Annotated in this window: 48 protein-coding genes (2 of these 48 cut by a window edge); 30 read left to right on the top strand and 18 right to left on the bottom strand. The window is 60.8% G+C overall.

Going from position 1 to position 57671, the window contains the following annotated elements; all coding sequences use genetic code 11:
- A protein-coding gene (xseA, locus tag CKW32_RS20485) for an exodeoxyribonuclease VII large subunit (protein ID WP_095185817.1) crosses the window boundary here: on the bottom strand, positions 1–818 show its 5' portion. Its footprint begins 562 nt before the window's first position; the window shows 818 of its 1380 coding nt (coding positions 1–818); its start codon is at positions 816–818; its stop codon lies off the left edge, out of view.
- Between the two features lie 10 nt (positions 819–828).
- On the bottom strand, positions 829–1719 hold the full coding sequence (locus CKW32_RS20480; RefSeq protein ID WP_095185816.1) for a LysR family transcriptional regulator: 891 nt from the start codon (positions 1717–1719) through the stop codon (positions 829–831).
- Positions 1720–1818: 99 nt separating this feature from the next.
- Here CKW32_RS20480 and CKW32_RS20475 point away from each other — a divergent pair, with 99 nt between their 5' ends.
- The 5 genes from CKW32_RS20475 (at position 1819) to CKW32_RS20455 (ending at position 7137) form a co-directional block, all read left to right on the top strand.
- Positions 1819–2586 carry a sulfite exporter TauE/SafE family protein gene (locus tag CKW32_RS20475; RefSeq protein ID WP_032890728.1) on the top strand — a complete coding sequence of 256 codons (768 nt, stop codon included), beginning with the start codon at positions 1819–1821 and terminating at the stop codon, positions 2584–2586.
- 137 nt (positions 2587–2723) lie between these two features.
- A complete protein-coding gene (locus CKW32_RS20470) occupies positions 2724–3272 on the top strand; it encodes a hypothetical protein (protein WP_032890730.1) in 549 nt (182 codons plus the stop codon).
- Positions 3273–3376: 104 nt separating this feature from the next.
- Positions 3377–4846 (top strand): IMP dehydrogenase, encoded by a 1470-nt coding sequence (gene guaB / locus CKW32_RS20465; RefSeq protein WP_003209646.1) that lies wholly within the window; start codon positions 3377–3379, stop codon positions 4844–4846.
- Positions 4847–4926: 80 nt separating this feature from the next.
- Positions 4927–6504: a glutamine-hydrolyzing GMP synthase gene (gene guaA, locus CKW32_RS20460; RefSeq protein ID WP_032890732.1), complete on the top strand. Its 1578-nt coding sequence runs from the start codon at positions 4927–4929 to the stop codon at positions 6502–6504.
- A gap of 225 nt (positions 6505–6729) precedes the next feature.
- Positions 6730–7137, top strand: a complete 408-nt coding sequence (locus tag CKW32_RS20455; protein ID WP_032890734.1) for a hypothetical protein — start codon at positions 6730–6732, stop codon at positions 7135–7137.
- Between the two features lie 28 nt (positions 7138–7165).
- Here CKW32_RS20455 and CKW32_RS20450 read toward each other — a convergent pair whose 3' ends face one another.
- Together CKW32_RS20450 and treR are read right to left on the bottom strand one after the other, a co-directional pair.
- Positions 7166–7936: an APH(3')-II family aminoglycoside O-phosphotransferase gene (locus tag CKW32_RS20450; protein ID WP_218229667.1), complete on the bottom strand. Its 771-nt coding sequence runs from the start codon at positions 7934–7936 to the stop codon at positions 7166–7168.
- Positions 7937–7955: 19 nt separating this feature from the next.
- Positions 7956–8660, bottom strand: a complete 705-nt coding sequence (treR, locus tag CKW32_RS20445) for a trehalose operon repressor (RefSeq protein ID WP_032890738.1) — start codon at positions 8658–8660, stop codon at positions 7956–7958.
- Positions 8661–8887: 227 nt separating this feature from the next.
- Between treR and treP the strand changes: the two genes are divergently transcribed.
- The 5 genes from treP to CKW32_RS20420 all read left to right on the top strand — a co-directional run bounded on the left by treP (position 8888) and on the right by CKW32_RS20420 (position 16222).
- Entirely contained in the window at positions 8888–10330 is a 1443-nt protein-coding gene (gene treP / locus CKW32_RS20440) for a PTS system trehalose-specific EIIBC component (RefSeq protein WP_032890740.1), read from the top strand.
- Positions 10331–10435: 105 nt separating this feature from the next.
- Positions 10436–12082 carry an alpha,alpha-phosphotrehalase gene (gene treC / locus CKW32_RS20435; RefSeq protein ID WP_032890742.1) on the top strand — a complete coding sequence of 549 codons (1647 nt, stop codon included), beginning with the start codon at positions 10436–10438 and terminating at the stop codon, positions 12080–12082.
- A 72-nt stretch (positions 12083–12154) separates the two neighbouring features.
- Complete coding sequence (locus CKW32_RS20430; protein ID WP_095185814.1) at positions 12155–13375, top strand: carbohydrate porin; 1221 nt, start codon at positions 12155–12157, stop codon at positions 13373–13375.
- A 49-nt stretch (positions 13376–13424) separates the two neighbouring features.
- On the top strand, positions 13425–15941 hold the full coding sequence (ptsP, locus tag CKW32_RS20425; RefSeq protein WP_095185813.1) for a phosphoenolpyruvate--protein phosphotransferase: 2517 nt from the start codon (positions 13425–13427) through the stop codon (positions 15939–15941).
- A gap of 2 nt (positions 15942–15943) precedes the next feature.
- Positions 15944–16222, top strand: coding sequence for a PTS transporter subunit EIIB (locus CKW32_RS20420; RefSeq protein ID WP_095185812.1), 279 nt, complete (start codon positions 15944–15946; stop codon positions 16220–16222).
- Between the two features lie 89 nt (positions 16223–16311).
- Here CKW32_RS20420 and mltF read toward each other — a convergent pair whose 3' ends face one another.
- On the bottom strand, positions 16312–17772 hold the full coding sequence (gene mltF / locus CKW32_RS20415) for a membrane-bound lytic murein transglycosylase MltF (protein WP_032890750.1): 1461 nt from the start codon (positions 17770–17772) through the stop codon (positions 16312–16314).
- A 286-nt stretch (positions 17773–18058) separates the two neighbouring features.
- Between mltF and purL the strand changes: the two genes are divergently transcribed.
- Entirely contained in the window at positions 18059–21955 is a 3897-nt protein-coding gene (gene purL / locus CKW32_RS20410) for a phosphoribosylformylglycinamidine synthase (RefSeq protein WP_095185811.1), read from the top strand.
- Positions 21956–21959: 4 nt separating this feature from the next.
- A complete protein-coding gene (locus CKW32_RS20405) occupies positions 21960–22271 on the top strand; it encodes an NGG1p interacting factor NIF3 (RefSeq protein ID WP_095185810.1) in 312 nt (103 codons plus the stop codon).
- A gap of 66 nt (positions 22272–22337) precedes the next feature.
- Here CKW32_RS20405 and CKW32_RS20400 read toward each other — a convergent pair whose 3' ends face one another.
- The 8 genes from CKW32_RS20400 to CKW32_RS20365 all read right to left on the bottom strand — a co-directional run bounded on the left by CKW32_RS20400 (position 22338) and on the right by CKW32_RS20365 (position 36594).
- Positions 22338–28016: a membrane-targeted effector domain-containing toxin gene (locus tag CKW32_RS20400; protein WP_095185809.1), complete on the bottom strand. Its 5679-nt coding sequence runs from the start codon at positions 28014–28016 to the stop codon at positions 22338–22340.
- 77 nt (positions 28017–28093) lie between these two features.
- The gene (gene nagE / locus CKW32_RS20395) at positions 28094–29800 is read right to left on the bottom strand and encodes an N-acetylglucosamine-specific PTS transporter subunit IIBC (RefSeq protein ID WP_095185808.1); all 1707 of its coding nucleotides are present in this window, start codon (positions 29798–29800) and stop codon (positions 28094–28096) included.
- A 26-nt stretch (positions 29801–29826) separates the two neighbouring features.
- Entirely contained in the window at positions 29827–32337 is a 2511-nt protein-coding gene (ptsP, locus tag CKW32_RS20390) for a phosphoenolpyruvate--protein phosphotransferase (RefSeq protein WP_095185807.1), read from the bottom strand.
- 36 nt (positions 32338–32373) lie between these two features.
- Positions 32374–33384, bottom strand: coding sequence for an SIS domain-containing protein (locus tag CKW32_RS20385; protein ID WP_032890762.1), 1011 nt, complete (start codon positions 33382–33384; stop codon positions 32374–32376).
- Positions 33377–34483: an N-acetylglucosamine-6-phosphate deacetylase gene (gene nagA / locus CKW32_RS20380; RefSeq protein ID WP_095185805.1), complete on the bottom strand. Its 1107-nt coding sequence runs from the start codon at positions 34481–34483 to the stop codon at positions 33377–33379. The genes CKW32_RS20385 and nagA overlap by 8 nt, the downstream gene beginning before the upstream one ends.
- Positions 34484–34502: 19 nt before the next feature.
- On the bottom strand, positions 34503–35252 hold the full coding sequence (locus CKW32_RS20375; protein WP_032890767.1) for a GntR family transcriptional regulator: 750 nt from the start codon (positions 35250–35252) through the stop codon (positions 34503–34505).
- A gap of 261 nt (positions 35253–35513) precedes the next feature.
- Positions 35514–36017, bottom strand: a complete 504-nt coding sequence (locus tag CKW32_RS20370; protein WP_095185804.1) for a murein L,D-transpeptidase family protein — start codon at positions 36015–36017, stop codon at positions 35514–35516.
- Positions 36018–36045: 28 nt separating this feature from the next.
- Entirely contained in the window at positions 36046–36594 is a 549-nt protein-coding gene (locus CKW32_RS20365) for an NUDIX hydrolase (RefSeq protein ID WP_032890771.1), read from the bottom strand.
- Positions 36595–36740: 146 nt separating this feature from the next.
- Here CKW32_RS20365 and CKW32_RS20360 point away from each other — a divergent pair, with 146 nt between their 5' ends.
- From CKW32_RS20360 to purT, 5 genes are all read left to right on the top strand, one after another.
- Positions 36741–37343 (top strand): CoA pyrophosphatase, encoded by a 603-nt coding sequence (locus tag CKW32_RS20360; RefSeq protein WP_032890773.1) that lies wholly within the window; start codon positions 36741–36743, stop codon positions 37341–37343.
- A 35-nt stretch (positions 37344–37378) separates the two neighbouring features.
- Positions 37379–37903 carry a gamma carbonic anhydrase family protein gene (locus CKW32_RS20355; RefSeq protein WP_032890775.1) on the top strand — a complete coding sequence of 175 codons (525 nt, stop codon included), beginning with the start codon at positions 37379–37381 and terminating at the stop codon, positions 37901–37903.
- A complete protein-coding gene (locus CKW32_RS20350) occupies positions 37900–38115 on the top strand; it encodes a DUF1289 domain-containing protein (protein ID WP_032890777.1) in 216 nt (71 codons plus the stop codon). Before CKW32_RS20355 ends, CKW32_RS20350 begins: the two co-directional genes overlap by 4 nt.
- 164 nt (positions 38116–38279) lie before the next feature.
- Positions 38280–38747, top strand: coding sequence for a VUT family protein (locus CKW32_RS20345; RefSeq protein ID WP_032890779.1), 468 nt, complete (start codon positions 38280–38282; stop codon positions 38745–38747).
- 69 nt (positions 38748–38816) lie between these two features.
- A complete protein-coding gene (purT, locus tag CKW32_RS20340) occupies positions 38817–39998 on the top strand; it encodes a formate-dependent phosphoribosylglycinamide formyltransferase (protein ID WP_003193969.1) in 1182 nt (393 codons plus the stop codon).
- A gap of 127 nt (positions 39999–40125) precedes the next feature.
- On the opposite strand, the gene CKW32_RS20335 is transcribed toward purT, so the two are convergent.
- The 3 genes from CKW32_RS20335 to CKW32_RS20325 form a co-directional block, all read right to left on the bottom strand.
- The gene (locus tag CKW32_RS20335) at positions 40126–41436 is read right to left on the bottom strand and encodes an MFS transporter (protein ID WP_032890781.1); all 1311 of its coding nucleotides are present in this window, start codon (positions 41434–41436) and stop codon (positions 40126–40128) included.
- A gap of 222 nt (positions 41437–41658) precedes the next feature.
- On the bottom strand, positions 41659–42897 hold the full coding sequence (locus CKW32_RS20330; RefSeq protein ID WP_095185803.1) for a transporter associated domain-containing protein: 1239 nt from the start codon (positions 42895–42897) through the stop codon (positions 41659–41661).
- Positions 42898–42909: 12 nt separating this feature from the next.
- A complete protein-coding gene (locus tag CKW32_RS20325; RefSeq protein WP_095185802.1) occupies positions 42910–43722 on the bottom strand; it encodes a cytochrome c biogenesis protein CcsA in 813 nt (270 codons plus the stop codon).
- A gap of 233 nt (positions 43723–43955) precedes the next feature.
- On the opposite strand from CKW32_RS20325, the gene ffh reads away from it, so the two are divergent.
- The 11 genes from ffh (at position 43956) to CKW32_RS20270 (ending at position 53383) form a co-directional block, all read left to right on the top strand.
- Entirely contained in the window at positions 43956–45332 is a 1377-nt protein-coding gene (gene ffh, locus CKW32_RS20320; protein ID WP_095185801.1) for a signal recognition particle protein, read from the top strand.
- A 250-nt stretch (positions 45333–45582) separates the two neighbouring features.
- Positions 45583–45834 (top strand): 30S ribosomal protein S16, encoded by a 252-nt coding sequence (rpsP, locus tag CKW32_RS20315; protein WP_003175899.1) that lies wholly within the window; start codon positions 45583–45585, stop codon positions 45832–45834.
- A 5-nt stretch (positions 45835–45839) separates the two neighbouring features.
- Positions 45840–46376, top strand: a complete 537-nt coding sequence (rimM, locus tag CKW32_RS20310; protein WP_027605457.1) for a ribosome maturation factor RimM — start codon at positions 45840–45842, stop codon at positions 46374–46376.
- Positions 46358–47131 (top strand): tRNA (guanosine(37)-N1)-methyltransferase TrmD, encoded by a 774-nt coding sequence (gene trmD / locus CKW32_RS20305; RefSeq protein ID WP_024077235.1) that lies wholly within the window; start codon positions 46358–46360, stop codon positions 47129–47131. The genes rimM and trmD overlap by 19 nt, the downstream gene beginning before the upstream one ends.
- A 45-nt stretch (positions 47132–47176) precedes the next feature.
- On the top strand, positions 47177–47527 hold the full coding sequence (gene rplS / locus CKW32_RS20300; RefSeq protein ID WP_003175895.1) for a 50S ribosomal protein L19: 351 nt from the start codon (positions 47177–47179) through the stop codon (positions 47525–47527).
- A gap of 82 nt (positions 47528–47609) precedes the next feature.
- Positions 47610–48023 carry an acyl-CoA thioesterase gene (locus tag CKW32_RS20295; RefSeq protein ID WP_032890787.1) on the top strand — a complete coding sequence of 138 codons (414 nt, stop codon included), beginning with the start codon at positions 47610–47612 and terminating at the stop codon, positions 48021–48023.
- Between the two features lie 78 nt (positions 48024–48101).
- On the top strand, positions 48102–48998 hold the full coding sequence (xerD, locus tag CKW32_RS20290) for a site-specific tyrosine recombinase XerD (RefSeq protein ID WP_032890789.1): 897 nt from the start codon (positions 48102–48104) through the stop codon (positions 48996–48998).
- A 144-nt stretch (positions 48999–49142) separates the two neighbouring features.
- Positions 49143–49874, top strand: coding sequence for a thioredoxin fold domain-containing protein (locus CKW32_RS20285; RefSeq protein WP_003175893.1), 732 nt, complete (start codon positions 49143–49145; stop codon positions 49872–49874).
- A gap of 129 nt (positions 49875–50003) precedes the next feature.
- Positions 50004–51308, top strand: a complete 1305-nt coding sequence (locus tag CKW32_RS20280) for a homoserine dehydrogenase (protein ID WP_032890791.1) — start codon at positions 50004–50006, stop codon at positions 51306–51308.
- Between the two features lie 66 nt (positions 51309–51374).
- Positions 51375–52784, top strand: a complete 1410-nt coding sequence (gene thrC, locus CKW32_RS20275; RefSeq protein WP_032890793.1) for a threonine synthase — start codon at positions 51375–51377, stop codon at positions 52782–52784.
- A 314-nt stretch (positions 52785–53098) separates the two neighbouring features.
- Positions 53099–53383, top strand: a complete 285-nt coding sequence (locus tag CKW32_RS20270; protein WP_032890795.1) for a DUF3509 domain-containing protein — start codon at positions 53099–53101, stop codon at positions 53381–53383.
- Between the two features lie 170 nt (positions 53384–53553).
- Here the strand turns inward: CKW32_RS20270 and CKW32_RS20265 are convergent, their stop codons facing one another.
- Positions 53554–54423, bottom strand: a complete 870-nt coding sequence (locus CKW32_RS20265; protein WP_095185800.1) for a TIGR02285 family protein — start codon at positions 54421–54423, stop codon at positions 53554–53556.
- 16 nt (positions 54424–54439) lie between these two features.
- Complete coding sequence (locus CKW32_RS20260; protein WP_095185799.1) at positions 54440–55639, bottom strand: CaiB/BaiF CoA-transferase family protein; 1200 nt, start codon at positions 55637–55639, stop codon at positions 54440–54442.
- Between the two features lie 147 nt (positions 55640–55786).
- On the opposite strand from CKW32_RS20260, the gene CKW32_RS20255 reads away from it, so the two are divergent.
- Positions 55787–56329, top strand: coding sequence for a YaeQ family protein (locus tag CKW32_RS20255; protein WP_032890801.1), 543 nt, complete (start codon positions 55787–55789; stop codon positions 56327–56329).
- Between the two features lie 96 nt (positions 56330–56425).
- On the top strand, positions 56426–57671 hold the 5' portion of the coding sequence (gene recJ, locus CKW32_RS20250; RefSeq protein WP_095185798.1) for a single-stranded-DNA-specific exonuclease RecJ. 464 nt of this gene lie beyond the right edge of the window; 1246 of the gene's 1710 nt are visible here — the first part of the coding sequence; its start codon is at positions 56426–56428; its stop codon lies off the right edge, out of view.

Below are 57671 nucleotides of genomic sequence, written 5' to 3'. Positions count from 1 at the left end.
CTGGCGTCCGGTGCCAGCAATTCGGCGGCGGCGGACGGGGTAGGGGCGCGTACGTCCGCCACGAAGTCGCTGATGGACACATCGGTTTCATGTCCGACGGCGCTGACAATGGGGGTCACGCAAGCGTCCACCGCGCGGGCTACGGCTTCTTCGTTGAAGCACCAGAGGTCTTCCAGGGAGCCGCCGCCACGGGCCAGAATCAGTGCGTCAAAGCCTCGCGCATCGGCCAGTTTCAGCGCGCGGACAATCTGCGGGATCGCCTCGCGGCCTTGCACGGCGGTCGGGATCAAGGTCAGCTCGATGTTCGGCGCACGGCGGCGGAACACGCTGATGATGTCGCGGATCACTGCGCCGGTGGGCGAACTGATAATGCCAATGCGCCGAGGATGGGCCGGCAGTGGGACCTTACGCTCGGCACTGAACAAGCCTTCGGCGCTGAGCTTTTCCTTCAAGGCATCGAAGGCCAAACGCAGCGCACCATCACCGGCGGGCTCCACGGTGTCGAGGATCAGTTGGTAGTCGCCACGGCCCTCGAACAGCGAGACCTTGCCGCGCACCTTCACCGCCAGGCCATCTTTCAGCGCCTGGCGCACCCGTGCGGCATTGTTGCGAAACAACGCACAACGTACTTGGGCGCCGCTGTCCTTGAGGGTGAAATACACATGGCCGGAGGCTGGGCGGGCGAGGTTCGAGATCTCGCCTTCGACCCAGATATTGGTGAACACGTCTTCCAGCAACACCCGCGCACGGCCGTTGAGTTGGCTGACAGTCAGGACTTCACGGTCCAGGCCCAGGCGGGCAAAGGGGTCTTTAATCATGGGCGGCAGTTTATAGGCATTCGTGCAAGGTTTGACAGAACTGCTCAACCAACCGGCTCGGCGTCGGTGGGCAGGCCAGGGCCACGGTGCTCAGGCAATCCGGATCGGCCAGCGGTAGAAAGTGCACATTGGCGGGAGCAATGTCCTGCATGGATTTTGGTAGTAAGGCAATACCAAAGCCGGCCTGGATCAACTGTAGCTGGGTGGTCTTTCGTGACATGACCCGCGCAGCCTTAGGGAAAAATCCGGCGCGCATGCAGAGCTCGGCCGCCAGATAACTCAGGCCGCCACGCTGTGGGTGGGGGATCGAGATAAACGCTTCATCTTTGAGCTGTTTCAGGTCGACGGGCTCGTTGCTACGTGCCAAACGGTGATTCGGCGGCACAGCAAGCAGCAATTGTTCGTTATATAAGGGCTCCACACGTACCCCTTCACGCTGGCGCAACACCGGCAACCGTAGCAGCCCGATATCCAGCCTACCGTCGGCGATTTGCTCCAGTTGCGCCTCGGATGACAGTTTGACGATGTCCATTGATACGCCGGGGCAACGCTCCAACCACATGTTGATGCCCTGCAACAAAACGCCGCTCATCGGCACGGTGCTCGAATGGCTCAGCCGCAGGGTGCCGAGCTGGCCGTTGCCGACCTGGGTCGCGGTTTCACTGGCCTTGAGTAGCTCGCTCAGCAAGTTGCGTGCCCTCGGGTAGAACGCTTCACCGGCGGCGGTCAGGCGTGGCTGACGCGCGGTGCGTTCGAACAATGGCGTTTGCAGCTGTTTTTCCAGCTCCTTGATCTGTCGGCTTAGAGCCGATTGCGCCACAAACAGACGTTCGGCGGCGGCGCTGAAGCTGCCGCTGTCGGCGATTACAACGAAGTAGCGCAGTTGGCGAGTGGAAATCACGCGTCATGCCTTTTCGAGATGGGTGGAGGGCTTTGAAGACATTAGTCGCAACCCTCGCCGATGGCTAAAGTGATGGTTATCTCTTTCAAGGAAGACTCCATGAGCCCGCTTGAGCTGATGAACCAGTGGTCGTTTAGCGGTGTGGATTGGCTGGTGATCGGCCTGGGTGTCGTCGTGGCGTACATCGTGTTTGGTATTGCCGGCTTCGGGACGGCGCTGGTGGCGGGGCCTATCCTGATTCTGTTTATGCCGCTGTCGAAGATCATTCCGTTGCTGGTGCTGCTGGATTTTGTCGCGGCCTTTGGCGGCCTGTTGCAAACGCGGCGGGATGTGAATACGTCGGAATTGCTGCGGCTGCTGCCGTGTATGGCCATTGGTTGCACACTGGGCGTGGTGTTTTTGCTCAATCTGCATTCGGACTTGTTGCTGCTGTTGATGGGGCTGTTTATCAGCGCCTATGCCGTCTACACCTTGGCAGTAAAAGCCCGTCCCACGCAGCTCGGCAAAGGCTGGTCGATTCCCATGGGCACCGTCGGCGGCCTGTTTGGCGCGCTGTTCGGCAGTGGCGGCTTTTTATATGCGATCTATCTGAACAGCCGATTATCCAAGGACGCGGCGCGGGCGACTCAAAGTGCGCTGATCAGTTGCAGTACCGTGGTGCGCCTGAGCCTGTTCCTGATCGCCGGGGTGTATGCGGATCTGCCATTGTTGCTGTTGGCGCTGTGCCTACTGCCAGCGATGGGCCTTGGGCTGTGGTTTGGGCGTAGGTTGACGATGCGTATGTCGCGTGAGGCGTTTGTGCGGTTAGTGACGTGGCTGGTGCTGGCCAGTGGCATTGCCTTGATTGGACGGTATCTGAGCACTTGACCGGATTTCTTCAGGGATTAAGCTGCCAGCCTCCCGGGCGTCATCGCGGGCAAGCCCGGCTCCCACAGTTGAGCGCATTCCAATATGGGAGCCGGGCTTGCCCGCGATGACGCCAGAAGCCACACCGCAGGACTCTCATGAACTCCCAAAGCATCCTTGTCCCGAAAATCTCCACCTTGCCCGTCCACGAGCCCCGCGCGCGCGCGATCGTGCGTTGGCTGGTGCGCAAGAACATCATCAAGGAAGAACTCACCACCTGCGGGCGCACCGGCAACCGCATGGCCTACGCCCTGGCCGACGGTGCCCGCGCCGTGGTCCGGCACCCCGAAGCGCTGCCGTTCAACGAGCCGGTCAACGGCCTGGAGATCATCTACAAACGCTGCATCTACACCCCGGCCAAGGGCTTTCTCGAAGAAGCCGGCTGCCCGGAATGTCGCAAGGAGGTCGGCGAGGCGCTGTTTGAAAGCCTGGAAGACTGGATGCCCGGCCACACCGACAACTTCACCTGCCCGCTGTGTGGGCATGAAGATGACATCAATGGGTTTCTGTTCCTGCAGGAATGCGGGTTTTCCAACCTGGGATTCATCTTCAATAACTGGGCAGAGGCGGGGTTCAAGCAAAGCTTCATCGACGAATTCGCCGATTGGCTGGACCAAAAGATCAGTTGGGTTAAGGTCGAACTTTAATCCATCTATCAGTATTACCAAGTTTGTCAGAGTTTTACATTGAGCCCGACAGGGTGCATGTATATAATGGCGCGCTTCCATTTTCCCGCTCGGGAGCCCCCGCGATGCTGCGTATCAGCCAAGAAGCTCTGACATTCGACGACATTCTCCTAGTGCCCGGTTATTCCGAGGTGCTTCCTAACGAAGTCAGTCTCAAGACCCGCCTAACCCGTGGCATCGAGCTGAATATTCCCCTGGTTTCCGCTGCGATGGACACCGTTACCGAAGCCCGCCTGGCCATTGCCATGGCGCAGGAAGGCGGTATCGGGATCATCCACAAGAACATGACCATCGAGCAGCAAGCTGCCGAAGTGCGCAAGGTCAAGCGTTACGAAGCCGGTGTGGTGAAAGATCCTATCACCATCGAAGCCGACGCCACCGTGCGTGATCTGTTCGACCTCACTCGTCTGCACAACATCTCCGGTGTTCCTGTGCTGCACGATGGCGACCTGGTCGGCATCGTCACTTCCCGTGACGTGCGTTTCGAAAACCGTCTTGAAGTCACCGTCCGCGAAGTGATGACGCCTAAAGAGCGCCTCGTGACTGTCAAGGAAGGCGCCGACAAGAACGACGTGCGCGAACTGCTGCACAAGCACCGCATCGAGCGCGTGCTGATCGTCGACGACAAATTCGCCCTCAAAGGCATGATGACCGTCAACGACATCGAAAAAGCCAAGGCTTACCCGCTGGCCAGCAAGGATGACCAAGGTCGTCTACGCGTGGGCGCTGCCGTCGGTACCGGCAAAGACACCGGTGACCGCGTTGCAGCCCTGGTAGCCGCGGGTGTGGACGTGGTGGTGGTCGATACCGCTCACGGTCACTCCAAAGGCGTGATCGACCGCGTACGTTGGGTCAAACAGAACTTCCCTGACGTGCAGGTGATCGGCGGCAACATCGCCACCGGCGCAGCGGCCAAGGCCCTGGCCGAAGCCGGCGCTGACGCAGTCAAGGTCGGTATCGGCCCTGGCTCGATCTGCACCACGCGTATTGTCGCTGGTGTGGGCGTGCCGCAAATCAGCGCCATCGCCAACGTTGCCGCTGCCCTTGAAGGCACCGGCGTTCCGTTGATCGCTGACGGCGGCATCCGTTTCTCCGGTGACCTGTCCAAGGCCATCGTAGCCGGTGCCTCCTGCGTGATGATGGGCTCGATGTTCGCCGGTACCGAAGAAGCACCGGGTGAGATCGAACTGTTCCAGGGCCGTTCGTACAAGGCTTACCGTGGCATGGGTTCGCTGGGCGCCATGTCCCAGGCTCAAGGCTCGTCCGACCGTTACTTCCAGGACTCCTCGGCAGGCGCCGAGAAGCTCGTTCCGGAAGGCATCGAAGGCCGTGTTCCTTACAAAGGCACCCTGAGCGCCATCATCCATCAACTGATGGGCGGCCTGCGTTCTTCGATGGGCTACACCGGCAGCGCCGACATCGAAGAAATGCGCACCAAGCCAGAGTTCGTACGGATCACCGGCGCCGGCATGGCTGAATCCCATGTCCACGACGTGCAGATCACCAAGGAAGCGCCAAACTACCGCGTAGGTTGAGGCTTCCAGCAAAATGTTAAGTAACCGGGGCTGTTCTTCAGCCCCGAGTTGTTTCTGATTCATTAGACGAGACTGACTTCATGGCCCTCGACATTCACGCCCACCGCATCCTGATCCTCGACTTCGGTTCCCAGTACACCCAACTGATCGCCCGCCGCGTGCGTGAAATCGGCGTGTATTGCGAACTGCACCCGTTCGACATGGATGACGAAGCGATTCGCGAATTCGCACCGAAAGGCGTCATCCTCGCCGGTGGCCCCGAGTCCGTGCACGAAGCCAACAGCCCGCGCTGCCCTCAAGCCGTATTCGACCTGGGCGTGCCGGTCTTCGGTATCTGCTACGGCATGCAGACCATGGCCGAGCAACTGGGCGGCAAGGTTGAAGGTTCCGAGCTGCGTGAATTCGGTTATGCCCGTGTAGATGTGGTCGGCAAAAGCCGCCTGCTGGACGGCATCGAAGACCACGTTGACGCCGATGGCCTGTTCGGCCTCGACGTGTGGATGAGCCACGGTGACAAGGTCACCAAGATGCCGGAAGACTTCCACATCCTGGCCAGCACTCCAAGCTGCCCGATCGCCGGCATGTTCAGCGACGAGCGTCGTTACTACGGCGTGCAGTTCCACCCGGAAGTGACCCACACCAAGCAAGGCGGCCGCATCCTGTCGCGCTTCATCCTCGACATCTGCGAGTGTGAAGCCCTGTGGACCCCGTCGAAAATCGCTGAAGACGCCATCGCCAACGTGCGTGCCCAGGTCGGCACCGACAACGTGCTGCTCGGCCTGTCCGGCGGCGTTGACTCCTCTGTGGTTGCTGCGCTGCTGCACAAAGCCATCGGCGACCAACTGACCTGCGTGTTCGTCGACAACGGCCTGCTGCGCCTGCACGAAGGTGAGCAAGTGATGGCCATGTTCGCCGAGAACATGGGCGTCAAGGTGATCCGCGCCAACGCTGAAGACCAGTTCCTCAACAACCTGGCCGGCGAGTCCGACCCGGAGAAGAAGCGCAAGATCATCGGTCGTACCTTCATCGACGTATTCGATGCCCAGTCCAACAAACTGGACAACATCAAGTACCTCGCCCAAGGCACCATCTACCCTGACGTGATCGAGTCGGCCGGCGCCAAGAGCGGCAAGGCCCACGTGATCAAGTCCCACCACAACGTGGGTGGCCTGCCTGAGGAAATGAACCTCAAGCTGGTAGAACCACTGCGCGAATTGTTCAAGGACGAAGTCCGCCGTCTGGGCCTGGAACTGGGCCTGCCGTACGACATGGTCTACCGCCACCCATTCCCAGGCCCGGGCTTGGGCGTGCGTATCCTCGGTGAAGTGAAGAAGGAATACGCCGACCTGCTGCGTCGTGCCGACCACATCTTCATCGAAGAACTGCGCAAGGCCGACTGGTACCACAAGGTCAGTCAGGCGTTCGTAGTGTTCCAGCCGGTGAAATCGGTTGGCGTTGTCGGCGATGGCCGTCGTTACGCCTGGGTCGTTGCCCTGCGTGCCGTAGAAACCATCGACTTCATGACCGCCCGCTGGGCCCACCTGCCGTACGAACTGCTGGAGACTGTCAGCGGCCGTATCATCAATGAGATCGAAGGCATCTCGCGCGTTACTTATGACGTGTCGAGCAAGCCGCCAGCGACGATTGAGTGGGAATGATCGAACGCCCGGCATTGTCCGGCACGATCTAGCAAGAAATACCCTGGAGCCCGCGTAATTGCGGGCTTTTGGTTTTTTGGTGCTGGCAAGTTCTGGCCGCTTTGTGCATCGCTAAGACAGTTACTTCATCAACGATACTAACGCTGTATCACAGTCTTCCAGTGGGGGGCTAAGCCAGTAGATGCAGGGCATTTTCTGCTCCGCCAAATCAAGGATGGAACATTTATGAAAATACGGATCTGGCTCAAAAGCTTCGCGTTGCTAATGCTGGTGGGCCTGGTGTTGAGTACAACGCTTCACTTCGCGCTTTACCTGCCGTTCATTGTGAAATACGTGGGGGTGGGTAGTTCACTCGGCCAGAAGATGCTGATATTCACTGCCATGGACATCCTTGCTTACCTAGTCTGGGTCTTGCCGGCAGGGTTGTTGTTGATATTCAACTTACGAAAGTCCGCCTACGGTGTAATGCTCATCGTAATTCTGACCTCCCTGAAATTCCCAGAGGCTCTTGCGCTGGCGCAATTGCTGATGTGGCTGTGGGCTGTGTGTCTGGTGCTGAGGACTGTGTTGCTGGCGGTGTGGCTAAGCGGGTGCAAACTTCGCGACCTTTATAACTATCACCGTTCCAAATGATTGCGACCCCAGCAGGGCTTCAAGCGAGTTAGAAGAATTCATCCAGCAAGCAGTAAAACCTCATGCGCTGCTCATCAGGCTCAATACCGTAACGCTCGAAAAATGGCTTTACCCATTCCGGCCCAAGGTTACGCCCGATGCTGCGTGCCGCGAGCGCCAAGTCTTGGTATCGGTCGCTGATACCCAGGCGCCCGCAGTCGACGAACCCACTGAAACGGCCGCCTTGCGCCATGAAATTTGGCAGGCAGGCGTCACCATGGGCCACTACCAGATCATGGGTGTTTGGCTGAGTCGACAAGAGTTCGGCCAGCACATCTTCCGCGCTGCGTCCGAGTCGTTCGTCGTCGAAGTCTGTCTCATCGACCAGCCCGGCACGAACGCGCTCCCGCGCGAGCCCGATGCGTTGCTGTAGAGGGTGATCGTAGGGGCATTGCGCGAGGGGTATCTGGTGCAAGGTACGCAGGGCCGTTGCCAGTATGTCGATGGTTTGCGTGGCAGACAGCGTGTTGGCGCTGGCCAGGTCCTGTCCCGGAAGGGCGGTCATCAGCACCCAGTGGTGATGGTTTTCTGTCAGCTGAGCCAGCACGATGGGCGCCGGCAAATTAACCTGCTGGAGCCACCGAAGGCGCTCGACTTCATCCGCAAGCTCACCGAACGCTGCCTGGGGCTCGGCCTTCAGGAACAGTTCTGCACCACAGCCCTGGCTCAGGCGAAACACGTCAGCCCGCGATTCACCGATGGCCTGTTGCTCAATCAGCGCCTGCGGGAACTGTTCACGCCACGCGTTCGGAATATTCACTGTGCTTTCCGTTCTCGGCTCAGCGCCGCGCAATATCCGAAAAGTAAAACTTATCCAACGTATGCCGCGACTCGGTGTACTCGAACTGCCGCCCATCCTGCAAAAACGTCTGGTTGCTCACCACGATCACGTGGCTTTGGCCGTCGAGGTCTAGGTGTGTCTGGTCGTCTTTACTGCGGGGCAGGGCTTCGATGGTGCGTTGGGCGTAGCTGATCTGCAGCTGCAAGGTTTGCTCGATAAACGCGTAGATCGACTGCTCGGCAATTGCTTGGTCCAGGCCAGGGATCAGGTCGGCGACAAAGTGGTTGATGTCGAGAATCACCCGTTTACCACCGATGCGCCGCACGCGTTTGATGCGGGTGATCAGGCTGCCGGGTTCGGCTTCGATGTGTTGCTGCAATGAGCCTTCCAGCGGGAACTGCGTGAACTCGACCACTTCGGTGTGTACGTCATCGCCCAGGTCGGCGTGGGTTTCGTGGAAGCTGACGATGCCACCCAGTTGAAATTCGATCGGGTTGGGCGACAGGACGAAGGTGCCTTTGCCGTGGATTTTTTGCGCAAAGCCGCGTTCCTGCAGCTGCTCGATGGCGCGACGCACGGTGCCACGGCTGGCCTGGTAGCTGTCCATCAATTCGGTTTCGGAAGGAAGGCGCGTACCGCGTTGCAGGCGTTCAGTGGTGATGCTGGCAAGCAGATCCGTATAGATCTGGTTGTATTTGCTCATGTGATGGCTGCTCTGTGCCCGGCTTTCTGTAGGTGAACGGTGCGTTCAAGGCAGGAACCTTAGTGGCAGCGGTGGGGTTTGTCCATTGGGCCTTGGAAAGCGGTAAGCCAATATTTTTAAACTCGTCTGTACGAGTTGTTGCTTTAACTCGTACAGACGAGTACTTTTGGCTTCGGCGTGCTGCCAATGACTGCCCTCAAATAAAAAAATCAAAGTGGAAACCAAGCATGAGCCACGACTATTCAACGATCGCCCGCGAGATTCTCGACAACCTCGGGGGGCGCGAAAACCTTGAGCAAGCGGCCCACTGCGTGACCCGCCTGCGCCTGGCGCTCAAGGACCCAAGCCTGGTCAATAACAGCGCGCTGAACCAGGTCGATCTGGTCAAAGGCTCGTTCTTCACCGGTGGTCTGTTCCAAGTGGTCATCGGCCCCGGCGAAGTGGAAAAGGTCTACGCCGCCCTGCGCGAACAGACCGGCCTCGCCGCTGCCACCATCGCCGACGTAAAGAAGAAGGGCGCCGACAAGACCAACGCCATGCAGCGTCTGGTGCGGGTGTTCTCCGATGTGTTCATGCCGATCCTGCCTGCGCTGATCATCGCCGGCCTGCTGATGGGTGTGAACAACCTGATGGGCGCCAAGGGCATGTTCATCGAGGGCAAGACGTTGCTGGAGGCGTATCCGAACCTGGATGGCCTCTGGAGCCTGATCAACCTGATGGCCAACACCTCGTTCGTGTTCCTGCCGGCGCTGGTGGGCTGGTCGGCGGCGAAGCGGTTTGGCGGCAGTGAAATCCTCGGCATCGTGCTCGGGCTGATGCTGGTGCACCCGGACCTGCTCAACGCCTGGAATTACGGCAAGGCGGTGGCGGGGCTCGACGGCCAGAGCCTGCCGTATTTCGATATTTTCGGCTGGTTCAAGATCGAAAAAGTCGGCTACCAGGGGCAGATCCTGCCGATCCTGATGGCGGCGTATGTGATGAGCGTCATCGAGAAATGGCTGCGTGCTCGCGTGCCCAATGCCATTCAACTGCTGGTCGTGCCGATCACCACCATCGTCGTTACCGGCGTGCTGGCGTTGGCGATCATCGGCCCGGTGACCCGTCACCTCGGCATCCTGATCACCGAAGGCGTGGTCACCCTGTTTGACCTGGCGCCCATGCTCGGCGGGGCGATTTTCGGCCTGCTGTATGCACCGTTGGTGATCACCGGCATGCACCACATGTTCCTCGCCGTGGACCTGCAACTGATTTCCACCCAAGGCGGCACCTTTATCTGGCCGATGATCGTGATGTCCAACCTGGCCCAGGGCAGCGCCGCGCTCGCGGTGTTCTACATGACCCGTAATGCGCGGGACAAAAGCATGGCCTCGACCTCGGCGATTTCCGCGTACTTCGGTATCACTGAGCCGGCGATGTTCGGGGTGAACCTGCGCTTCAAGTTTCCGTTCTATGCGGCACTGCTTGGCTCGGCGCTGGGCAGCATTTTCCTGTCGATGAACAAGGTGCAGGCGTCAGCCATCGGGGTGGGTGGCTTGCCTGGGTTTATTTCGATCGTGCCGAGTGCCATTCCGATGTTTGTGATTGGGATGGTGGTCGCGATGGTGGTGCCGTTTGTTCTGACCTGTGCGTTGAGCATGAAGATTGTTCGGCCGGGTTATCGCGTCGCCTGATCGACCGCTATCGGGGGCAAGCCCCCTCCCACATTTGACCGCGCTCCCCTGTGCCGGCGATAGGGCCCAAGAGGCCGGCACACAATTCAACTGAAGGAACCCAGCATGCAAACCTGGCAACACTCGGTGATCTACCAGATCTACCCCAAAAGCTTCCACAGCCACGCGGGTAACGCCACCGGTGACCTGCTGGGCATCGTGGACAAACTCGATTACCTCCAATGGCTGGGCGTGGATTGCCTGTGGATCACGCCGTTCCTGCGCTCGCCGCAACGGGACAACGGCTACGACATCAGCGACTACTACGCCATCGACCCCAGCTACGGGACCATGGCCGACTGCGACCTGCTCATCAGCGAAGCGGCCAAGCGCGGAATCAAGTTGATGCTCGACATCGTGGTCAACCACACCTCCATCGAGCACGAGTGGTTCCAACAAGCGCGCAGCAGCCTCGACAACCCGTACCGCGACTTCTACATCTGGCGTGACCAGCCGAACAACTGGGAATCCAAGTTCGGCGGCTCGGCCTGGGAATACGAAGCGCAGACCGGCCAGTACTTCCTGCACCTGTTTGACCACACCCAGGCCGACCTCAACTGGGACAACCCCAAGGTCCGTGCCGAAGTGTTCAAGCTGATGCGCTTCTGGCGCGACAAAGGCGTAGGCGGTTTCCGGCTGGACGTGATCAACCTGATCTCCAAGCCTGCCGACTTCCCCGAAGACACCAGTGACGGCCGCCGCTTCTACACCGACGGCCCCAACGTGCACGAATACCTGCAAGAGATGCACCGCGAAGTCTTCGAAGGCCATGACCTGATCAACGTCGGCGAAATGTCGTCCACCAGCCTGGAACACTGCATTCGTTACTCTCGGCCTGAGTCGAAAGAACTGTCGATGACCTTCAACTTTCATCACCTGAAAGTGGATTACCCCAACCTGCAGAAGTGGGTAAAGGCCGACTTCGATTTCCTGCAACTCAAGCGGATCTTGTCTGACTGGCAACTGGGCATGCAGGCCGGTGGCGGTTGGAATGCATTGTTCTGGTGTAACCACGACCAGCCGCGAGTGGTCTCGCGCTTTGGGGATGACGGTGAACACCGCGTGGTCTCGGCGAAGATGCTCGCCACGGCGCTGCACTTCCTCCAGGGCACACCGTTCGTGTACCAGGGCGAAGAGTTGGGCATGACCAATCCGGGTTTCGACGCGATCGAACAGTACCGCGATGTGGAGACCCTCAATATCTATCGCCTCAAACGCGATGCCGGTGAATCCGAGGCGTCGAGCATGGCGGCGATCATGCAGAAATCCCGCGATAACGGACGCACACCGATGCACTGGAACACGCAGGCCAACGCTGGTTTCAGCAGTGGCGAGCCGTGGATCGGCGTTGCGGCCAATGCGGCGCAGATCAATGTCGACAGCCAGCGTGATGACCCGGACTCGGTGCTGCATCACTACCGCGCGCTGATCGCCTTGCGTCGTCACGAACCGCTGATTCAAGAGGGCGTTTACTGCGAACTGCTGCAAGACCATCCCCAAGTCTGGGCTTACCTGCGCGAGGGCCACGGCGAACGCCTACTGGTGCTGAACAATTTCTACGGGCAGCCCTGTGACATCCAACTGCCCGAGAGCGTGATCAGTGCGGCGAGCGAGCAGCGTCTGTTGATCAGCAATTACCCCGACTGTCCGCGGCGTACGTCTTCGGTGGTGCTGCGCCCTTACGAATCCTTCGTGCTGCACCTCAAGGACTAAGGCCCGTTGTAACCCCCGTATGGGAGTGCGGGGGCGCTGCAAAAAAACATAATAAAAATATCGGAGTGCTTCATGAAAACAACAATAAAGTTGGGCCTCGTTGCATCCTGCCTGAGCCTGCCTCTCGGCGCTCAAGCCCTCGAATTCGCCGGCTATTTGCGTAGTGGCGCGGGGACGTCAACCGGCAGTGGCCCGCAGCAATGTTTCCAACTGCCGGGCGCGCAATCCAAATATCGTTTGGGTAATGAATGCGAGCAATACGGCGAACTGGAACTGCGCCAGGACCTGCTGACCTTTGACGATGGCTCGGTGCTTAGCGTCGATGCCATGGCTTCTCTCTACAACAAGTACGACCGCGAGCTGAAATTCCAGGGCGAGAATAACGGCTCGGCGCGCATGCCGCAGATGTATGCGCAATGGTCGAACCTGCCCGCCCTCAACGGCGGTTCGGTGTGGGCCGGTCGGCGTTACTACAAACGTAACGACATCCATATCTCCGATTTCTACTACTGGAACCAGAGCGCCACCGGCGGCGGCATCGAGGACGTGCTGATCGGCGACCTTAAATACAGCTACGCCATTTCGCGCAAGGACAACCTGTACCAGAAGGAATACGCCACCCGTCACGACTTCAACGTCGCGGGCTTCAGGACCAACCCCGGCGGCGAGCTGGAGCTGGGCTTGAGCTATATCGAGAAAGCCGGCGGTCGCGATACCAACAGCGGCTGGGCACTGACAGCGCAGCACGTGCAAAAACCTTTCCTCGGCGGCAAGAACAAATTCGCCCTGCAATACGGCGAAGGCCCCGGCACTGGCCTGGGCTACACCGGCAATACCTTCCTGGATAAAAGCAGCAAAAGTTATCGCGCCGTGGAGTTCTTCGACTGGCAAGTGACCCCGCGCTTTGGTGGGCAGATCGAGGCGGTGTACCAGAAGGATATTCGCCCCGGCAGCCAGGACCAGACCTGGATGTCCATCGGCGTGCGCCCGGCCTATGCCCTCAGCGAGCAATTCAAACTGGTCACCGAGTTGGGCCATGATCAAGTCGATGCCAGCGGCGGTACGCGCAAGTTGAGCAAATTCACCTTCGCCCCGACATGGTCGCCCAAAGGTCCGGATTTCTGGGCACGGCCCGAAGTGCGCTTGTACTACACCTATGCCACCTGGAACGAAGCTGCCAAGCGTGCGGCGAATGAACTGGCGGCTGGTTCGGCGTTATCCGACACCGGGTCCTACGGCACCGCGCGGCATGGATCGAACTTTGGTGTGCAGGTCGAGTATTGGTGGAAGTGATCCCTCTTCTGCCCAATGATTTTTACAGAACCAAACAGCAGGTGACGTCATGACCGCAACTCAACCCCTGGAATTGCTGGCGCCTTTATCCGGCGTGCTGCTGGCGCTGGATCAGGTGCCGGACCCGGTGTTCGCCAGCCGCATGATCGGCGACGGCCTGTGCATCGATCCCACCTCGCAGACCTTGTGCGCACCGTTGACCGGGGTGGTCAGCAATATTCAGAACACGGGGCACGCGGTGAGTATCACCGACGACAACGGCGTGCAGGTGCTGATGCATATCGGCCTGGATACCGTGAACCTGGCGGGCAAGGGTTTCACCCGATTGGTCGAAGAAGGCCAGCGGGTGGAGGCCGGCGAGCCGCTGATCGAATTTGACGCTGACTACGTGGCGCTCAATGCCCGCAGTTTGCTGACCCTGATGCTCGTGGTCAGCGGCGAACCGTTCACCCTGCTGGCAAACGGTGCTGTAGACCTCGGCCAGCCGCTGTTGCAGGTATCCCCAGGCGAGCCGATTGAAGCTGCAAGCGAGGAGGAGGGTGATGCGCTGTTCTCCAAACCGCTGAGCCTGCCCAACGCCAATGGCCTGCACGCGCGCCCGGCGGCGGTATTTGCCCAGGCGGCGAAGGGGTTCAATGCGAGCATTTACCTGCACAAGCAAACCCAAAGCGCCAACGCGAAATCCCTGGTAGCGATCATGGCGCTGCAAACCGTGCAGGGCGATATCTTGCAGGTGAGTGCGGCGGGAGAAGAGGCTGAGGCGGCCATCAAAGCGTTGGTGGAATTGCTGGCGCAAGGGTGCGGCGAGCCGGTCGCGGCAACGGTGGCGGTGGTTGAGTCGGTGGTGTCTGCGACTGTGCTGCGAGGTGTTTGCGCATCGCCGGGTTCGGCGTGTGGTCATGTGGTGCAGGTGGCTGAGCCTGAACTGAACATCCCTGAAAAGGGCGCGGGCGAAGCGGTCGAGCGTGCCGCGCTGGCGCGTGCGCTGCGGGCTGCTACGGAAGCGCTGCAAACCTTGCAAGCCAAGGCGGTCGGCAGTGCCCAGGCGGAGATTTTCCGTGCTCATCAGGAATTGCTCGAAGACCCGACCCTGCTGGAACACGCCCATGGCCTGCTCGCCGCTGGCAAAAGCGCAGCATTTTCCTGGCACAGCGCCACGGCGGCCACGGTCAAGTTGTTCCAGGGGCTGGGCAATGCGCTGATCGCTGAGCGTGCAGCGGACCTGGCCGATGTGGGCCAGCGCGTACTCAAACTGATCCTGGAAATTGAGGACCGCGCCTGGGATCTGCCCGAGCGCGCCATCTTGATCGCCGAGCAACTGACCCCGTCACAAACCGCCAGCCTCGACACCGGCAAGGTGTTGGGGTTTGTTACGGTCGGCGGCGGAGCGACCAGCCATGTGGCGATCCTCGCCCGTGCTTTGGGTTTGCCAGCGATCTGTGGTGTGCCTGTGCAAGTACTGGCGCTGGCCAACGGCAAACACGTCCTGCTGGATGCCGATAAGGGTGAGCTGCACTTGGAGCCGAACCAGGCTGAGATCGAACAGTTGAAAGCCGCACGTCAACAACAGGCACAGCGACAGCAGCGCGACGTTGCACAGGCTGCGTTGCCCGCCATCACGCGCGACGGCCATCACGTTGAGGTCACGGCCAACGTCGCCTCATTGCAGGAGGTGGAGCAGTCGCTGACTCTCGGCGGTGAAGGGGTCGGCTTGCTGCGTTCGGAGTTTCTGTACCTCGACCGCAACCGCGCGCCGAGCCCGGAGGAGCAGGCCAGCACCTACACGGCCATCGCCCGCGCCCTGGGCGCTGAGCGCAACCTGGTTGTGCGCACGTTGGACGTGGGCGGCGACAAACCGCTGACCTACGTGCCGATGGAGGCCGAGACCAACCCGTTCCTGGGCTTGCGCGGCATTCGCCTGTGCCTGGAGCGCCCGGAACTGTTGCGCGAACAGTTCCGCGCGATCCTCGCCAGCGCCGGTCTGGCGCGGCTGCATATCATGTTGCCGATGGTCAGCCTGCTGTCGGAACTGCACCTGGCCCGCAGGATTCTCGAAGAAGAAGCGCTGGCGCTGGGGGTGGGCGAGTTGCCGAAGCTGGGGATCATGATCGAAGTGCCCTCTGCGGCGTTGATGGCTGACGTGTTTGCGCCCCATGTGGATTTCTTCTCCATCGGCACCAACGACCTGACCCAATACACCCTGGCCATGGATCGCGACCACCCACGCCTGGCCAGCCAGGCGGACAGCTTTCACCCGGCGGTATTGCGCTTGATCGCCACCACCGTCAAGGCCGCCCATGCCCATGGCAAGTGGGTTGGCGTATGCGGCGCGTTGGCGTCCGAAGCGCTGGCGGTGCCGGTGCTGATCGGGCTGGGGGTGGATGAGTTATCGGTCAGCGTGCCGTTGATCCCGACCATCAAAGCCACCGTGCGCGAGCTGGACCTGGTCGACTGCCAGAGCATTGCCCGTCAGGTGCTGGGCCTGGAAGAGGCCGCCCAAGTGCGCGAGGCCTTGCGTGGCTTTCACGCGGCGACCGTCGAAACCTCATCTGTGCTGGAGAACTGAGCATGTTGGATAAATTGAAGCAGGCGTTCTGGAAAGCCCTGACCCCGGATTTGATTGCCGAAACGGTCGAGGCGCCGACGCAGAGTCTAGTGTCGGCCGACGTGCTGAATGCGTTGGGTGGCGCGGATAACCTCACGTCGCAACAGCGTGTGGCGCTGACGCGGGTTAGGGTGCAATTGCAGGATGTGGGGCGGTTGGATGAGTCGGCGTTGAAAGCGGCAGGTGTGCCGGGTGTGATGGTGTTGGCGGGAGGAGTGGTGCACCTGATCACTGGCCTATAAGACGACGGTGATCGAATGTGAGCCGTTTGAATGGGGTGGAATTGACTTGCTTGTGGTGAGCGGGCTTGTCCCGCGCTGGTTGGTGGTGTTTAGAGCTTAGGGTTGTCTTCCGCAGGCTTGGTCTTGTCCACACCTGGCACATGCAGGTTGCCTTCGACCACTTGGTTGCCTTCCAGCTGCGGCTGGGTCACCCACGTCAGAATGTCGTAGTAGCGCCGGATGTTCGCCACAAAGTGCACCGGCTCACCGCCCCGGGCGTAGCCGTAGCGGGTCTTGCTGTACCACTGCTTCTGCGACAGGCGCGGCAGCATTTTCTTCACATCCAACCACTTGTTCGGGTTCAGGCCTTCTTTCTTCGCCAGGGTGCGCGCGTCGTCCAGATGGCCGGTACCGACGTTATAGGCGGCGAGGGCAAACCAGGTGCGGTCCGGCTCGGCGATGCTGTCGTCCAACTCATCCTTGATTTTGGCCAGGTACTTGGCGCCGCCCATGATGCTCTGCTTGGGATCCAGGCGATTGGACACGCCCATGGCCTGTGCGGTGTTCTGTGTCAGCATCATCAGGCCGCGCACGCCGGTCTTGGAGGTGACCGCCGGTTGCCACAGTGATTCCTGGTAGCCGATGGCCGCTAACAGGCGCCAGTCGACCTTTTCTTCCTTGGCATAGGCACGGAAGTGTTTCTCGTATTTGGGCAGGCGCTGCTGCAGGTGCTGGGCGAAGGTGTAGGCGCCGACATAACCGAGCACATCGACGTGCCCGTAATAGCGGTCTTTGAGACGTTGCAGGGTGCCGTTCTTTTCCACCTTGTCCAGGTAGCTGTTGATCTCGTTGAGCAGGCTGTTGTCTTCGCCGGCGGCCACGGCCCAGCTCTGGTTGCTGGCGTTGCCCAGGTCGAAGGCCACGCGCACGTTGGGGAAGTACACCTGGTTCATCGCGACTTCGTTGGAGTCCACCAGGGTCAGGTCGATTTGCCCCTCGTCCACCATGCGCAGCAGGTCGACCACCTCAACCGCGTCGGATTCTTCGTACTCGATTGCAGGGTTTTGCTTTTTCAGCTCGGCCAATTGCTCGGCGTGGGTACTGCCCTTGAGCACCATGATCTTCTTGCCCACCAGGTCCGCCGCGTTCGTCGGCCTTGACTGGCCGTTGCGGTAGATGACCTGCGGAGTGACTTCAAGGTAAGGATGGGAGAAACGCACCTGTTGCTGGCGCTGCTCGCTGCTGACCAGGCCGGCGGCGGCGAGCACCGGGCCATTGGTCTTGCCCAGTTGGCCGAACAGGTCGTCGAGGTTGTCGGCGGTCTCGATCTCCAGCTTCACGCCCAGGTCGTCGGCAAAGCGCTTGACCAGTTCATATTCGAAACCGGTTTCACCGTTGCGGTCCTGGAAATACGTGGCCGGGCTGTTCCGGGTAATGACCCGCAATACGCCATCCTCCTTGATTCGCTCAAGCGTGCTGGGTTTATCAACACAGGCGCTGAGCATCAGGAAGAGTCCGGTGGCGATGAGCCATTTGGCGCATCGCGGGCGCAAAGCAGTTGGTGAGAACATCTGCGCAGTATACGCAAACGGCCCACGGCGCCATATCTCGACAGCGGGGGACTTGTCTGCTAGCGCCGCCAAAACTGTGCTGCAGCCCGCAGAAACGTGGCTTGGCGGGCAAATGTGACGGTTAAAATAACTACGCGCAATGCCTTGGATTACGCCCCGATAGTGTGCAAACCGTGCCAACTGACGTCCGGCAGCAGCCAGCGATGCCGTTTCGGGTGCCGTTGGCGATGGTTTACGCTAGAATGCACGGCCTCAAAGCACACCCCTTCCCGAGGCTGTCCCGAAGATGTTGATCCTGCGCGGCGCTCCTGCCCTTTCTGCCTTTCGCCACAGCAAACTCCTTGAACAACTGAGCCAGAAGGTTCCAGCGGTTACAGGCCTGTATGCTGAATTTGCTCACTTCGCCGACGTTACCGGCGTATTGACCGCCGACGAACAGCAAGTGCTCGCACGCCTTCTGAAGTACGGCCCAAGCGTTCCCGTTCAAGAGCCGACCGGCCGCTTGTTCCTGGTTCTGCCACGGTTCGGCACCATCTCGCCCTGGTCGAGCAAGGCCAGCGACATCGCCCGCAACTGCGGCCTGGAAAAAATCCAGCGCCTGGAGCGCGGTATTGCCTTCTACGTTGCAGGCCAGTTCAGCGATGCCGAGGCCGAGCTGATCGCCAGCAGCCTGCACGACCGCATGACCCAGATCATCGTCAGCCAGCTCGAACAGGCTGCCGGTCTGTTCAGCCACGCCGAGCCCAAGCCGCTGACCGCGATTGACGTGCTTGGCGGTGGCCGCGCCGCCCTGGAGAAGGCCAACACCGAACTGGGCCTGGCCCTCGCCGAAGACGAGATCGACTACCTGGTCAACGCCTTCAACGGCTTGAAGCGCAACCCGCACGACATCGAACTGATGATGTTCGCCCAGGCCAACTCCGAGCATTGCCGTCACAAGATTTTCAACGCCAGTTGGGATATCGACGGCCAGAGCCAGGAAAAAAGCCTGTTCGGCATGATCAAGAACACCTACGTGATGCACAGCGAAGGCGTTCTGTCGGCGTATAAGGACAACGCCTCGGTGATCGTCGGCTCCGTCGCCGGCCGTTTCTTCCCGGATCCAGAGACCCGCCAGTACGGCGCGGTTCAGGAACCGGTGCACATCCTGATGAAAGTCGAAACCCACAACCACCCGACCGCGATTGCCCCGTTCCCTGGCGCAGCCACCGGTTCCGGCGGTGAAATCCGTGACGAAGGTGCTACCGGACGTGGCGCCAAGCCAAAGGCCGGCCTGACCGGTTTCACCGTGTCCAACCTGCAGATCCCTGGCTTTGAACAGCCGTGGGAAGTGCCGTACGGCAAGCCTGAGCGCATCGTTACCGCCCTCGACATCATGATCGAAGGCCCGCTCGGCGGCGCCGCGTTCAACAACGAGTTCGGTCGCCCGGCTCTGACTGGCTACTTCCGTACCTTCGAACAGTCCATCACCACGCCCCATGGTGATGAAGTGCGCGGTTACCACAAGCCGATCATGTTGGCCGGCGGCATGGGCAACATCCGTGAAGAACACGTCAAGAAAGGCGAGATTCTGGTCGGCTCCAAGCTGATCGTGCTGGGTGGACCGGCGATGCTGATTGGCCTGGGCGGCGGTGCTGCTTCCTCTATGGCAACCGGCACCAGCTCGGCTGATCTGGACTTTGCTTCCGTACAGCGTGAAAACCCGGAAATGGAGCGTCGCTGCCAGGAAGTCATCGACCGTTGCTGGCAGTTGGGTGACAAGAACCCGATCAGCTTCATCCATGACGTCGGTGCTGGTGGTTTGTCCAACGCCTTCCCAGAACTGGTCAACGATGGCGACCGTGGTGGCCGTTTCGAACTGCGCAACATTCCAAACGACGAGCCGGGCATGGCCCCGCACGAAATCTGGAGCAACGAATCCCAAGAGCGTTACGTGCTGGCCGTCGGCCCTGAAGACTTCGCGCGCTTCCAGGCCATCTGCGAACGCGAGCGCTGCCCGTTTGCCGTGGTCGGCGAAGCCACTGCCGAGCCGCAACTGACGGTCACTGACAGCCACTTCGGCAACAGCCCGGTGGACATGCCCCTCGAAGTGCTGCTGGGCAAAGCCCCGCGCATGCACCGTTCAGCGGTGCGTGAAGCCGAGCTGGGCGATGATTTCGACCCAAGCACACTCGAACTGGCCGACAGCATCGAACGCGTGCTGCATCACCCGGCCGTGGCGAGCAAAAGCTTCCTGATCACCATCGGCGACCGCAGCATCACCGGTCTCGTAGCCCGTGACCAAATGGTCGGCCCATGGCAGGTGCCGGTGGCCGACGTTGCCGTCACCGCCACCAGCTTCGACGTCTACACCGGTGAAGCCATGGCCATGGGCGAGCGTACGCCGCTGGCCCTGCTGGACGCCCCGGCGTCGGGCCGCATGGCCATTGGTGAAACCCTCACTAACATCGCTGCGTCGCGTATCGGCAAACTGTCTGACATCAAACTGTCGGCCAACTGGATGTCCGCTGCCGGTCACCCGGGTGAAGATGCGCGTCTGTATGACACCGTAAAAGCGGTCGGCATGGAGCTGTGCCCGGAACTGGGCATCACCATTCCAGTGGGCAAGGACTCGATGTCCATGGCCACCCGTTGGAACGAAGACGGCACCGACAAGAGCGTGACCTCGCCGCTGTCGTTGATCGTGACCGGTTTTGCACCGGTTACCGATGTTCGCCAGACCCTGACCCCGCAACTGCGCATGGACAAAGGCACCACCGATCTGATCCTGATCGACCTGGGCCGTGGCCAGAACCGCATGGGCGCCTCGATCCTCGCGCAAACCCACGGCAAGCTCGGCAAAGTGGCGCCGGATGTTGACGACGCTGAAGACCTCAAAGCCTTCTTCGCCGTGATCCAGGGCTTGAACGCCGACGGCCATCTGCTGGCTTACCACGACCGTTCCGACGGCGGCCTGCTGACCAGCGTTGTCGAGATGGCGTTTGCCGGTCACTGCGGCCTGAACATCGTGCTCGACAGCGTTGCCGAGGATGCATCCGAGATCAACGGCATCCTGTTCAACGAAGAGTTGGGCGCCGTGATCCAGGTTCGCCAGGACGCGACCCCGGACGTACTCGCTCAATTCAGCGCCGCTGGCCTGGACGACTGCGTGGCGGTGATTGGCCAGCCGATCAACAACGGTGAAATCAATATCTCGTTCAATGGCGATACAGTGTTTGCCGGTCAACGCCGTCTGCTGCAACGCCAGTGGTCCGAGACCAGCTACCAGATCCAACGCCTGCGTGACAACGCCGATTGCGCCGAGCAGGAATTCGACGTGATCCTGGAAGAAGACAACCCGGGCCTGAGCACCAAGCTCAGCTTCGACGTCAACCAGGACATCACCGCGCCGTACATCAAGAAAGGCATTCGCCCACAAGTTGCTGTGCTGCGTGAGCAGGGCGTCAACGGCCAGGTGGAAATGGCGGCGGCGTTCGACCGTGCCGGCTTCAATGCGATTGACGTGCACATGAGCGATATCCTCGCCGGTCGCGTTGACCTCAACGAGTTCAAAGGCCTGGTCGCTTGCGGCGGCTTCTCCTACGGCGACGTGCTGGGTGCCGGTGAAGGCTGGGCCAAGTCGGCCCTGTTCAACAGCCGTGCCCGCGATGCGTTCCAAGGCTTCTTCGAGCGCAACGACAGCTTCACCCTGGGTGTGTGCAACGGTTGCCAGATGATGTCCAACCTCAGCGAACTGATCCCGGGCAGCGAGTTCTGGCCGCACTTTGTGCGTAACCGTTCCGAGCAGTTCGAAGCCCGTGTCGCCATGGTGCAGGTGCAGGAGTCCAACTCGATCTTCCTGCAAGGCATGGCCGGTTCGCGCATGCCGATCGCCATCGCCCACGGCGAAGGCCATGCGGAGTTCGCCAGCGAAGAAGCCTTGCTCGAAGCCGACCTGTCCGGTTGCGTGGCCATGCGCTTCGTCGACAACCACGGCAAAGTCACCGAAAACTACCCTGCCAACCCGAACGGCTCGCCGCGCGGGATTACCGGCCTCACCAGCCGCGACGGCCGCGTGACCATCATGATGCCGCACCCGGAACGTGTATTCCGCGCTGTGCAGAACTCGTGGCGCCCGGAAGAGTGGAACGAAGACGGTGCGTGGATGCGCATGTTCCGTAACGCTCGCGTTTGGGTGAACTAAGGTCGTGTACAAGCTTGCCTTCTTTGTGCCCGACAGCCATGTGGAGACGGTGAAAACCGCCGTCTTTGCAGCTGGCGGCGGGCGCATTGGCGACTACGACAACTGCGCCTGGCAAGTGCTGGGCCAGGGCCAATTCCGCGCGTTGGACGGCAGTCAGCCGTTTATCGGCCAGGTTGGCCAGGTCGAAGTCGTCGAAGAATGGAAGGTCGAGTTGGTGGTGGCGGATGCGCTGATCGTGGCTGTTGTGGCTGCGTTGAAGCTGAGCCACCCCTACGAGACACCGGCGTACGAGGTATGGCAGTTGGCGGATTTCTGATTCGTTGACGGCATAAACAAGAAACCCGCTGGGCCAGTTTGGTCAGCGGGTTTTTTGTTGCCTGGATTACGGCGCGGGCGTCAGTTGTACCTGGGCGCGTACGGCGTCGATCAAGGTGGTCTGGTAGAGGAAGCGCTGCTGCGCCATGCCCCAGCGATCGATGTAGAACAGGCCCTGGTCATCGACCTGGATCGGGGTCGAGACGATTTCGCCGCTGCGGGATTTGTGCAGCAGGTTGCTTTCGGCCATTGACGGGTGTTCGACCAGAAAGTGTCCGGACACTTTCAGTCGGGCGCGGTCCAGCGGTACGAATGCGGCAGGCTCACGCATGCCAGCCACGCCGACCTTTAGCGTGAAGTCGCTGCGCAGTGCCGTCCAGCGGGTTTCCAGGCCTGTCTCCCAGCGGCCGGGGCTGATGGGGGACGACAGGTTGGGCGCAGCATCGCGGATATGCAGGCTGGCGGCGCCTTGCAGCTCGGCCAGGCCGGGCACTTGCAGGTTGGTGTTGGTGTGGGCGCTGCCGATGAACGCCACCCATTTGTGTGGGCCGTGCGCCGCCTGGTCAGCGTCGATCACCCGTGACGCGAAGTAGCTGAACATCTGGTTGCGCGCCTCTGTGTTGGCGCCCTTGACGTGGTAACTGGCGGTGCAGTCGAGTGCGCGTACACGCAACCCATATTTGTTGGCTTGCTGGATCACTTCGAAGTAGGTGTTGGCGCCACTGTAGAGCGGCATGTGCCCGGCATCCTGGCGTTTGAGGTAGTCCTTGAGCGCGGGCGAAAGGCGTTTGGATTGGCGGAAGGCATCCAGCTCGGCCTGGTGCAGGTCGGTGAGCAAATGTTCGACGTACAGCGTGTCGAACTTGAGCGCCTTGAGTTGCTTCATGTGTTTGATCAGAAACGCCTTGCTCGTCTGCGCGCTGTGGGCCTCGCCGATGACCAGCCCCGCCAGCCGGCTTTCACTGACAGCGCGCAGAAACGGTTCCGGCTGCGTCTGCCCGCTGAGTCGCGACAGTTCCGGGCGAGCCGGCAGGGTGTGCTGGCTGAAGTACTGCTGTGCATCTTGGGTCAGACGCTCCCGCGTTTTCTTGAACACTGAAAACGCCTTGCGGTGCTCGGGGGCCGGCAGGAAATGACTGTCCAGGCCGTGGGACTGGTATGACTGGGTCTGGATGCTTTCGCGCAGGTCCGCAGCGATATCGTAGTCGCTGTAATGCGTGACCGTTGCCGCACCACTCGACGGGGCAGGGGATTCTACGGTTCGTTCAGGCCCGCGCACGGCCAGGGTGTAATCGGCGGAAGCGTCGCTGGCGTCGATGCGCAAACCCACGGCATGGTCAGCGCCGACATTTTCCACGCGCACAGAAACCGCCTTGTGCAGATCGGCCAAGCCCGGGACTTGATCAGCCGCGCGCATGCGCGCGGGGTCCAACAGGGCAATCCAGCGCTCATCGGGCAGGGCTTCGCTGTCGCCTTGCAGGACTTTGTGCGAGTAGAAGTTGCGTAACGCGGTGCTGCGCGTTGTGGTGGGTGGGGTGTCGCCGAGGTTGAGGGCATCATCCAGGTCGTAGCAGGTCGAGGCGTCCAGTGCCTTGATCTTGATGCCTTTGGCCGAAGCCTTGCGTACCAGCGCCACGTAGGAGAATTCGGCGTTGTCGGCAAAGCCCATTGCCTTGTCGACGAGCTTCAGATGCCGCTCGATGTGCTTCCAGGATTTGCCGCTGTTGAGCTTGTCCAGTTTCGGGCGGAACACATCACCGGGCAGGTATTCGATGTACAGGCGCTTGAAACCTTTGTTGAGCAGCGCGTCGATGTTCTCGATAAGCACCTGCTGGCCGACACCGCTGCCGGGGATGGCGCCAATGATCAGGTTCGGTGCGCGGCTAAATGCGGGGTTATCGGTGAGCGTGGCCAACGATGTCTCCCGCGTTACGGTAGGTACCTCGGCACGGGGCGCGACGGGCGGCTGCTGGCGGAAAAAGTCCTCGGCGTCGCGGGTCAATTGGCTGACTTGTTGCTGATACACATCGCGCACCGGCTGCAATTCCCGGGACGCCGCAGCGACGGTGACGTGCGGGTTTTGGTACACCCAGTCACCCTGTTGGCGCAGTTGCGCCGTGAGGTCGGGGTTGAGCACCTGCTCCAGCTTGTCCGCGTACTGGGCGGGCATCTCGTAGTGCTTGAGTGCGTCGGGGGCCTGTGGGACTTTTTCATACTTTGGCGCGCCGCCAGTCACTCCGGTACGGCGCCATACACCTTGGGCATCCGGTGCGGCGAGGCGGGTGGTGGAGACCAGCTTGCCGGTGACCGGGTCGAGGCGATAGAGCAAATAGCGTCCGATCGGGTCCGGAGTCTGATGAGCCCAGAGATATTCGCCATTGAACAGCACCGATTGCATCCCCGCAGGCTTGAGTGGCGCCGGTTCCACGGCGCTGATCAACTGCAGCGTCGGGCTCTGTACGAGGCGCCTTGGGGCCTGGCGCACGGCGAACTGTTGCAAGGTGCCGAGGGCCGGGCGCAGGTCGGTGAACAGCCCGCCGGCGCTGTTGAGCAGGTAACCCATCAAGTGTTCCAGGGCCTGGGCGTTGTCGCCCTGGTGGTAAGCGTGCAGAGCCAGCATGGCGTCCTTGAACGCCAGCGCCAGACCGATGCTCAGGCTCAGCACTGGAAAAGGCGCGGTAGCGATGGCGGCAACCCATTCCACACAGGTCCAGGCGATGCCGCTGATCATCTGGGTACGGTTGACGGTAGTCGCGTGAACATCATCAATGGTGCGTTGCAGCTTGAGGTCATACACCTCGCGCCGCAGGTCCTGGATCTGGGTTTGCGCGCGTATCGGGTCATAGCGCGGCGGGCTGATGCTGGTTTTATCCAGCCCTTCAGGCAACTGGTGCCGGGCGTCCTCCAGGAATGTGCGCACTCGTCCCTGGGACTGCACCGCGACGCGTTGCACCAGGTAACCGAGCATGCCGGGCAGTTTTTTCAGCAGGTAGTTGAACTGCCTGGCTTCGCGCACGCTGACGCCGTCCGGGGCATTGGGGGTGTAGAGAAGCGTTGGGTCATCGGCATGGGTGAACAGATAGCAGCCGATCACCCAGTCGCCGTCGATGACCAGGCGGTGGATCCCATGGTCGCGGCGGATGGCCGGTGCCGTCTCGCCCATCTTCGCAATACTGCGCTCCAGCCATTCCCGGTCGATGGACGCGATATCCCCCTGCAAGTGAGATTCCAGAGCGGCACTGCGCAATTGCCATTGAGTAATGGCTAGTGTGGTATCGCGGCGCAGCTTGTAGTCCGGGCTGCCGACGTTCAGTAGGCGTGTCTTGATCTCATCGATGTAGCGCTGGCCGATCCAGACGCCGGTGACCGAGCGTGCGACTTTTTCGGCGGTCAATGGGCTCAGGTCGATGCCTTCGGGGCCTTTGAAACGTGCCGAGCGCGAGAACTTTTCGTCGAGAAAACCGATGCCGTCGGCATAGCCGTCGCGATACAGCTGGGTGTAGTTGATGGGCGCAGCCTTAGCCGACCCCGGTGAGTAGGCCCAAACAGTGTCGGGGTCGACATCGTTGCGTGGGCGTCCCAGCAGCTCATTCAGACGGGCGCGCGCCTGCTCATGCAGGTAAGCGCTGAAGCCCGGCACTTGCGCCTCGGACAGCGAATAATCGTTGTAGGCGCGCAGACCGCGTTTGGTGTCGTCCGCCAGTTTCATCAGGGTTCGCCGCGTGGTCAGCGGCGCCGCGCGGAACCAGGTGGGCGTGCTGAACTCATCGTCATCCAGGCGCGTGGCCAACACATGGGTGGCCATGGCCTTGAGGCAATCGGCATGGCTGCCGGCGTGTCCGAAGCTGATTTCGCGGTGTTCCTGGGCGTGAAACTTGTAGCTCAGGCCGCTGAGCACCTGTTTCATCTTGGCCCGAAAGCGCAGGGCGACGCGGCTGATCAGGTAATCGGTGAGGGTACCTGGCGGCGATTTGAGGCCATTGTCCAAAGTCCAGCCGAGGATGTGGTTCTGGCAGGCAATTTCACTGTCGAACGCCTGGAACTGTTGCTCGCGCGGAGCCTGCGGCGTACATAGCAACACGCGGTCGACGGCGCCGCTGGCGTCGCGCCGGAGCAGCACCCACAGGTCTTGCAGTTGGGCCTCGTGCAGCGCCAGGGTCGTGGCGCTCAGCAATGGATCGCTGCCTTGGCGCACGCGTTGGATCAGTTCGAAATCGTCAGCAGTGAGATGCCCCTGCAGCATTGCGGTGCAGGCCAGCGCGTTGATTCTGTGATCGAGCATGGCTTCGATGGCCTGGCATAGCTCGGTCTTGGCATGCAGCTGCTTTTGCAGGTCCCTGAAGTCGATACGCGGTTGCAACGTGCCCATTTGTTGCGCGAGCCAGGCCGGTGTCAGCGCGGCGTAGGTGTCGGGCAGTGGCGCGCCGTCGTAGCTGAGGCTGGTCTTTTCGAGGAAATCGGAACCGGCGTTTTCATCGTCGGGATGCAGGCCACGCAAGGCCAATTCGACCAGGTCGCGTTTGTGGCTGTATTCACCGATCGGTGTGACGGCGCGGCGGGTGGTCACCAGCAAGCGTTGTGGTTCCAGGTCGTGGATATCCAGGTCATCGCTCAGGCGCTCCAGCCATTGGTGGCGTGCCAGGGTGTACGGCGTGGCCAGGGCGCCGAACAGTTGTTCCAGGCGCTGCCGGGACTGGTCGTAATGCTGCAAGTGTTCGGCGAGTCGTGCGCGTTGGGTGTCTGAGGCGCTGCGGTACCAGTCTGGTGCGCTGTGCCGTAACCATCGGTCGAGCAGCAATTGGGCGCGCCATTGCAGTCGCGCGCCGAGGTCGGGCACGGCGTCGACGATGGCCTGCTCCAGCGCATTGATCAGTGCCTGCGCGTCAGTGTGCGGGTTGTCCACCAGGCTCAGGGCGCGGTCGATGTCGGCGCTGCGCTTGGCGATCAGTTGGTTGTCGAGGTGCTCGAACAGTGGCCGGTCGCTGATCGGGTTCAATGCCAGCGGCCAGATGGCTTGCGGCGTCAGTGCGCGGTAGTCGCTTGCCAGCAGACCCATGAAGTGAGCGCGCTCGGCGGCGGCGTCCAGGCGTTGGAACAGATCGCTGTTGAGGTCGGCCAGGGAGGCGAAAAATTCAATCCCGCGCGAGGGAGTGAACAGTGCCACGCGGCCAACCGGCGTGCTCGATTGAAGCTCGCTTACCACCGGGCTTGAATGTTCGGTCAGCACAAACGCACCGGCCAGTTCGATGGTTTGCCCCTGGTATTCAAAGGTCAGTGCATACAGGCCGGGGCGTTGCGTGACGCCCAGTGGTACGCGGTCCAGGATCGCCTGCTCTTGAGGGTGGAACAGGCGATCGGCGACCGCGAGTGCGGTTTCGTGGGTCAGTGCGATGTAGCCGGCTTCAAAGGTCATGAAGGATTTGCGCGCTTTGCCGTCGATCTGCTCGCGGCTATCCATATCCAGCAATTGCGTGTTGAGCGTGGCCTTGAGCGTGGTCAGCAGGGCCTGACCTTCAGTACTGCGCAGATCGCTGTTGGCCAGGTTCTGGTACAGCACGCGGCTGTTTGTCAGGAACTGCTGGCGGTAGTTTTCCAGATGGGTATTCAGGCGCTCCAGGTACGCGAGTGGAGGCGACGCTGGCTGCGTCGGCAGCAGCGGTGCATCGAGGTCGAGCAGGTGATGGCCGATCAAGTTGAGTGAGCCTTTGATCTCGTCAAAGGTCAGGGGTGGGGTGGAAGTGCTCACGGGCACAGGCTCCATGCTGAGGATTGGAGCCCTCAGCATGGGCACGACCGCCCCGAACAGGGCGGTAGATAGGTAGGTCAGGCGCCGGCGCGGACTGGCTGGCGAGAGGTCAAGGCCTTGAGTGCGGCGCTTAAGCCTTGGGCCTGCTCGCCGACCAGCAGGTGCCACACACCGGCGTCGATCCGGCTGACACCCTGGCAACCGAGTGCCGTGAGCTGCGCCTGCGACAGCGCGTTTTCGTCGGCCAGGTGCAGGCGCAGGCGGGTCATGGCCACGCATTCCAACTGCACGACATTGGCCTGACCGCCCAGCGCATCCAGCCATTGCTGCGCCACGGTCGAGGCAACGTTGCTGGCTTGAGTCGGCGCAGTGGCGCTGGCAGGTGATGTGCTGACGGAGGTCGGCATCGCCAGACGAATCTCATCGGCAATGCTGTCTGCCAGCGGTCCGACCACTACCTGCAAACTGCCCCCGTTGCCCGGCCGCACAATGGCCATCGCGCCCAGGGCTTTGAGCTCGGCATCCACTGCCTTGTTGCGGTCAACCATGTCCAGGCGCAGGCGAGTGGTGCAGGCACCGACGCTCAGCAGATTGTCCGCGCCGCCCAAGGCGCGGATGTACGCCGTGGCGCGCTGGTTGTCGCTCATTGCTTCGGTCGGTGCCACTTGGCCGTCTTCACGGCCCGGGGTTTTCAGGTTGAAGCGGCGAATGCAGTAGCTGAACACCGTGTAGTAGATCGCTGCGTACGCCAGCCCCACCGGCACCACCAGCCAGCCATTGGTGGACTTGCCCCAGCCCAGCACCATGTCGATAAACCCGCCGGAGAAGGTAAAGCCCAGGTGGATATTCAGCATATTGGTCACGGCCATCGACAGACCGGTGAGCAGCGCATGGATCAGGTACAGGAACGGCGCGAGAAACATGAATGCGAATTCAATCGGCTCGGTCACGCCGGTGAGAAACGAGGTCAGCGCCATCGACAGGAAGATCCCGCCCATCACCTTGCGCCGTTCCGGCAGGGCGTTGCGGTACATCGCCAGGCACGCGGCGGGCAGGCCGAACAGCATCACCGGGAACATGCCGGTCATGAATTGGCCTCCTTTGGGGTCACCGGCAAAATAGCGGGTCAAGTCGCCGGTCACTACGGCGCCGGTGGCCGGGTCGGTGAAGCTGCCGAACACAAACCAGGCCATGTTGTTGAGGATGTGGTGCAAGCCGGTGACGATCAGCAGGCGGTTGAACACGCCGAACACGAACGCGCCGATGCTGCCGCTTTCCATCAGCAGCACGCCGAAACTGTTGATGCCGTGCTGGATCGGCGGCCAGATCAGGCCAAAGATCACCCCCAGCCCAACCGCTGAGAACCCGGTGACAATCGGCACGAACCGTCGCCCGCCGAAGAAGGCCAGGTACTCAGGCAGCTTGATGTCCTTGAAACGGTTATACAGCGCACCGGCCATCAAGCCGCTGGCGATCCCGGCGAGCATGCCCATGTTGATGCTGGTGTCCATCACCTTGAGGGTAGAGATCATCACCAGGTAGCCAATCGCACCGGCCAGCCCGGCTGTGCCGTTATTGTCGCGGGCAAAGCCCACGGCGATACCGATGGCGAAGATCAGCGCCAGGTTGGCGAAGATCGCCTGGCCGGCATCGTGCATCACTGCGATGTTGAGCAGGTCGGTATCGCCCAGGCGCAACAGCAGGCCGGCAATCGGCAGGATGGCGATAGGCAGCATCAGCGCGCGGCCCAGGCGTTGCAGGCCTTCGATGAACAGTTGGTACATGGCGGGTCTCCTTTTTCTTGTTGTTGTCAGCTCAGCGGCCAGTGGTGTTGACAGGCTTGGCGTACGGCTTTGGCGCTGCTCAGGTCGAGCAGGCTAAGGCTCAGTTGCCGGCATTGCGCCGCATCCAGGTGGCGGACGCGGTCCTTGATTTCTGCGATTTGCGGCGGGCTCACCGACAGCTCGCTGACCCCCAGGCCGATCAGTGCGGGGGTGGCCAGCGGGTCGGACGCCAGCGCGCCGCAGACGCCAACCCAGCGCCCATGCTTGGCTGCGCCGTCGCAGGTTTGGGCGATCAGCCGCAGCAGCGCCGGGTGCAGCGCGTCGACCCGCGCGGCGAGTCCGGCGTGGTCGCGGTCCATGGCCAGGGTGTACTGGGACAGGTCATTGGTGCCGATGGACAGGAAGTCCGCATGTTCGGCCAGTTGTTCGGCCATCAGCGCGGCGGCGGGAACTTCGATCATCACCCCCAGTTCAGGGCGCTGGGTCAGCTTCAGCTGCGCACACAGTTCATCCAGGCGCTGGCGGATCTCCAGCAGTTCGTCGACTTCGCTGACCATCGGCAACAGGATGCGGCAGCGCGCCAACGGTGTGAGTTGCAGCAGCGCGCGCAGTTGCTGGTCGAGCAGTTCGGGACGCACCTGGGCCATGCGAATACCGCGCAGGCCCAAGACCGGGTTGGCTTCGACGGGCAGGGGCAGGTAGTCGAGTTGTTTGTCGCCGCCCACATCGATGGTGCGGATGATCACCGACTTGTCGCCCATGGCGTCCAGCACGGCTTGATAGGCCTGGCGTTGCTCCTGTTCATCCGGCGCGGTGCGGCGGTCGACAAAGAGGAATTCGGTACGCAGCAGGCCGACACCATCGGCGCCGTTTTCAAACGCTGTTTGGGCTTCTGCGCTGGAGGCAACATTGGCAGCCACTTCAATGCTTACGCCGTCACTGGTGCGTGCCGGTTGGTGAGCCTGGGCCTGTTGCTGTTGGCGGCGCAGTTTTTGCGCGTCGCGAATCTGGTGCACTTGAGCGTGACGGGCTTCGCTGGGCGCCAGTTCCAGGCGACCGTTGGCGGCGTCCAGCACCACCCGCTGGCCTTGCGGTACGTCGATGACTTCGCTGCCCAGCGCGACCACGCAGGGCAGCCCTTTGCCGCGCGCCAGAATCGCCACATGGGAGGTCGCGCCGCCTTCGGCCATGCACAGGCCGGCGGCCTGCTGCGCGCTCAGTTGCAGCAAATCCGAGGGCGTCAGTTCATGGGCGCTGACGATGGCGCCAGCGGGTAACTCGAAGTGCCAGCCTTCACCCAGCAATGTGCGCAGCACGCGTTGTTGCAGGTCGCGCAGGTCGTTGGCGCGCTCGGCGAACAACGGCTTGCCCAATGCCAGCAGCACTGCGCACTGGGCCTGGATCGCATCGCGCCAGGCATGGGTGGCGGCGCTGCCTTGCTCGATGGCACCCGTGGCGGCTTCCAGCAGGGTCGGGTCTTCCAGCAGGGCCAGGTGGGCGGCGAAGATGTCTTCTTCCTCGACGTTTTTACGCTGGCGGGCGTGCTCCAGGGTGTTGCGGATTTCACCGCGCACCTGCTCCAGCGCCGTGTCCAGACGTTGCAGTTGTTCGTCGGCCGAATGCTGGCCCGTGTCTGCGGGCAGCTCGATACCGCTCAGGCGAAACAGCGGCCCGCAGACCAGGCCGGGCGCCGCGCAGACGCCTTGCAATACACCGGCTTCGGTATTGGCTCGGCGTGGCGTAACGGCGGCAGGCGCGTGATGTTCTTCTTTCATAGGTGCAGACAGCGCGGCAACCAAGGCCTGCAACGCCGCCTCGCAGTCCTTGCCCCGGCAAGTGACGCGCACTTCGTCGCCTTCGCCGATGCCGAGCCCCATCAAACCGATCAAGCTGTCGCAGGCGGCTGACTTGTCAGCGTAGTGCAAGCGCGCCTGGCTGCTGAATCCCTGGGCCGTCTTGCGGATCAGCGCTGCAGGCCGAGCATGCAAGCCGCCTCGATGGGTGATGTGCACACGGGCGCTGGCTTCTTCGATGGAGTTATCCACAGCCGTCTGAGCGGGCGCTGTCGACCGCGCGATGACCTGCATCAGTGGCTCGCCGACGTTGACGGTTTGCGACGCCAGAGGCAGCACGTCGAAGTGCTCGCCATTGGTTAGGATGATCAGGCTGATAAGGCTCTTGCACTGGCGCGCAATGCAATCCAGGTCAAACCGTACCAGCGCCTGGCCCAGGCTCACCCGCGCGCCCTGTTTGACCAGCAGCGCAAAGCCTTCGCCCTTTAGCTCGACGGTGTCGATGCCCAGATGCATCAGCAGCTCGGCGCCATTGTCGGCGCGGATTGTCAGCGCGTGGCCGGTACGCGCGACGTGAATGATCTCGCCGTCGCAGGGCGCATGCAGGCAGTTATTAAGCGGGTCGATCGCAAGGCCGTCGCCCATGGCACCGCTGGCGAATACTTCGTCGGGGACGTTGCCCAGGGTCAGCACCGGCCCACTGAGGGGGGCGCTGAGGGTTACTGCATTATTGTTGTTAGACATGGGCACGGTACTCATCAGGAAAACACGGCACACCACTCAGTGAGTGCGGGTGACTTTGCTCAGGTGGCGCGGTTGGTCCGGGTCCATGCCGCGGGCGACCGCCAGACCGGCGGCCATGACGTAGAAACTCTGGATCGCCAGCACCGGGTCCAGGCTCGGGTGTTCGGCGCGGCTCAGGGTCAGGTCGCGTTCGGCGATATCGTCCGGAGCGGCCAACAGCACGCGGGCACCGCGCTGGCGCATGTCGGCGGCCAGGCTCAACAGGCCTGCCTGCTCGGCGCCGCGCGGGGCAAACACCAACAGTGGATAGTTGTCGCCGATCAAGGCCATCGGCCCATGGCGCACCTCGGCGCTGCTGAAGGCTTCGGCCTGGATCGCCGAGGTTTCCTTTAGCTTGAGTGCGGCTTCCTGGGCAATGGCAAAACCGGCGCCACGGCCGATCACCATCAGGCGCTGACTGTCGCGCAGGGCGTCGATGGCGCGGCTCCAATCCTGGCGGGCCGCTTCACGCAGGCCATCGGGCAACGCCTGGCAGGCTTGCAGCAGGTCGGCTTCCTGATTCCAGTGGCCGACCAACAGCGCGCTGGCGCTGAGGGTGGCGATAAAGCTTTTGGTCGCGGCCACGCTGAGTTCCGGCCCGGCGCACAGCGGCACGTGGAATTCACAGGCGGCTTCCAGCGGCGAGTCTTCGGCGTTGACCAACGAGATGCTCAAAGCCCCGCGCTTACGCAGCAGGCGCAGGCTGTTGACCAGGTCCGGGCTTTGGCCGGACTGCGAGAAACCGAACGCCACCTGGCCGCTGACCTTCAACGGCGCTTGCAGCAAGGTCACCACCGACATCGGCAACGACGCCACCGGAATGCCCACATGTTGCATGGCCAGGTAGGCGAAATAGCTGGCGGCGTGGTCCGAGCTGCCACGGGCGATGGTCATCGCCACTTGCGGCGGCTGGCGGCGCAGGCGGCCGGCGATTTCTTCCAGTGCCGGGTTCAGGCGTTGCAGTTGCGCCGCGACGGCGTCACAGGAGGCCAAGGCCTCTTCAAGCATTTTTGAAGACAATGGTTTCTCCTTCGACCATGACGTCGGTGAGTTGCAGGGAGCGGTCCAGACGTACGCAGTCGGCAAAGCTGCCGGGTTGCAGGCGGCCACGTTCTTCCAGGCCCAGGTAATCCGCAGGAAATTGCGACAGGCGTTGTGAGGCTTCGCTGATAGGCAGGCCGATCTTCACCAGATTGCGCAGCGCCTGGTCCATGGTCAGCGTGCTGCCGGCCAGGGTGCCGTCGGCCAGGCGTACGCCGCCCAGGCATTTGGTCACGGTGTGGCTGCCCAGCTTGTATTCGCCATCGGGCATGCCGGCGGCGGCGGTGGAGTCGGTAACGCAATACAGGCAAGGGATCGACCGTAGCGCCACGCGTATCGCGCCGGGGTGCACATGCAGCAGGTCCGGAATCAACTCGGCGTACTTGGCGTGGGCCAGCGCGGCGCCGACGATCCCCGGCTCGCGGTGATGCAACGGGCTCATCGCGTTGTACAGATGGGTAAAACTGGTGGCGCCGGCGGCGAGGGCGGCGACGCCTTCTTCATAGCTGCCCAAGGTGTGGCCGATCTGCATGCGTACGCCGCGCTCGCTGAGGGTGCGGATCAGGGCGTCGTGGCCGGCGATTTCCGGGGCGATGGTGATCACTCGGATGGGCGCCAGGCGCAGGTACGCCTCGACTTCTTCCATCAGCGCGGTGTGGGCGAAGTTGGGTTGGGCGCCAAGTTTGCCTGGGTTGATGTAAGGCCCTTCTAGGTGTACGCCGAGTACTCGGGCGCTGCCGGCAGGGCGCTGCTCGCAAAAGCCGCCGAGTTGACCGAGCACGCTGGAGATTTCATCCACCGGCGCGGTCATGGTGGTGGCCAGCAGCGAGGTGGTGCCAAAGCGCACGTGGGTGCGGGTGATGGTCTCGAAGGCGTCGATGCCTTCCATGATGTCCTTGCCACCGCCGCCGTGCACATGCAGGTCGATAAAGCCCGGCAGCAGGTAGGGCAAATCGTTTTGCGTCGGGTCGCAAGGCACGCCTTCAATGGCGGTCACCTTGCCGTGTTCATGCACCAGGTGGCCGCGAATCCAGCCGTGGGGCGTGAGGATATTATCTTCGGACATGGGCAGTTCTCTAAGGCCGCTACTCGGCGGCAAAGTCATATCGACGCAGCTCTGCGACAAAGTCGTAGTAGTCGTTGCGGCAGTAGGTGTCGGTGATTTCAATCGGCGTGTTGTCGGCGGTGTAGCCCACGCGGGTCATGAGCAGCATGGCGGTGCCGGGGGCGATGCCCACCAGGGCGGCGAACTCGTCCGAGGCGTTGACCGCCTGGATATGCTGCAGGGCACGGACGATGGGCTTGCCGATACTTTCCAGGTACTCGTACAGCGAGCTGCCGATGGCTTGCGGTTGCGGCAGCACCGAGGCAGGCATGGTGGTCATCTCAATGGCCATGACGGTGTCGTCGGCCTTACGCAAACGCTTGAGGCGCGCCACTTTGTCGGTGGGCGACAGGGCCAGGCGGATCAGCTCTTCATGGGTCGGCGGGGTGATGTCACGCTCCAGCCATTGGGAACTGGGCACAAAGCCCTTGAGGCGCAACATCTCGCTGAAACCCGACAGGCGTGAGAGCGGCTGTTCCAGGCGAGGCGTGATAAAGGTACCGGAGCCCTGGCTGCGGCGGATCAGGCCTTGGGCAAACAACACTTCCAGCGCCTTGCGGGCGGTGACTCGCGAGATGCTCAGTTGCTCGCTGAGGACGCGTTCAGACGGCAATGCCTGTTCGGATTTCCACTCGCCGGCATGGATAGCCGCTTCCAGCTTGCGGGCCAATTGCAGGTAAAGCGGCGTGGATTGTTTGTCGTCAGGGCGCAGGGCCAGGATGGGATTCATCTGTCAGGTTTCCGATGCGTTATTGGAGTGTTGTCGCCCGGTATTGGCCGGAAATTAATACCACTTAAATACCATGTCAATGCAGCGAAAACGGTGCAAATCCGGTTTTTATGGCCCTATAACGGGGCTTGGTCTTAAGTGGTATTAGAGAGGTCTTTATGGCGCGCAGAACGGCGCAGCCCGCGCGGTGAACTGGTATTCACTGGCGGGCGCTGTTGAAGGCGGGAAAATTTTTCGAATTATTTTACGAACGGTCGACGATTACGGCCGAATTTCGATCAGGGTGCCGTCTTTGACCAGGGTCCAGACTTCACGCATATCGACGTTGCGCATGGCGATGCAGCCGTCGGTCCAGTCCAGGGTGTGGAACCACTGTTCGGGGTAGTCTTCGGTGTCAGGCGTGCCGTGGATCATGATCATGCTGCCAGGCTTCACGCCTTCGCGGCGCGCGCGGGCGGCGTCGCTGATATTGGGGTAGGAGATGTGCATGGCCAGGTTGAAGCGGTCGCTGGTCTTGCGCCAGTCGATCCAGTACAGGCCTTCCGGGGTGCGGCGGTCGCCCTCTATCAGCTTGTGGCCCTTGGGGTTTTTGCCCAGGGAAATGCGGTAAGTCTTGATCGGCTTGCCGTCGTTGATCAGTTGCAATTGATGGGCGGACTTGAGCACCAGGACTTTTTCGACGGTTTTGCCGCCCAGGGTCTCCACGGTAGAAGCCGGCGAAAGGGTAGCGAACGACAGGCAGAGCAGAGCAAGCAACCAACGCATTAAAACGATTTCCCTTGATGCCGGATTATTATTGGGCGGGCTTGCCCATCGGCGGCACAGCCTCGCTGCGCACCGGGTAGGACTCAAGTCTGCGGTCAGCGAAAAAGCATTCTAAGGTACGTCCCACCGTGCGGAAAGCCAGCTCGGACCAAGGGATGTCGGCTTCGTCAAACAACTGCACTTCAAGGCTTTCGGGGCCTGCGGCGAAGTCCAGGTCGACCAGTTCGGCGCGGTAGAAGATATGCACCTGGTTGATGTGCGGCACATCGATCAGGGTGTAAATCGCCAGGTTGCGCACGCGGGCGCAGGCTTCTTCCTGGGTTTCGCGCGTGGCGGCCTGCTCGACGGTCTCGCCGTTTTCCATAAAGCCCGCGGGCAGGGTCCAGTAACCCAGGCGCGGCTCGATGGCGCGTCGGCACAGCAGCACTTTATCGCCCCACACCGGCACGGTCCCGGCGACGATATTGGGGTTCTGATAGTGAATGGTCGAGCAATGATCACACACAAAACGCAGGCGCCCGTCGCCTTCTGGAATGCGTTGGGTGACCGGTTTACCGCACTGGCTGCAGAATTTCATGCTGGGGTTCCTGGAAAGTGCGCCTATCTTGGCGTGGCGGGCAGGGGCCTGCAAGTTGTCGTTTAGCGACACCCGCCGGGTTTTGGGGTTGGGCGCCCGCACGCTTTGGTGCATGATGCATGGTAGCCAACAGACCGAGATGACTCATGCTGGACGAGCTACTTCGCCGGGTAAGCAACCACACCCCCCACACGCTGGAAACCGACGGGCGTTTCCCCGAGGCTGCGGTGCTGGTGCCGATTACCCGCAGTGATGAACCCGAGCTGATCCTGACCCTACGCGCCAGCGGCCTGTCGACCCACGGTGGCGAAGTGGCGTTTCCCGGCGGTCGTCGCGACCCCGAAGACCCGGACCTGATTTTCACCGCCCTGCGTGAGGCCGAAGAGGAAATCGGCCTGCCGCCTGGCTTGGTCGAAGTGATCGGCCCGTTGAGCCCCCTGATCTCCCTGCATGGTATTCGCGTCACACCTTATGTCGGCGTGGTCCCTGATTACGTCGAATACCTGGCCAATGATGCAGAGATTGCCGCCGTTTTCAGCGTACCTCTGGACTTTTTCCGACAGGATCCGCGCGAACATACCCACAGAATCGATTACCAGGGCCGCAGTTGGTATGTGCCCAGCTATCGGTTTGGCGAATACAAGATTTGGGGGCTGACGGCGATCATGATCGTCGAGTTGATCAACCTGCTCTATGACGACGCCCAGATCAGCCTGCACCAGCCACCCAAGAGCTTCATCAATATCTAAGCCATCGTTTGAATGGCAAGCCGTGAGGACACACCATGAAATACCGCCTGGGCGACGCCCGCGTCGAGACGCATCCCAACAGCTGGGTGGCGCCGAACGCCACGCTGGTGGGCAAGGTCAAGCTGGAAGAGGGCGCCAACGTCTGGTTCAACGCGGTATTGCGTGGCGACAACGAACTGATCCTGATCGGCAAGAACAGTAATGTGCAGGACGGCAGCGTGATGCACACCGATATGGGCTATCCGCTGACTCTGGGCACGGGCGTGACCATCGGCCATAACGCCATGCTGCACGGCTGCACCGTGGACGATTACAGTCTGATCGGCATCAATGCAGTGATCCTCAACGGCGCGAAAATCGGCAAGCACTGCATCATTGGCGCTAACTCGCTGATTGGCGAAGGCAAGGAAATTCCCGATGGTTCGCTGGTGATGGGCTCGCCGGGCAAAGTGGTGCGTGAGTTGACCGACGCCCAGAAGCGCATGCTCGAAGCCAGCGCCGCCCACTATGTGCATAACTCACAGCGCTATGCCCGCGACCTGGCTGAGCAGCAAGAATGAACCCGATTGAACGCCCCGTTGGCTCGCCGTGTGTGAGCATTTGCGCGCTGGATGATGACGACATCTGCACCGGCTGCCAGCGCACCGTGGATGAAATCACGCGCTGGAGCCGCATGGACAACGCCGAACGCCGGGTGGTGTTGGGCTTGTGCCACGAGCGAGCGGTGGCGGCTGGGCTGGTGTTTATGGCTTCTGGTAAATCCGGCGCCTGATAGATCGCCATCAGGGGCAAGCCCCCTCCCACACTTAACCGCGTTTAATCTGTAGGAATACGGTCAAAATGTGGGAGGGGGCTTGCCCCCGATGAGGCCCTCCCAGACGACATATTTCAAAATGTGAAGTACCCTGTGCCCCTTGTTCACAGGTCTCTCGCCCCATGCTCTTCCTGATCGCCTACATCAGCAGCGTCGTGCTGATCAACTTCGCTTTCTCCACCGCCCCGCACCTTGACGTGATCTGGTCCGCCTGGGGTGGCCTGGTATTTATTCTGCGCGACATGGTGCAAACCCGCTTCGGCCACGGTGCGATCATCGCCATGTTGGCGGCGCTGGTACTGTCCTATGTCACTTCCGACCCTGCCATTGCCCTGGCCAGTGCCACGGCATTCGCGGTGTCCGAATGCATCGACTGGCTGGTGTTCAGCATCACCAAGCGCCCGCTCCACGATCGCCTGTGGATAAGTTCGGCGCTGAGCATTCCCCTCGACACGTTTATCTTCTTCGGCCTGATCGGCGCGCTGACGCCAGCGGTGGTGGGTACGGCCTTGGCATCGAAATTCGCCGGGGTCACGGTGGTGTGGCTGATCATGGCCTGGCGTATCCGCAAGCGGGCCGTCGCCAACTGAGGCCAATTTTTACAGTTCATGTAAAATGCCGGCCTTTCTCCCCATGATCCGCTCCCCTGAGGACCTGAGATGACCCGAATCGGAACTCCATTGTCGCCAACCGCGACCCGCGTTTTGCTGTGTGGCTGCGGTGAGCTGGGCAAGGAAGTGGTGATCGAACTGCAACGCCTGGGCGTTGAAGTGATTGCCGTGGATCGCTACGCCAATGCGCCGGCCATGCAGGTTGCCCACCGTAGCCATGTGATCAACATGCTCGACGGCGCCGCCCTGCGTGCGGTGATCGAAGCGGAAAAACCGCACTTCATCGTGCCGGAAATCGAAGCCATCGCCACCGCTACCCTGGTGGAGCTGGAAGCCGAAGGCTTCACCGTGATCCCGACCGCGCGCGCCACGTCGCTGACCATGAACCGCGAAGGCATCCGTCGCCTGGCCGCCGAAGAACTGGACCTGCCGACGTCGCCGTACCATTTTGCCGACACCTTTGAAGACTACAGCAAGGCTGTCCAGGATCTGGGCTTCCCGTGCGTGGTCAAGCCAGTGATGAGCTCGTCGGGCAAAGGCCAGAGCTTGCTGCGCAGCGCTGACGATGTGCAGAAGGCCTGGGATTACGCCCAGGAAGGCGGGCGGGCCGGCAAAGGCCGCGTGATCATCGAAGGTTTTATCGACTTCGACTACGAAATCACCTTGCTGACCGTGCGCCATATCGGCGGCACCACCTTCTGCGCGCCAGTCGGCCACCGTCAGGAGAAGGGCGACTATCAGGAATCCTGGCAGCCACAGGCCATGAGCCCGGTTGCCCTGGCGGAATCCGAGCGCGTTGCCAAAGCCGTGACCGAAGCCTTGGGTGGCCGTGGTCTGTTTGGCGTGGAGCTGTTCATTAAGGGCGATCAGGTGTGGTTCAGCGAAGTGTCGCCGCGTCCGCACGACACGGGTCTGGTGACCTTGATTTCCCAGGATCTATCGCAGTTTGCCCTGCACGCGCGCGCCATTCTGGGCTTGCCAATCCCGTTGATTCGCCAGTTCGGGCCTTCGGCCTCGGCGGTGATTCTGGTGGAAGGGCAGTCGACCCAGACCGCATTCGCCAACCTCGGCGCTGCACTGAGCGAGCCGGACACCGCGTTGCGTCTGTTTGGTAAGCCAGAAGTGAATGGCCAGCGCCGCATGGGCGTGGCGTTGGCGCGGGATGAGTCGATTGAAGCGGCTCGGGCCAAGGCAACCCGTGCTTCCCAGGCGGTTGTGGTAGAGCTCTAAAAGCATCGGGGGCAAATCGAATCTTCGCACCGCCCCTCACACACTTGACCGCGTTTAATCTGTAGAAATGCGCTCAAAATGTGGGAGGGGCGGTGCGACGATTCGACTTGCCGCCGATAGCGGTCTATCAGGCAACCTTGTTCAAATCATTATCCCGCGTCTCTTTCAGGCACAGCACAGCAATCAAGCTGAGCAACGCTGCCGCCGACACATACCCGCCGACATAACTGAGCCCGCCCATCGCCACCAGCTTGGTTGCGAAAAACGGTGCCGCCGAAGCGCCCACAATTCCACCCAAGTTATACGCCGCCGAAGCGCCGGTATAACGCACGCGGGTTGGGAATAGCTCTGGCAGCAGGGCGCCCATCGGTGCGAAGGTCACACCCATCAGGAACAGCTCCAGCGCCAGGAACAGTGCCACGGCCCAGGTCGAGCCGTGAGTCAGCAGTGGCTCCATGGTGAAGCCGGACAGGATCGCCAGGACTGCGCCGACGATCAGCACCGGCTTGCGCCCGTACCGATCACTGGCCAAGGCAGCCAACGGTGTGGCCAAACCCATGAACAGCACCGCGAAGCACAGCAGGCCAAGGAATGTCTCGCGGCTGTAGCCCAGGGTCGACACGCCGTAGCTCAGGGAGAACGCCGTGGTGATATAGAACAGCGCATAGCACACCACCATCGATGCGGCGCCCAGCAGCACCGGCAGCCAATGCTGGCTGAACAATTCCACCAGCGGCACCTTTACCGGTTTTTCCTTGGCCACGGCGTTGGCGAACACCGGGGTTTCATGCAATTTCAACCGCGCGTACAGGCCGACCATTACCAGTGCTGCGCTGAGGATGAACGGGATGCGCCAGCCCCAGCTACGGAATTGCTCGTCGTTGAGGCTCATGGCCAGGATCAGGAACAAGCCGTTTGCGGCCAGGAAGCCGATCGATGGGCCAAGCTGCGGGAACATGCCGAACCAGGCGCGTTTGCCCTTTGGCGCATTCTCGGTAGCCAGCAGCGCCGCGCCGCCCCATTCCCCGCCCAGGCCAAGGCCCTGGCCGAAACGCAGCACGCACAACAGAATCGGCGCCCAGGCCCCGATGCTGTCATAGCCGGGCAGCAAACCGATCAACGTGGTGCACACGCCCATCAGCAGCAGTGAAGCCACCAGCGTCGACTTGCGGCCGATACGGTCGCCAAAGTGGCCGAACAGCGCTGAGCCCAGAGGGCGGGCGATAAAGGCGATACCGAAGGTCAGGAATGACGCCAGCATCTGCGCGGTGCCGGAGGTTTGCGGGAAGAATACCGGGCCGATCACCAGGGCAGCGGCGGTGGCGTAAATATAGAAGTCGTAGAACTCGATGGCGGTACCGACGATGCTCGCGGTGGCGACTCGTGCAGTCGAGTTGGTCGGGGCGGCGGTCGCAGCCTCGTTATAGGTGGTGCTCATTGAGTTATCCCTGACAGTCATTGCGCGTTTGGACGCGGATTATTATTGGTCGAACACCCCTGGATCAGGGTTGTGCGCGGGGCGGCTCGGGATGGGAGCGTACACCGGTCAGACAGGATGCTGCGGTGCCTGGACGCGCTCAGTGCGGATAGCACACGGTCGGGCGGGGCTTGGGTAAGCCGACCCGATTATAGGAAGGGGGTTGCGCATCGAACAAGCGGATTAAACGGCCACCGGCACTCGACTGGTGTGCCAGATCAGTACCTTGCTCACCCGGTTGTCCTCGGTTTCGAGGATTTCCAGGCGGTAGCGGCCGATCTTCAGGCACACCGCGCAATCCGGAATGGTCTCCAGGGCTTCGGTCACCAGGCCGTTGAGCGTCTTGGGGCCGTCGCTTGGCAGGTGCCATCCCAGGCTCTTGTTCAGTTCGCGGATCGAAGCGGCGCCATCAATGATGTAGCGGCCATCGGGCTGCGCTTCGATATGCGGGTTGTCCGTACCCTGTTCACTTTCGAACTCTCCGACGATTTCTTCGAGGATGTCTTCCAGGGTAACGATGCCCAGCACTTCGCCATATTCATCCACCACCATGCCCAGGCGCCGCTGCTGTTTGTGGAAGTTCAGCAGTTGCAGCTGGAGGGGCGTGCTTTCCGGTACGAAGTAGGGTTCGTAGGAGGCCTCGAGCAAAGCTTCCTTGGTCAGGCTGGCGTCCGGCAGCAGATGCTGGATCAGCCGGGTGTTCAGTACGGCTTCGACATGGTTGATATCACTGTGGAACACCGGCAGGCGAGTGCGCGGGGAGGTGCGCAGTTGTTCGATGATTTCTTCAATCGAGTCATCCAGGTTGATACCGTCCACTTCGCTGCGGGGTACCAGGATGTCATTGACGGTGATGTTGTCCAAGGCGTGGATGCCCGGCATACCAGGGGTGCGGCTGTCGTCGGCCTCGGGCTGCGGCTCATCGTCGTGGTCGGGCTGTGGCTCGTCGCTGTTTTTCACCACGCCGGGCTTTCGGGCAAACGGGCGTAGCAGCAACAGGCTGATGCCATTGAGCAGCCAGGCGGCGGGATAGAGGATTTTCAATGGCACGCCCAGCAGCGTGTTGCCGAAGCCCAGCACCGCTTGCGGATGGCGGGTTGCCAGGGCGCGTGGCAGGTAGTCGGCCAGGATCAGTAGAACAGCGCAGGAGATCAGCCAGCCGAGCCACGGGCCGTTCTGTGCCCAGGCATAAATCGCCAGCAGGGTGCAGAGGATTACCACGGCCGCACGGCACAGGCTGTTGCACAGGATCAGGCTGTGGCGCGGGAAACTCAGGCGGGCGGCAGCCTTGTCGCCCTGACGTGTACCGGGGCGCAGGGCCAGCAGGTGTTGTTGTGCGGCTTCGATGGCGGTAAACAGCGCCGCCCATAACACCAGCAAGGCGATTACCGCGAGCATCGGCCCAAGGGGCAAGTTGTCCATGATTGCTGCCCGTCAAATATGCAGGATGTATTCGCGAACCAGCTTGCTGCCGAAATAGGCCAGCATCAGCAGGCAGAAACCGGCCAGGGTCCAGCGGATCGCCTTGTGCCCGCGCCAGCCGAGGCGATTGCGGCCCCACAGCAACACGCTGAACACCACCCAGGCCAGGCACGCCAGCAGGGTCTTGTGCACTAGGTGCTGGGCAAACAGGTTCTCGACGAACAACCAGCCGGAGATAAGCGACAGCGAGAGCAGCGTCCAGCCGGCCCATAGGAAACCGAATAGCAGGCTTTCCATGGTTTGCAGCGGAGGGAAGTTCTTGATCAGGCCGGAGGGGTGCTTGTGCTTGAGCTGGTGATCCTGCAGGAGCAGGAGCAGGGCCTGGAACACCGCGATGGTGAACATGCCGTAGGCCAGTATCGACAACAGAATATGGGCGAGGATGCCGGGTTCTTCGTCAATCACCTGCACCGTGCCGGTGGGCGCGAACTGCGCCAGTAGCACCGTCAGTACGCCCAGGGGGAAGAGCAGGACCAGTAGGTTCTCAACGGGGATCCGGTAGCAGGCCAGCAGCGTCAGCGCGATGACCGCTGCAGCGATCAGGCTGGCGGCACTGAAAAAGTCCAGGCCCAGGCCGACCGGCGTCATCAGGTGGGTGAACAGGCTCGCGGCGTGAGCCAGCAGGGCGAGTACACCCAGGCCGACCAGCAGGCGTTTGTCCGCCTTGGTGCCTTGGGCAAGACGAGTGCCCTGATAGAAGGTCGCAGCGGCATATAAGAAGGCGGCGGCGAGACTGGGTAGCAAACTGGGTGACAAGGGGACCATAAATCCTGATAGACAAGCCCGAAAGGCGCTGAGTTTGGCATACACCTGCGTTCCACGAAAGACTCCCGGACCAGACAGCGGGTGTGCATGGGCGCAGTCTTCGCTATAATCCGCGACCTGCCCACGCCGCAGGCTCGCCGAGCGCTGTTTTTAATAGCGATTTACCACAGCCTGGGCCGCCATTACCTCGGTCTACAATGCATTTCGATGAATAGGGCCTGAAAGGATCGCGCATGTTTGAAAACCTGACTGACCGTCTCTCGCAGACGCTGCGCCACGTAACCGGCAAGGCCAAGCTGACCGAGGACAATATTAAAGACACCCTGCGTGAAGTACGCATGGCGTTGCTGGAAGCCGACGTGGCCTTGCCTGTGGTCAAGGACTTCGTCAACTCGGTCAAGGAGCGTGCGGTCGGCACTGAAGTGTCCCGCAGCCTGACCCCGGGCCAGGCCTTTGTGAAGATCGTCCAGGCCGAACTCGAAAGCCTGATGGGCGCCGCCAACGAAGATTTGAACCTCAGCGCCGTGCCACCGGCCGTCGTGCTGATGGCCGGTCTGCAAGGTGCGGGTAAAACCACCACCGCCGGCAAGCTGGCGCGCTTCCTTAAAGAGCGCAAGAAGAAGTCGGTAATGGTTGTGTCGGCCGACGTGTACCGTCCGGCGGCCATCAAACAGTTGGAAATGCTGGCGGGCGAAGTGGGCGTAACCTTCTTCCCGTCCGATCTGAGCCAGAAGCCGGTCGACATTGCCAACGCAGCTATTAAAGAGGCCAAGCTCAAGTTCATTGATGTCGTGATCGTCGATACCGCCGGTCGCCTGCACATTGATGAAGAGATGATGGGCGAGATCAAGGCGCTGCATGCCGCGATCAATCCGGTCGAGACACTGTTCGTGGTCGACGCCATGACCGGCCAGGATGCGGCTAACACCGCCAAGGCTTTCGGTGAGGCGCTGCCGCTGACCGGCGTGATCCTGACCAAGGTCGATGGCGACGCCCGTGGCGGTGCTGCGCTGTCGGTACGCGCCATTACCGGCAAGCCGATCAAGTTCATCGGTATGGGTGAGAAGAGCGAAGCGCTCGAACCGTTCCACCCTGAGCGTATCGCCTCGCGTATCCTCGGCATGGGCGATGTGCTCAGCCTGATCGAACAGGCCGAAGCCACCCTCGACAAGGACAAGGCCGATAAACTGGCCAAGAAGCTGAAGAAGGGCAAGGGCTTCGACCTCGAAGACTTCCGCGACCAACTGCAACAAATGAAGAACATGGGCGGCCTCGGCGGCCTGATGGACAAGCTGCCGAACATCGGCGGTGTGAACCTGGCGCAAATGGGCAATGCCCAAGGCGCGGCAGAGAAGCAGTTCAAGCAGATGGAAGCCATCATCAACTCCATGACCCCGGCCGAGCGCCGCGACCCTGAGCTGATCAGCGGTTCGCGCAAGCGTCGGATCGCCATGGGTTCCGGCACCCAGGTGCAGGACATCGGTCGCTTGATCAAGCAGCACAAGCAGATGCAGAAGATGATGAAGAAATTCTCCGCCAAAGGCGGAATGGCCAAGATGATGCGCGGCATGGGCGGTATGTTGCCCGGCGGCGGCATGCCGAAAATGTAAAGAATTCGAGCGCAAGTTCGCTTGCGCTCCGACCCACAGGGATGTGGGATCTCCAGCAAACCCGCCGTTGGCGGGGGCTGACCTGCCGTTTTAAACGACGGCTCTATAGCAGATCTGAATGGCACGCTGATAGGCGCCAGAAAAAGACATTTGCAAAAGTCCGGATATTCCTTAGAATATGCGGCCTTTCGGGCACCTATGCCCGCTGTGCATTTAGATTTGCAGCACCGACTACAGGAACGATCTTCACATGCTAACAATCCGTCTTGCCCTCGGCGGCTCCAAAAAGCGCCCGTTTTACCACTTGACCGTAACCGACAGCCGCAACCCGCGCGACGGTTCGCACAAAGAACAGGTTGGTTTCTTCAACCCTGTTGCTCGTGGTCAAGAAGTTCGTCTGTCCGTGAACCAAGAGCGCGTAGCCTACTGGCTGAGCGTTGGCGCACAGCCATCCGAGCGCGTTGCAAAACTGTTGAAGGACTCGGCTAAGGCCGCAGCCTGAGCAATATGAACGCGACGCCAACTGTTGCTGATGATTTGATCGTTATCGGCAAGATTTATTCTGTTCATGGCGTTCGCGGCGAAGTGAAGGTGTATTCCTTTACTGATCCGACAGAAAACCTGTTGCAGTACAAAACCTGGACGCTCAAGCGCGAAGGTAGTGTGAAACAGGTCGAGCTGGTCAGTGGGCGTGGGAGCGATAAGTTCCTGGTCGCGAAGCTCAAGGGTCTTGATGATCGTGAAGAAGCTCGTCTTCTGGCTGGTTATGAGATCTGCGTGCCGCGCAACCTGTTCCCTGAATTGACCGACGGCGAGTACTACTGGTACCAGCTGGAAGGTCTGAAGGTTATTGATCAACTCGGGCAATTGTTCGGGAAAATCGATCATCTTCTGGAAACCGGCGCCAATGATGTAATGGTGGTCAAGCCTTGTGCTGGCAGCCTGGATGATCGCGAACGCTTGTTGCCCTATACGGAGCAATGCGTGTTGGCTGTTGACCTGGCAGCGGGCGAGATGAAGGTGGAATGGGACGCGGACTTCTAAGCGTGGCTAATTTGCGCATTGAAGTGATCAGTTTGTTTCCCGAGATGTTTTCCGCCATCAGCGAGTACGGCATCACCAGTCGGGCGGTGAAACAGGGGCTGTTGCAGCTCACCTGTTGGAACCCGCGAGACTACACGACGGATCGACATCACACTGTGGACGATCGCCCATTTGGCGGTGGCCCGGGCATGGTGATGAAGATCAAGCCCCTGGAAGACGCGTTGGTTCAGGCCAAGGCAGCTGCTGGGGAGAAGGCGAAGGTAATTTACCTGTCCCCTCAAGGCCGTCAGCTGAAACAGGCGGCGGTACGCGAACTGGCGAATGAGGAAGCATTAATCCTGATTGCCGGTCGCTATGAAGGCATTGACGAGCGCTTTATTGAGGCTCATGTCGATGAAGAGTGGTCGATTGGGGACTATGTCCTGTCTGGCGGCGAGCTGCCGGCGATGGTCCTGATAGATGCGGTTACACGACTGCTGCCTGGAGCTTTAGGGCATGCGGACTCCGCGGAGGAAGATTCCTTCACGGATGGTTTGCTGGATTGCCCGCACTACACCCGTCCGGAGGTGTATGCGGATCAGCGTGTTCCCGACGTATTGCTAAGTGGCAATCACGCACACATCCGGCGTTGGCGTTTACAGCAGTCCCTTGGTCGGACCTATGAACGACGCGCCGATCTTCTGGAAAGCCGCTCGCTTTCTGGAGAAGAGAAGAAGCTGCTCGAGGAATACATCCTCGCGCGGGACGATAGTTAACAACGTATCGATGGTAGGTCCATTGACTTACCTTAGGAGCACAGCATGACTAACAAAATCATCCTTGCACTCGAAGCAGAGCAGATGACCAAAGAGATCCCTACCTTTGCCCCGGGCGACACTATTGTCGTTCAGGTGAAAGTGAAGGAAGGCGACCGTTCGCGTCTGCAAGCGTTCGAAGGCGTGGTAATCGCCAAGCGTAACCGTGGTGTGAACAGTGCTTTCACTGTTCGTAAAATCTCCAACGGTGTTGGCGTAGAGCGTACTTTCCAGACCTACAGCCCGCAAATCGACAGCATGGCCGTTAAGCGTCGCGGTGACGTACGTAAAGCCAAGCTGTACTACCTGCGTGACCTGTCCGGTAAAGCAGCTCGCATCAAGGAAAAACTGGCTTAAGTCCAGCTTTCCGATGCAGAAAAAAGCAGCCTACGGGCTGCTTTTTTGTGCCTGAAATTTGTCCATTTTCCGGTATTTGCCCATGACTACTCGCCTCGAAGAAATTCAGCGCCGTACTGACCTCTCTGTCACCCATGTGACCAAGGCTGTATTCCCGCCGACGACCAACCACCACAACACCTTGTTCGGCGGCACTGCACTGGCCTGGATGGATGAAGTATCGTTCATCACTGCCACGCGTTTTTGCCGTTTGCCGTTGGTGACGGTTTCTACCGACCGCATCGACTTCAATCATGCGATCCCGGCGGGTTCCATCGTTGAGCTGATCGGCCGTGTGATCAAGGTCGGCAACACCAGTCTCAAGGTTGAGGTTGAAGTGTTCGTCGAGAGCATGAGTGCCGATGGACGTGAAAAGGCGATCCAGGGCGTGTTCAGCTTTGTCGCGATTGATGCGGACAAGCGCCCAGTACCTGTGCTGCCGGGATTTGCAAACTGAAACATCCTTTTGTAGGAGCCGGCAAGCCGACTTCTACATGCGGTAGCATCCCCCTATTCTTTTCTGCTTCGAGCCCTCATGCCTGCTATCGACCACCCCCTGATCGACCGCTTCCTCGACGCCCTCTGGCTGGAAAAAGGCCTTTCGGACAACACTCGCCAGGCTTACCGCAGTGACCTGGCGCTGTTCAACGGCTGGCTGCAGGAGAATAACCTTGAGCTGGTCAGCGCTGGCCGTGAGCTGATCCTCGATCACTTGGCCTGGCGCCTGGATCAGAATTACAAGCCGCGCTCCACTGCACGTTTTCTATCTGGTGTACGTGGCTTTTATCGCTATCTGCTGCGAGAAAAGCTGATTGCCCTGGACCCGACCTTGCAGGTCGACATGCCGCAACTGGGCAGGCCATTGCCCAAATCCCTATCGGAAGCCGACGTCGACGCCTTGCTCGCCGCCCCTGACCTGAGCGAAGCCATCGGCCAGCGTGACCGCGCGATGCTCGAAGTGTTGTACGCATGCGGGCTGCGGGTTACCGAGCTGATCAGCCTGACCCTGGAGCAGGTTAACCTGCGTCAGGGCGTGCTGCGTGTGATGGGCAAGGGCAGTAAGGAGCGGCTGGTGCCGATGGGAGAGGAGGCGATTGTGTGGGTCGAGCGTTATATGCGCGATGCCCGTGGCGAATTGCTCGGTGGGCGCCCCAGCGATGTGCTGTTTCCCAGCCTGCGCGGTGAGCAAATGACCCGCCAGACTTTCTGGCATCGCATCAAGCACCAGGCCAAGGTCGCCGGAATTGGCAAGAGCCTGTCTCCCCACACGCTACGCCATGCATTTGCCACCCATTTGCTCAACCACGGTGCGGATTTACGCGTGGTGCAAATGCTGCTCGGGCACAGCGACTTATCCACCACCCAGATCTACACCCATGTGGCGCGTGCGCGATTGCAGGATATGCACGCCAAGCACCACCCGCGAGGCTGAAAACCGCCAATTTATCCCGCCGCGGGCTGCCCTGCGGCCCAACTGTGGTAGGCTTTGTCGGTTAGCAAAGGTGACGGTCCCGACCCGTGTCTACAGAGACAGCGGTGTTCCTTCCCGTCCCTACATCTGCCTTCAGGAGTTCCCATGCGCTTGACCCAGATTATTGCCGCCGCAGCCATTGCGTTGGTTTCCACCTTTGCCGTCGCCGATGATGCTGCCGAGCAGACCATCCGCAAGAGCCTGGCCAACCTGCAACTTGATACCCCGATCGAAAGCATCAGCGCCAGCCCGATGGCCGGCCTGTATGAAGTCAAGCTCAAGGGTAGCCGCGTGTTGTACGCCAGTGCCGATGGCCAGTACATCGTCCAGGGTTACCTGTTCCAGTTGAAAGACGGCAAGCCGGTCAACCTGACTGAGAAAGCCGAGCGTCTGGGCGTGTCCAAATTGATCAATGGCATTCCGGTGGCCGAAACTGTGGTGTACCCGGCCATCGGCGAGACCAAGACTCACATTACCGTGTTTACGGACACCACCTGTCCGTACTGCCATAAGCTGCACGCCGAAGTGCCTGCGTTGAACAAGCTGGGTGTGGAAGTGCGCTACGTAGCGTTTCCGCGTCAGGGCCTGGGTTCGCCGGGTGACGAACAATTGCAGGCGGTCTGGTGCTCGGCCGATAAGAAAGCGGCCATGGACAAGATGGTCGACGGCAAGGAAATCAAGGCCGCCAAGTGCGCCAATCCGGTCTCCAAGCAGTTCGCATTGGGCCAGTCCATTGGCGTGAACGGTACACCGGCTATCGTTTTGGCTGACGGCCAGGTTATTCCGGGCTACCAGCCGGCGCCACAAGTTGCCAAACTGGCGCTGAGTGCCAAATAAACAAGCATCGTCGAACCTTTGACGATCATGGCTCGTTGATCAGTCGACGGGTCATTAATTGAAAGCCGCAGTTGTGCGGCTGTTTTCCACGGCCGACCTAGCGTCGGCCGTTTCATGGGGAGTTCTTCAGTGAAACCGGTCAAAGTAGGCATCTGTGGTTTAGGGACCGTCGGTGGCGGCACCTTCAACGTACTTCAGCGTAATGCTGAAGAAATTTCCCGCCGTGCAGGGCGCGGGATTGAAGTGGCGCAAATTGCCACGCGTTCGCCAAAGCCTCAGTTCGAAACGACCGGTATTGCGATTACCAACGATGTCTTCGCCGTGGCCACCAATCCGGAGATCGATATCGTCATCGAGCTGGTAGGCGGCTATACCGTTGCCCGTGAGCTGGTGCTCAAAGCCATCGAGAACGGCAAGCACGTGGTCACTGCCAACAAGGCGCTGATCGCCGTGCACGGCAACGAGATCTTCGCCAAGGCGCGTGAGAAGGGCGTGATCGTAGCGTTCGAAGCCGCAGTAGCCGGTGGTATCCCGGTGATCAAGGCGATCCGTGAAGGCTTGTCCGCCAACCGTATCAACTGGGTGGCCGGCATCATCAACGGCACCGGTAACTTCATTCTCACCGAAATGCGTGAGAAGGGCCGTACCTTCGAAGACGTGCTGGCAGAAGCCCAGGCTCTGGGTTACGCCGAAGCCGACCCGACTTTCGACGTGGAAGGGATCGACGCGGCCCACAAGCTGACCATCCTGGCGTCCATCGCCTTTGGTATCCCGCTGCAGTTCGACAAGGCCTACACCGAAGGCATCACCAAGCTGACCACGGCCGACGTGAACTACGCCGAAGCCCTGGGCTACCGCATCAAGCATCTTGGCGTAGCGCGCAGCACCCCGGCTGGTATCGAGCTGCGTGTGCACCCGACGCTGATCCCCGCCGATCGCCTGATCGCCAACGTCAACGGCGTGATGAACGCAGTGATGGTCAACGGTGACGCTGCGGGTTCCACGCTGTTCTACGGCGCCGGCGCTGGTATGGAGCCGACCGCTTCCTCGGTGATCGCCGACTTGGTGGACGTGGTTCGCGCCATGACCAGCGACCCGGAAAACCGCGTCCCGCACCTAGCCTTCCAGCCTGATTCACTGTCGGCCCACCCGATCCTGCCTATCGAAGCGTGCGAAAGTGCCTACTACCTGCGCATCCAGGCCAAGGATCATCCGGGCGTATTGGCCCAGGTCGCCAGCATCCTGTCGGAGCGCGGTATCAACATCGAGTCGATCATGCAGAAGGAAGTCGAGGAGCAAAATGGCCAGGTGCCGATGATCCTGCTGACCCACCGCGTGCTTGAGCAGCACATCAACGACGCCATCACCGCGCTGGAAGCCTTGCAAGGCGTTGTCGGCCCGGTCGTTCGTATTCGTGTTGAACACCTGAACTAACCGATTGTTCCAGGGGCCCCGCGCGTTCGGCGGCCTCTGTTCGAGAATGTTTTAGAGGAGCCAGTCATGCGTTACATCAGCACCCGCGGCCAGGCACCGGCCCTGAATTTCGAAGACGTTTTGCTGGCAGGCCTTGCCACTGACGGCGGCCTGTACGTGCCGGAAAACCTGCCACGCTTCACTCAGGAAGAAATCGCCTCCTGGGCCGGGCTGCCGTACCACGAACTGGCGTTCCGAGTGATGCGTCCATTCGTCACCGGCAGCATTCCAGATGCGGACTTCAAGAAGATTCTGGAAGAAACATACGGCGTGTTTTCCCACAGCGCCATCGCGCCGTTGCGCCAACTGAACGGCAATGAGTGGGTGCTGGAACTGTTCCACGGCCCGACTCTGGCGTTCAAGGACTTTGCCCTGCAACTGCTCGGTCGCCTGTTGGATTATGTGTTGGAGAAGCGCGGCGAGCGCGTTGTGATCATCGGCGCTACCTCCGGTGATACCGGTTCGGCCGCCATCGAAGGCTGCAAGCACTGCGAAAACGTCGACATCTTCATCCTGCACCCGCACAAGCGTGTGTCGGAAGTTCAGCGCCGTCAGATGACCACCATCTTTGGCGAGAACATCCACAACATCGCCATCGAAGGCAACTTCGATGACTGCCAGGAAATGGTCAAGAACAGCTTCGCTGACCAGAGCTTCCTCAAGGGCACCCGCCTGGTCGCGGTGAACTCGATCAACTGGGCGCGGATCATGGCCCAGATCGTTTACTACTTCCACGCATCCCTACAGTTGGGCGGCCCGGCGCGTTCGGTGTCGTTCTCGGTGCCGACCGGCAACTTCGGCGATATCTTCGCCGGTTACCTGGCGCGTAACATGGGCCTGCCGATCAATCAGTTGATCGTCGCCACCAACCGCAACGACATCCTGCACCGCTTCATGAGCGGCAATCAGTACGTCAAGGAAACCCTGCACGCTACCCTGTCGCCTTCCATGGACATCATGGTCTCGTCGAACTTCGAACGCCTGCTGTTCGACATGCACGGTCGCAACGGTTCGGCGATTGCCGGCTTGATGGACACCTTCAAGAGCGGCGGCGGTTTCAGCGTTGATGAGGAGCGCTGGACCGAAACCCGCAAGCTCTTTGACTCCCTGGCCGTGGACGATGCACAGACCTGCGAGACCATCGCCGAAGTCTATGCCCAGACCGGCGAACTGCTCGACCCGCACACCGCCATCGGAGTGAAGGCCGCCCGCGAATGCCGTCGCAGCCTGGATATTCCAATGGTGATCCTCGGTACCGCGCACCCGGTCAAATTCCCGGAAGCGGTGGAGAAAGCCGGAGTCGGCAAGGCGTTGGAGCTGCCGGTGCACTTGACCGACCTGTTCGAGCGCGAAGAGCGTTGCACGGTGTTGGCCAATGACTTGAAAGCGGTGCAGGCGTTTGTCAGCCAGCACGGCAATCGTGGTAAGCCGTTGTAAGGCAGACCGCGTACACAAAAACGCCGCTTTCCCTTGCTGGGTCAGCGGCGTTTTTTGTTTTTTGGCAGCGCTCATTAAGTAAAGGGGCGACCTGCGATAGCGCCCGGCCAAACCCCAAACCACCGCCCATTGCGCAAGCATTTATGTGTCGCCGTTTTTTGCTTGTCATATTGCAAGCGCATGCTGGAAACCTCATCCCCCGGTAACCCCCGTAAATACGAAAAAGCGAACTTTCCTACGTCATAACCAGTCACTTAGGATAGATGCAGTTCCCGTTGAAACGATTGTTCCCGAACTATTGAGTGGTGATCGAGATGGAAAGTATCAGCCTATTGCTCGAAGAAGCACTGACCCCTTATCAGGTTACGCTGACCACTGCGGGTGTTCAGGACGAGTGCTTGGTGACAGTAAAGAATCCTACTGGCGCTATTGTGGTCGAGCGTGAAGTTGACCGTGCCCAATTGATGGATAAACGCGTGCTGGTGGACGTAGTGGACTGCCTGCTGCGTGACATCAAAATTGCAGAAGGCCGATTGGAACCCTCGGTCATCGCCGCCTTACGCAATGCCGCCCAGACCCGTGGCATTGCCCGCGCATGAAGAATTGTTCATCGATGGAAACTTCCTACGGCATGGCCGGTCAGATTTTGTAACAGCAAGAGCAAACATTGTGCTCCGGTGTTTGTGGCTTGCTGTACTGGTCTTTGTTGGCCACGTTTAACCCTGAAGTGTCTCCCCACGCTTCGGGGTTTCTTTTTGCCCGCGATTTGTCAGGGCATAGGCGCGTCTTGGTAAAACTGGAGATGGTCGGTCAGGTATTGCGCGCGCAGCGCAGGGTCGAGCCAGGCGGCATAGGCGTGCAGTAGTTGAGCCTGGGGCAGCGCGTTCAACACTTGGTTGATGTGTTCAATTGCCTGGTGGCCCTCAGGCGTATCGGAGCAGCCGATATGCACACGTTGGTAGGGCATGACGCCAGCAATCGGATAGAACGCCAAAGTCAGCGGATCAATCCCCTGGCGCAGGGCGTGATAGCGAATTTCAGCCCAGTAGCCCAGCACGGCTTCCAGGCGACCCAATCGCTGCATTTGCAGCAGGCTGCCCAGGGCGTCGTTTCCGTAGTGCAGCACGCGTGTATGCGCATCCGTTTGGTCCAGCATTTCATCGATGAGCGTCCCGTAGCTGCGCTCGGCCACCACGCCCAGGCGTGCGCGCTTATCCAGCTGGAGCGCCGCGAGGTCCACCCTTTGCTGTGCGACAAGCGGCGCGAGCACGTCACGGCGGTCCTGACGTACCACCACCCCATTACTGACCATGGAAAAAGCCGGGCGCGAATACACCACCCACTTGGCCCGTTCTGCGGTCCATAGCATGGTGGGGTCGCAGGTCAGTGCGGGGGTCTGAAGTATCTGCAGGCCGCGTGCACGGTTAACGTGCAAAATCTTGTGTTGGTACTCGGGCAGGCGCTCCATCAGCATCGGCAGCAATTCGTCGATGACGCCCTGGCCCTTTTGCGGGCCGTCGAGGATGGTCATCGGGGGCAGGTCGCGGATTAACCAGGTCAAGGTGTCCGCTGCCTTGGCAGACAGCGGCAGAAGCCCGAGCAACGGTGCACAAACACCCAGGAGCCAACGCCGCGCCATTATTGCGAGTGCGCCATCAGATCGCGCCTTGTTCACGTAGCCGGGTGATCGCGGCCGCGTCGTAACCCAGCTCGTTAAGCAGCACGTTGGTGTGCTCGCCCAACTGCGGCCCGACCCACTCGCAGCTCCCGGGCGTGTCCGACAGCTTGGGCACGATGCCCGGCATCTTGAAGTCCTTGCCGCCTGGCAGTTGCGCCTTGAGGAACATCTCCCGCGCCAGGAATTGCGGATCGCCAAGCATGTCCTCGGCGCTGTAGATCCGGCTGGCGGGTACCTCGGCCTTGTTCAGTTGCTCCACCACCTGCTCCAGTGACAGCGAATTGACCCAACGATCAATCACGCCATACAGCTCATCACGACGGGTATCGCGCCCGTCATTGCTCGCCAACTGCGGATCATTCGCCAGGTCTTCACGGCCAATGGCACTCATAAACCGTTTGAAGATTGCATCCCCATTTGCGCCGATCTGCACATGCTTGCCGTCCGCGCTGGTATGGATCGACGACGGTGTAATGCCGGGCATGATGTTGCCGGTGCGCTCACGGATGAATCCGAACACGTCAAACTCAGGAATCATGCTTTCCATCATGGCGAAGATAGCTTCATACAGCGCCACATCCACCACTTGGCCTACGCCGCCATTCACTTCGCGATGACGCAGCGCCATCAGTGCACCGATTACTGCCCACAACGCAGCGATGGAGTCGCCAATGGAAATCCCTGTGCGCACCGGCGGGCGGTCCTCGAAACCGGTGATGTAACGCAGCCCGCCCATGGATTCACCGACTGCACCGAACCCCGGCTGGTCTTTCATCGGTCCGGTCTGGCCAAAGCCCGAGAGGCGCACCATCACCAGTTTCGGGTTCAGCGCGTGCAGGGTTTCCCAGCTCAGGCCGAGTTTCTCCAGTACGCCGGGGCGAAAGTTCTCGATGAGGATGTCGGCGTCCGTCAGGAGTTTCTTGAGAATCTCCAGACCGTCCGGGTGCTTTAGGTTCAGTGTCAGGGATTTTTTGTTGCGTGCCTGCACGAACCACCACAGCGAGGTGCCCTCGTACAGCTTGCGCCATTTGCGCAGCGGATCGCCGCCATTCGGGGATTCGACCTTGATCACCTCGGCACCAAATTCAGCGCAGATACGCGAAGCGAATGGGCCGGCGATCAGGGTGCCGAGTTCGATGACTTTCAGGCCGGCAAGCGGTTTGGCATTAAACGACATGGGGATCCTTGTCTGCGCGGAGCGGGTGTGTGATGCCTTTTAACATAGGCGAGCGGCCAGGGATAAGCGTGAAACAGCGCAGGATTCGTTGAATGGCACCACCATCAGTTAGACTGGCTGCCTTTCCCTGTCTCTAGAAGCCCGTTCATGGCCCAGCCGTCCACGACCTACAAATTCGAACTCAACCTCACCGACCTCGACCGTTCGGTGTACGAGAGCGTCAAACAGACCATCGCCCGCCATCCTTCGGAAACTGAAGAGCGCATGACCGTGCGCCTGCTGGCCTACGCCCTTTTTTACAATGAGCAATTGGCATTCGGTCGTGGCCTGTCAGATGTAGACGAACCTGCCCTGTGGGAAAAAAGCCTGGATGATCGGGTTTTGCACTGGATCGAAGTCGGCCAGCCCGATGCCGACCGCCTGACCTGGTGCTCGCGCCGTACTGAACGTACCAGCCTGCTGGCTTATGGCAGCCTGCGTGTGTGGGAAGGCAAAGTGGTGCCGGTGGCGAATAATCTGAAAAACGTACACATCGCTGCGGTGCCCCAGGAGATTCTGGAGGTTCTGGCCAAGGACATGCCCCGCGTAATCAAGTGGGACGTGATGATCAGCGAAGGCACGATCTTCGTCACTGATGACCGTGGCCAGCATGAAGTGCAACTGCAATGGCTGGTCGGCGAGCGCGGTTGAATACTGCGGGGAGGGCTTGCCCCTTCCACATGTGCCCCGTGTTGCCTTCAGCGTTGTCGTTTAACCGTCGTATCAAAGAGAAGCGCCCATCACCTCATGCGTATTGATCCTCGTCCGTTGCCCGCTGTCCTGCCATTTCTCGGTGAACTGCCACCGCTGTTGACCCGTCTTTATGCCGCACGCGGGGTGCAGTCCGAGGCCGAGCTGGATAAAAGCCTGGCGCGCTTGATTCCCTTTCAACAGCTCAAGGGCATCGACGCCGCCGTAGACCTTTTGGTGACGGCCCTGGAGCAACGCCAACGCATCCTCATCGTTGGTGACTTCGACGCCGATGGCGCCACCGCCAGCACTGTAGGCACCCTGGGCCTGCGTTTGCTCGGTGCCGCCCATGTCGATTACCTGGTGCCCAATCGCTTCGAATACGGCTACGGCCTGACGCCGGAGATTGTTGCCGTGGCCCTGCAGCGCGAGCCGCAGTTGCTGATTACCGTGGACAACGGCATCTCCAGCGTCGAAGGCGTGGCCGCAGCGAAGGCGGCGGGGTTGCAGGTGTTGGTCACCGACCACCACTTGCCCGGTGACGAGTTGCCGGCGGCAGACGCCATCGTCAATCCTAACCAGCCGGGCTGTGAGTTTCCGAGCAAGGCGTTGGCCGGTGTTGGCGTGATTTTCTACGTGCTGATGGCGCTGCGCGCGCGCTTGCGTGAGCTGGGCTGGTACGCGAACAAGCCGCAGCCGAATATCGGCGATCTGCTCGACTTGGTCGCCCTGGGCAGTGTCGCCGACGTGGTGCCGCTGGACGCCAACAATCGCATCCTGGTGCACCAAGGCCTGGAGCGTATCCGCGCAGGTCGCGCACGGCCGGGGATCAAGGCGATCCTTGAAGTGGCCAAGCGCGATGCGGCGCGCATCACCTCCACCGACCTAGGCTTTATTCTCGGGCCGCGGCTCAACGCCGCCGGGCGCCTGGACGACATGAGCCTGGGTATCGAATGCCTGCTCACCACGGATTTCGCGGCGGCGCGTGAAATGGCGGCGCAACTGGACGGCATGAACCAGGACCGTAAATCCATCGAGCAAGGTATGCAGCGCGAGGCTCTGGCCCAGCTCAAAGACTTGCCGGTGGAATCAATGCCCTTTGGCCTGTGCCTGTTCGACCCTGAATGGCACCAAGGCGTGATCGGCATTCTGGCGTCACGCATGAAAGAGCGTTATTTCCGCCCGACCATCGCCTTCGCCGATGCGGGTGATGGCCTGCTTAAGGGCTCTGGGCGCTCTGTGCCGGGTTTTCACATCCGTGATGCGCTGGCGGTGGTTGCTAGCCAGCATCCCACTCTGATCG

The sequence above is a fragment of the Pseudomonas sp. Irchel 3H9 genome, assembly GCF_900187495.1.
GTDB classification, from domain to species: Bacteria; Pseudomonadota; Gammaproteobacteria; order Pseudomonadales; family Pseudomonadaceae; genus Aquipseudomonas; species Aquipseudomonas sivasensis.
Note: the sequence above shows the minus strand (reverse complement) of the source record. Positions and strands in the feature narration are given on the sequence as shown.

Excerpts from the sequence above, each read along its gene's own strand:
- CKW32_RS20475 (WP_032890728.1), top strand. The coding sequence starts at position 1,819 with ATGAGCCCGCTTGAGCTGATGAACCAGTGGTCGTTTAGCGGTGTGGAT.
- CKW32_RS20470 (WP_032890730.1), top strand. The coding sequence starts at position 2,724 with ATGAACTCCCAAAGCATCCTTGTCCCGAAAATCTCCACCTTGCCCGTC.
- guaB (WP_003209646.1), top strand. The coding sequence starts at position 3,377 with ATGCTGCGTATCAGCCAAGAAGCTCTGACATTCGACGACATTCTCCTA.
- guaA (WP_032890732.1), top strand. The coding sequence starts at position 4,927 with ATGGCCCTCGACATTCACGCCCACCGCATCCTGATCCTCGACTTCGGT.
- CKW32_RS20455 (WP_032890734.1), top strand. The coding sequence starts at position 6,730 with ATGAAAATACGGATCTGGCTCAAAAGCTTCGCGTTGCTAATGCTGGTG.
- treR (WP_032890738.1), bottom strand. The coding sequence starts at position 8,660 with ATGAGCAAATACAACCAGATCTATACGGATCTGCTTGCCAGCATCACC.
- treP (WP_032890740.1), top strand. The coding sequence starts at position 8,888 with ATGAGCCACGACTATTCAACGATCGCCCGCGAGATTCTCGACAACCTC.
- treC (WP_032890742.1), top strand. The coding sequence starts at position 10,436 with ATGCAAACCTGGCAACACTCGGTGATCTACCAGATCTACCCCAAAAGC.
- CKW32_RS20430 (WP_095185814.1), top strand. The coding sequence starts at position 12,155 with ATGAAAACAACAATAAAGTTGGGCCTCGTTGCATCCTGCCTGAGCCTG.
- ptsP (WP_095185813.1), top strand. The coding sequence starts at position 13,425 with ATGACCGCAACTCAACCCCTGGAATTGCTGGCGCCTTTATCCGGCGTG.
- CKW32_RS20420 (WP_095185812.1), top strand. The coding sequence starts at position 15,944 with ATGTTGGATAAATTGAAGCAGGCGTTCTGGAAAGCCCTGACCCCGGAT.
- mltF (WP_032890750.1), bottom strand. The coding sequence starts at position 17,772 with ATGTTCTCACCAACTGCTTTGCGCCCGCGATGCGCCAAATGGCTCATC.
- purL (WP_095185811.1), top strand. The coding sequence starts at position 18,059 with ATGTTGATCCTGCGCGGCGCTCCTGCCCTTTCTGCCTTTCGCCACAGC.
- nagE (WP_095185808.1), bottom strand. The coding sequence starts at position 29,800 with ATGTACCAACTGTTCATCGAAGGCCTGCAACGCCTGGGCCGCGCGCTG.
- ptsP (WP_095185807.1), bottom strand. The coding sequence starts at position 32,337 with ATGTCTAACAACAATAATGCAGTAACCCTCAGCGCCCCCCTCAGTGGG.
- CKW32_RS20385 (WP_032890762.1), bottom strand. The coding sequence starts at position 33,384 with ATGCTTGAAGAGGCCTTGGCCTCCTGTGACGCCGTCGCGGCGCAACTG.
- nagA (WP_095185805.1), bottom strand. The coding sequence starts at position 34,483 with ATGTCCGAAGATAATATCCTCACGCCCCACGGCTGGATTCGCGGCCAC.
- CKW32_RS20375 (WP_032890767.1), bottom strand. The coding sequence starts at position 35,252 with ATGAATCCCATCCTGGCCCTGCGCCCTGACGACAAACAATCCACGCCG.
- CKW32_RS20370 (WP_095185804.1), bottom strand. The coding sequence starts at position 36,017 with ATGCGTTGGTTGCTTGCTCTGCTCTGCCTGTCGTTCGCTACCCTTTCG.
- CKW32_RS20365 (WP_032890771.1), bottom strand. The coding sequence starts at position 36,594 with ATGAAATTCTGCAGCCAGTGCGGTAAACCGGTCACCCAACGCATTCCA.
- CKW32_RS20360 (WP_032890773.1), top strand. The coding sequence starts at position 36,741 with ATGCTGGACGAGCTACTTCGCCGGGTAAGCAACCACACCCCCCACACG.
- CKW32_RS20355 (WP_032890775.1), top strand. The coding sequence starts at position 37,379 with ATGAAATACCGCCTGGGCGACGCCCGCGTCGAGACGCATCCCAACAGC.
- CKW32_RS20350 (WP_032890777.1), top strand. The coding sequence starts at position 37,900 with ATGAACCCGATTGAACGCCCCGTTGGCTCGCCGTGTGTGAGCATTTGC.
- CKW32_RS20345 (WP_032890779.1), top strand. The coding sequence starts at position 38,280 with ATGCTCTTCCTGATCGCCTACATCAGCAGCGTCGTGCTGATCAACTTC.
- purT (WP_003193969.1), top strand. The coding sequence starts at position 38,817 with ATGACCCGAATCGGAACTCCATTGTCGCCAACCGCGACCCGCGTTTTG.
- CKW32_RS20335 (WP_032890781.1), bottom strand. The coding sequence starts at position 41,436 with ATGAGCACCACCTATAACGAGGCTGCGACCGCCGCCCCGACCAACTCG.
- CKW32_RS20330 (WP_095185803.1), bottom strand. The coding sequence starts at position 42,897 with ATGGACAACTTGCCCCTTGGGCCGATGCTCGCGGTAATCGCCTTGCTG.
- CKW32_RS20325 (WP_095185802.1), bottom strand. The coding sequence starts at position 43,722 with ATGGTCCCCTTGTCACCCAGTTTGCTACCCAGTCTCGCCGCCGCCTTC.
- ffh (WP_095185801.1), top strand. The coding sequence starts at position 43,956 with ATGTTTGAAAACCTGACTGACCGTCTCTCGCAGACGCTGCGCCACGTA.
- rpsP (WP_003175899.1), top strand. The coding sequence starts at position 45,583 with ATGCTAACAATCCGTCTTGCCCTCGGCGGCTCCAAAAAGCGCCCGTTT.
- rimM (WP_027605457.1), top strand. The coding sequence starts at position 45,840 with ATGAACGCGACGCCAACTGTTGCTGATGATTTGATCGTTATCGGCAAG.
- trmD (WP_024077235.1), top strand. The coding sequence starts at position 46,358 with ATGGGACGCGGACTTCTAAGCGTGGCTAATTTGCGCATTGAAGTGATC.
- rplS (WP_003175895.1), top strand. The coding sequence starts at position 47,177 with ATGACTAACAAAATCATCCTTGCACTCGAAGCAGAGCAGATGACCAAA.
- CKW32_RS20295 (WP_032890787.1), top strand. The coding sequence starts at position 47,610 with ATGACTACTCGCCTCGAAGAAATTCAGCGCCGTACTGACCTCTCTGTC.
- xerD (WP_032890789.1), top strand. The coding sequence starts at position 48,102 with ATGCCTGCTATCGACCACCCCCTGATCGACCGCTTCCTCGACGCCCTC.
- CKW32_RS20285 (WP_003175893.1), top strand. The coding sequence starts at position 49,143 with ATGCGCTTGACCCAGATTATTGCCGCCGCAGCCATTGCGTTGGTTTCC.
- thrC (WP_032890793.1), top strand. The coding sequence starts at position 51,375 with ATGCGTTACATCAGCACCCGCGGCCAGGCACCGGCCCTGAATTTCGAA.
- CKW32_RS20270 (WP_032890795.1), top strand. The coding sequence starts at position 53,099 with ATGGAAAGTATCAGCCTATTGCTCGAAGAAGCACTGACCCCTTATCAG.
- CKW32_RS20265 (WP_095185800.1), bottom strand. The coding sequence starts at position 54,423 with ATGGCGCGGCGTTGGCTCCTGGGTGTTTGTGCACCGTTGCTCGGGCTT.
- CKW32_RS20260 (WP_095185799.1), bottom strand. The coding sequence starts at position 55,639 with ATGTCGTTTAATGCCAAACCGCTTGCCGGCCTGAAAGTCATCGAACTC.
- CKW32_RS20255 (WP_032890801.1), top strand. The coding sequence starts at position 55,787 with ATGGCCCAGCCGTCCACGACCTACAAATTCGAACTCAACCTCACCGAC.